The 55,569-nt window shown below is 65.0% G+C and carries 54 protein-coding genes and 1 pseudogene (1 of these 55 cut by a window edge); 36 read left to right on the plus strand and 19 right to left on the minus strand.

Features of this window, described 5'->3' with window-relative positions:
- A protein-coding gene (gene araD1, locus A3840_RS02880) for an AraD1 family protein (protein ID WP_067451572.1) crosses the window boundary here: on the plus strand, nucleotides 1–614 show its 3' portion. 385 nt of this gene lie to the left of the window's left edge; 614 of the gene's 999 nt are visible here — the last part of the coding sequence; the start codon falls outside the window, past its left edge; its stop codon occupies nucleotides 612–614.
- Between the two features lie 57 nt (nucleotides 615–671).
- Here araD1 and A3840_RS02885 read toward each other — a convergent pair whose 3' ends face one another.
- Both A3840_RS02885 and A3840_RS02890 read right to left on the minus strand, forming a co-directional pair.
- Nucleotides 672–1,418, minus strand: coding sequence for an SDR family oxidoreductase (locus tag A3840_RS02885; RefSeq protein WP_067451575.1), 747 nt, complete (start codon nucleotides 1,416–1,418; stop codon nucleotides 672–674).
- Between the two features lie 10 nt (nucleotides 1,419–1,428).
- Nucleotides 1,429–2,556, minus strand: coding sequence for an iron-containing alcohol dehydrogenase (locus A3840_RS02890; RefSeq protein WP_067451578.1), 1,128 nt, complete (start codon nucleotides 2,554–2,556; stop codon nucleotides 1,429–1,431).
- Between the two features lie 265 nt (nucleotides 2,557–2,821).
- Here A3840_RS02890 and A3840_RS02895 point away from each other — a divergent pair, with 265 nt between their 5' ends.
- Nucleotides 2,822–3,727: a 2-hydroxyacid dehydrogenase gene (locus tag A3840_RS02895; protein ID WP_067451581.1), complete on the plus strand. Its 906-nt coding sequence runs from the start codon at nucleotides 2,822–2,824 to the stop codon at nucleotides 3,725–3,727.
- A gap of 35 nt (nucleotides 3,728–3,762) precedes the next feature.
- On the opposite strand, the gene A3840_RS02900 is transcribed toward A3840_RS02895, so the two are convergent.
- Nucleotides 3,763–4,527: a FadR/GntR family transcriptional regulator gene (locus A3840_RS02900; protein ID WP_082903603.1), complete on the minus strand. Its 765-nt coding sequence runs from the start codon at nucleotides 4,525–4,527 to the stop codon at nucleotides 3,763–3,765.
- Between the two features lie 115 nt (nucleotides 4,528–4,642).
- Between A3840_RS02900 and A3840_RS02905 the strand changes: the two genes are divergently transcribed.
- The 10 genes from A3840_RS02905 (at nucleotide 4,643) to A3840_RS19830 (ending at nucleotide 13,196) form a co-directional block, all read left to right on the plus strand.
- Complete coding sequence (locus tag A3840_RS02905) at nucleotides 4,643–5,374, plus strand: response regulator transcription factor (protein WP_067451584.1); 732 nt, start codon at nucleotides 4,643–4,645, stop codon at nucleotides 5,372–5,374.
- Nucleotides 5,375–5,473: 99 nt separating this feature from the next.
- Nucleotides 5,474–5,677 (plus strand): tautomerase family protein, encoded by a 204-nt coding sequence (locus A3840_RS02910; protein WP_067451587.1) that lies wholly within the window; start codon nucleotides 5,474–5,476, stop codon nucleotides 5,675–5,677.
- Nucleotides 5,674–6,564, plus strand: a complete 891-nt coding sequence (locus tag A3840_RS02915; protein WP_067451589.1) for an SMP-30/gluconolactonase/LRE family protein — start codon at nucleotides 5,674–5,676, stop codon at nucleotides 6,562–6,564. Before A3840_RS02910 ends, A3840_RS02915 begins: the two co-directional genes overlap by 4 nt.
- A gap of 24 nt (nucleotides 6,565–6,588) precedes the next feature.
- The gene (locus tag A3840_RS02920) at nucleotides 6,589–7,785 is read left to right on the plus strand and encodes an ABC transporter substrate-binding protein (protein WP_165603108.1); all 1,197 of its coding nucleotides are present in this window, start codon (nucleotides 6,589–6,591) and stop codon (nucleotides 7,783–7,785) included.
- Between the two features lie 80 nt (nucleotides 7,786–7,865).
- Nucleotides 7,866–8,744: a branched-chain amino acid ABC transporter permease gene (locus A3840_RS02925; RefSeq protein WP_067451595.1), complete on the plus strand. Its 879-nt coding sequence runs from the start codon at nucleotides 7,866–7,868 to the stop codon at nucleotides 8,742–8,744.
- Nucleotides 8,745–8,757: 13 nt separating this feature from the next.
- On the plus strand, nucleotides 8,758–9,699 hold the full coding sequence (locus A3840_RS02930) for a branched-chain amino acid ABC transporter permease (protein ID WP_165603109.1): 942 nt from the start codon (nucleotides 8,758–8,760) through the stop codon (nucleotides 9,697–9,699).
- Nucleotides 9,692–10,429 (plus strand): ABC transporter ATP-binding protein, encoded by a 738-nt coding sequence (locus tag A3840_RS02935; RefSeq protein WP_067451601.1) that lies wholly within the window; start codon nucleotides 9,692–9,694, stop codon nucleotides 10,427–10,429. The genes A3840_RS02930 and A3840_RS02935 overlap by 8 nt, the downstream gene beginning before the upstream one ends.
- Nucleotides 10,410–11,120, plus strand: coding sequence for an ABC transporter ATP-binding protein (locus A3840_RS02940; protein ID WP_067451603.1), 711 nt, complete (start codon nucleotides 10,410–10,412; stop codon nucleotides 11,118–11,120). Before A3840_RS02935 ends, A3840_RS02940 begins: the two co-directional genes overlap by 20 nt.
- A gap of 114 nt (nucleotides 11,121–11,234) precedes the next feature.
- Nucleotides 11,235–12,704 (plus strand): glucose/sorbosone family PQQ-dependent dehydrogenase, encoded by a 1,470-nt coding sequence (locus A3840_RS02945; RefSeq protein WP_205633330.1) that lies wholly within the window; start codon nucleotides 11,235–11,237, stop codon nucleotides 12,702–12,704.
- Between the two features lie 84 nt (nucleotides 12,705–12,788).
- Nucleotides 12,789–13,196, plus strand: a complete 408-nt coding sequence (locus A3840_RS19830; RefSeq protein ID WP_205633331.1) for a c-type cytochrome — start codon at nucleotides 12,789–12,791, stop codon at nucleotides 13,194–13,196.
- Between the two features lie 69 nt (nucleotides 13,197–13,265).
- Here A3840_RS19830 and A3840_RS02950 read toward each other — a convergent pair whose 3' ends face one another.
- Nucleotides 13,266–14,207: a cupin domain-containing protein gene (locus tag A3840_RS02950; protein ID WP_109442269.1), complete on the minus strand. Its 942-nt coding sequence runs from the start codon at nucleotides 14,205–14,207 to the stop codon at nucleotides 13,266–13,268.
- Between the two features lie 213 nt (nucleotides 14,208–14,420).
- Here A3840_RS02950 and A3840_RS02955 point away from each other — a divergent pair, with 213 nt between their 5' ends.
- The 6 genes from A3840_RS02955 to panC all read left to right on the plus strand — a co-directional run bounded on the left by A3840_RS02955 (nucleotide 14,421) and on the right by panC (nucleotide 22,345).
- Nucleotides 14,421–15,671 carry a GAF domain-containing sensor histidine kinase gene (locus tag A3840_RS02955; RefSeq protein WP_067451606.1) on the plus strand — a complete coding sequence of 417 codons (1,251 nt, stop codon included), beginning with the start codon at nucleotides 14,421–14,423 and terminating at the stop codon, nucleotides 15,669–15,671.
- Nucleotides 15,672–16,394: a response regulator transcription factor gene (locus tag A3840_RS02960; protein WP_067451610.1), complete on the plus strand. Its 723-nt coding sequence runs from the start codon at nucleotides 15,672–15,674 to the stop codon at nucleotides 16,392–16,394.
- 175 nt (nucleotides 16,395–16,569) lie between these two features.
- Complete coding sequence (locus A3840_RS02965) at nucleotides 16,570–18,492, plus strand: glycoside hydrolase family 127 protein (protein ID WP_067451613.1); 1,923 nt, start codon at nucleotides 16,570–16,572, stop codon at nucleotides 18,490–18,492.
- Between the two features lie 954 nt (nucleotides 18,493–19,446).
- Nucleotides 19,447–20,265: a 3-methyl-2-oxobutanoate hydroxymethyltransferase gene (gene panB / locus A3840_RS02970; RefSeq protein ID WP_067451615.1), complete on the plus strand. Its 819-nt coding sequence runs from the start codon at nucleotides 19,447–19,449 to the stop codon at nucleotides 20,263–20,265.
- Nucleotides 20,265–21,476: a bifunctional phosphopantothenoylcysteine decarboxylase/phosphopantothenate--cysteine ligase CoaBC gene (coaBC, locus tag A3840_RS02975; protein ID WP_067451618.1), complete on the plus strand. Its 1,212-nt coding sequence runs from the start codon at nucleotides 20,265–20,267 to the stop codon at nucleotides 21,474–21,476. Before panB ends, coaBC begins: the two co-directional genes overlap by 1 nt.
- Nucleotides 21,473–22,345 (plus strand): pantoate--beta-alanine ligase, encoded by an 873-nt coding sequence (gene panC, locus A3840_RS02980; RefSeq protein WP_082903605.1) that lies wholly within the window; start codon nucleotides 21,473–21,475, stop codon nucleotides 22,343–22,345. Before coaBC ends, panC begins: the two co-directional genes overlap by 4 nt.
- Before the next feature lie 14 nt (nucleotides 22,346–22,359).
- Here the strand turns inward: panC and A3840_RS02985 are convergent, their stop codons facing one another.
- From A3840_RS02985 to A3840_RS02995, 3 genes are all read right to left on the minus strand, one after another.
- The gene (locus A3840_RS02985; RefSeq protein WP_067451621.1) at nucleotides 22,360–22,737 is read right to left on the minus strand and encodes a YciI family protein; all 378 of its coding nucleotides are present in this window, start codon (nucleotides 22,735–22,737) and stop codon (nucleotides 22,360–22,362) included.
- A gap of 77 nt (nucleotides 22,738–22,814) precedes the next feature.
- Nucleotides 22,815–23,696 (minus strand): EamA family transporter, encoded by an 882-nt coding sequence (locus A3840_RS02990; protein WP_245676537.1) that lies wholly within the window; start codon nucleotides 23,694–23,696, stop codon nucleotides 22,815–22,817.
- Between the two features lie 24 nt (nucleotides 23,697–23,720).
- On the minus strand, nucleotides 23,721–24,077 hold the full coding sequence (locus A3840_RS02995) for a GFA family protein (protein ID WP_067451728.1): 357 nt from the start codon (nucleotides 24,075–24,077) through the stop codon (nucleotides 23,721–23,723).
- Between the two features lie 164 nt (nucleotides 24,078–24,241).
- Between A3840_RS02995 and A3840_RS03000 the strand changes: the two genes are divergently transcribed.
- From A3840_RS03000 to A3840_RS03020, 5 genes and pseudogenes are all read left to right on the plus strand, one after another.
- Entirely contained in the window at nucleotides 24,242–25,303 is a 1,062-nt protein-coding gene (locus tag A3840_RS03000) for an aldo/keto reductase (RefSeq protein ID WP_067451731.1), read from the plus strand.
- Nucleotides 25,296–25,979 carry a fumarylacetoacetate hydrolase family protein gene (locus A3840_RS03005; protein WP_067451624.1) on the plus strand — a complete coding sequence of 228 codons (684 nt, stop codon included), beginning with the start codon at nucleotides 25,296–25,298 and terminating at the stop codon, nucleotides 25,977–25,979. Before A3840_RS03000 ends, A3840_RS03005 begins: the two co-directional genes overlap by 8 nt.
- Nucleotides 25,979–27,070: an ATP-dependent DNA helicase gene (locus tag A3840_RS03010; protein ID WP_067451627.1), complete on the plus strand. Its 1,092-nt coding sequence runs from the start codon at nucleotides 25,979–25,981 to the stop codon at nucleotides 27,068–27,070. Before A3840_RS03005 ends, A3840_RS03010 begins: the two co-directional genes overlap by 1 nt.
- A gap of 464 nt (nucleotides 27,071–27,534) precedes the next feature.
- Nucleotides 27,535–29,304: pseudogene (locus A3840_RS03015) on the plus strand (cation:proton antiporter domain-containing protein); the annotation flags it as partial.
- Between the two features lie 524 nt (nucleotides 29,305–29,828).
- Nucleotides 29,829–30,266, plus strand: a complete 438-nt coding sequence (locus A3840_RS03020; RefSeq protein WP_067451633.1) for an RrF2 family transcriptional regulator — start codon at nucleotides 29,829–29,831, stop codon at nucleotides 30,264–30,266.
- 148 nt (nucleotides 30,267–30,414) lie between these two features.
- Here the strand turns inward: A3840_RS03020 and purU are convergent, their stop codons facing one another.
- From purU to A3840_RS03045, 5 genes are all read right to left on the minus strand, one after another.
- Nucleotides 30,415–31,269, minus strand: coding sequence for a formyltetrahydrofolate deformylase (purU, locus tag A3840_RS03025; protein WP_067451635.1), 855 nt, complete (start codon nucleotides 31,267–31,269; stop codon nucleotides 30,415–30,417).
- Between the two features lie 578 nt (nucleotides 31,270–31,847).
- Entirely contained in the window at nucleotides 31,848–32,657 is an 810-nt protein-coding gene (locus A3840_RS03030) for an ABC transporter permease subunit (protein WP_082903612.1), read from the minus strand.
- Nucleotides 32,658–32,661: 4 nt separating this feature from the next.
- Nucleotides 32,662–33,516 carry an ABC transporter permease subunit gene (locus A3840_RS03035; protein ID WP_067451733.1) on the minus strand — a complete coding sequence of 285 codons (855 nt, stop codon included), beginning with the start codon at nucleotides 33,514–33,516 and terminating at the stop codon, nucleotides 32,662–32,664.
- A 274-nt stretch (nucleotides 33,517–33,790) separates the two neighbouring features.
- Nucleotides 33,791–34,942 (minus strand): ABC transporter ATP-binding protein, encoded by a 1,152-nt coding sequence (locus A3840_RS03040; protein ID WP_067451641.1) that lies wholly within the window; start codon nucleotides 34,940–34,942, stop codon nucleotides 33,791–33,793.
- A gap of 55 nt (nucleotides 34,943–34,997) precedes the next feature.
- Nucleotides 34,998–36,080 carry a polyamine ABC transporter substrate-binding protein gene (locus tag A3840_RS03045; protein WP_067451644.1) on the minus strand — a complete coding sequence of 361 codons (1,083 nt, stop codon included), beginning with the start codon at nucleotides 36,078–36,080 and terminating at the stop codon, nucleotides 34,998–35,000.
- Nucleotides 36,081–36,515: 435 nt separating this feature from the next.
- Here A3840_RS03045 and A3840_RS03050 point away from each other — a divergent pair, with 435 nt between their 5' ends.
- Complete coding sequence (locus A3840_RS03050; protein WP_067451647.1) at nucleotides 36,516–37,439, plus strand: pseudouridine-5'-phosphate glycosidase; 924 nt, start codon at nucleotides 36,516–36,518, stop codon at nucleotides 37,437–37,439.
- Nucleotides 37,436–38,320 carry a carbohydrate kinase family protein gene (locus A3840_RS03055; RefSeq protein WP_067451650.1) on the plus strand — a complete coding sequence of 295 codons (885 nt, stop codon included), beginning with the start codon at nucleotides 37,436–37,438 and terminating at the stop codon, nucleotides 38,318–38,320. The genes A3840_RS03050 and A3840_RS03055 overlap by 4 nt, the downstream gene beginning before the upstream one ends.
- A 239-nt stretch (nucleotides 38,321–38,559) precedes the next feature.
- Here the strand turns inward: A3840_RS03055 and A3840_RS03060 are convergent, their stop codons facing one another.
- A complete protein-coding gene (locus tag A3840_RS03060; protein ID WP_067451653.1) occupies nucleotides 38,560–39,102 on the minus strand; it encodes a DUF2726 domain-containing protein in 543 nt (180 codons plus the stop codon).
- 128 nt (nucleotides 39,103–39,230) lie between these two features.
- Entirely contained in the window at nucleotides 39,231–40,037 is an 807-nt protein-coding gene (locus tag A3840_RS03065) for a siderophore-interacting protein (protein ID WP_067451655.1), read from the minus strand.
- 151 nt (nucleotides 40,038–40,188) lie between these two features.
- On the opposite strand from A3840_RS03065, the gene A3840_RS03070 reads away from it, so the two are divergent.
- Entirely contained in the window at nucleotides 40,189–40,710 is a 522-nt protein-coding gene (locus A3840_RS03070; protein ID WP_067451659.1) for an HPP family protein, read from the plus strand.
- Nucleotides 40,711–40,716: 6 nt separating this feature from the next.
- Here the strand turns inward: A3840_RS03070 and A3840_RS03075 are convergent, their stop codons facing one another.
- Nucleotides 40,717–42,033, minus strand: coding sequence for an NAD(P)H-dependent oxidoreductase (locus A3840_RS03075; RefSeq protein ID WP_067451662.1), 1,317 nt, complete (start codon nucleotides 42,031–42,033; stop codon nucleotides 40,717–40,719).
- A gap of 271 nt (nucleotides 42,034–42,304) precedes the next feature.
- On the opposite strand from A3840_RS03075, the gene A3840_RS03080 reads away from it, so the two are divergent.
- From A3840_RS03080 to A3840_RS03095, 4 genes are all read left to right on the plus strand, one after another.
- On the plus strand, nucleotides 42,305–42,595 hold the full coding sequence (locus A3840_RS03080) for an STAS domain-containing protein (RefSeq protein WP_067451664.1): 291 nt from the start codon (nucleotides 42,305–42,307) through the stop codon (nucleotides 42,593–42,595).
- Entirely contained in the window at nucleotides 42,592–42,957 is a 366-nt protein-coding gene (locus A3840_RS03085; RefSeq protein WP_067451667.1) for a response regulator, read from the plus strand. The genes A3840_RS03080 and A3840_RS03085 overlap by 4 nt, the downstream gene beginning before the upstream one ends.
- 35 nt (nucleotides 42,958–42,992) lie before the next feature.
- A complete protein-coding gene (locus tag A3840_RS03090) occupies nucleotides 42,993–45,326 on the plus strand; it encodes a chemotaxis protein CheA (protein WP_067451670.1) in 2,334 nt (777 codons plus the stop codon).
- An 87-nt stretch (nucleotides 45,327–45,413) separates the two neighbouring features.
- Nucleotides 45,414–45,902 carry a chemotaxis protein CheW gene (locus tag A3840_RS03095; RefSeq protein ID WP_067451674.1) on the plus strand — a complete coding sequence of 163 codons (489 nt, stop codon included), beginning with the start codon at nucleotides 45,414–45,416 and terminating at the stop codon, nucleotides 45,900–45,902.
- A gap of 285 nt (nucleotides 45,903–46,187) precedes the next feature.
- On the opposite strand, the gene A3840_RS03100 is transcribed toward A3840_RS03095, so the two are convergent.
- From A3840_RS03100 to A3840_RS03115, 4 genes are all read right to left on the minus strand, one after another.
- Entirely contained in the window at nucleotides 46,188–46,613 is a 426-nt protein-coding gene (locus tag A3840_RS03100; protein WP_067451677.1) for a GFA family protein, read from the minus strand.
- 2 nt (nucleotides 46,614–46,615) lie between these two features.
- Nucleotides 46,616–47,080, minus strand: a complete 465-nt coding sequence (locus A3840_RS03105) for an SRPBCC family protein (protein WP_067451681.1) — start codon at nucleotides 47,078–47,080, stop codon at nucleotides 46,616–46,618.
- On the minus strand, nucleotides 47,067–47,417 hold the full coding sequence (locus A3840_RS03110) for an ArsR/SmtB family transcription factor (protein ID WP_067451684.1): 351 nt from the start codon (nucleotides 47,415–47,417) through the stop codon (nucleotides 47,067–47,069). Before A3840_RS03110 ends, A3840_RS03105 begins: the two co-directional genes overlap by 14 nt.
- Before the next feature lie 118 nt (nucleotides 47,418–47,535).
- On the minus strand, nucleotides 47,536–47,889 hold the full coding sequence (locus A3840_RS03115; RefSeq protein ID WP_067451687.1) for a hypothetical protein: 354 nt from the start codon (nucleotides 47,887–47,889) through the stop codon (nucleotides 47,536–47,538).
- Between the two features lie 168 nt (nucleotides 47,890–48,057).
- On the opposite strand from A3840_RS03115, the gene A3840_RS03120 reads away from it, so the two are divergent.
- From A3840_RS03120 to A3840_RS19930, 6 genes are all read left to right on the plus strand, one after another.
- Nucleotides 48,058–48,648, plus strand: coding sequence for a chemotaxis protein CheD (locus tag A3840_RS03120; protein ID WP_067451690.1), 591 nt, complete (start codon nucleotides 48,058–48,060; stop codon nucleotides 48,646–48,648).
- A gap of 90 nt (nucleotides 48,649–48,738) precedes the next feature.
- Complete coding sequence (locus tag A3840_RS03125; RefSeq protein ID WP_067451693.1) at nucleotides 48,739–50,289, plus strand: methyl-accepting chemotaxis protein; 1,551 nt, start codon at nucleotides 48,739–48,741, stop codon at nucleotides 50,287–50,289.
- 32 nt (nucleotides 50,290–50,321) lie between these two features.
- Nucleotides 50,322–51,164, plus strand: coding sequence for a CheR family methyltransferase (locus A3840_RS03130; protein ID WP_067451696.1), 843 nt, complete (start codon nucleotides 50,322–50,324; stop codon nucleotides 51,162–51,164).
- Nucleotides 51,164–52,213: a protein-glutamate methylesterase/protein-glutamine glutaminase gene (locus tag A3840_RS03135; protein ID WP_067451699.1), complete on the plus strand. Its 1,050-nt coding sequence runs from the start codon at nucleotides 51,164–51,166 to the stop codon at nucleotides 52,211–52,213. The genes A3840_RS03130 and A3840_RS03135 overlap by 1 nt, the downstream gene beginning before the upstream one ends.
- A 110-nt stretch (nucleotides 52,214–52,323) precedes the next feature.
- On the plus strand, nucleotides 52,324–52,713 hold the full coding sequence (locus A3840_RS03140; RefSeq protein WP_067451702.1) for a response regulator: 390 nt from the start codon (nucleotides 52,324–52,326) through the stop codon (nucleotides 52,711–52,713).
- A gap of 249 nt (nucleotides 52,714–52,962) precedes the next feature.
- Entirely contained in the window at nucleotides 52,963–55,464 is a 2,502-nt protein-coding gene (locus A3840_RS19930) for a methyl-accepting chemotaxis protein (RefSeq protein WP_067451705.1), read from the plus strand.
- Nucleotides 55,465–55,569 lie beyond the last annotated feature (105 nt).

The raw sequence follows: 55,569 nt of genomic DNA on the forward strand, positions 1-55,569 counted from the left end.
CTGCCGAGGGGCGCGCCGGGGTGCAGCCGGAATGGTTCTACAAGGGCGATGGATCGATGGTGGCCTCGCCGGGTGCCGATTTGCTGGCGCCGGACTTCAGCATCGATGTGGGCGAGGAGCCCGAGATCGTCGGCCTCTACATGATCGGCAAGGACAATCGCCCCTATAGGCTGGGCTACGCGATCGGGAACGAAGTGACCGACCACGTGATGGAGAAGCAGAACTATCTCTATCTGGCGCATGCCAAACTGCGCCAATGCTCATTCGGCCCCGAGCTCTTTCTCGGCGATTTGCCGGCCAGCGTGGAGGGGCGGGCGCGCATCCTCCGCGCGGGAGAAACGATCTGGGAAAAGCCCTTTCCCACCGGCGAAGAGAACATGTCCCACTCGATCGCCAATATCGAGTTCCACCATTTCAAGTACAATCATTTCCTGCGCGCCGGCGACGTGCATGTCATCTTCATGGGCACCTCGGTCGCGTCCTTCGCTGATGGCGTGAAGACCCAGCCGGGGGATGTCTTCGAGATCGACATCCCGCTTTTCGGCCGGCCGCTGACAAACACGGTGCGATTGGTGGAAACCCGGACCAGCCCGGGCGGCATCCGGCAGCTCTGATCCTGCGGCCTCCTAAAAACCGCCCGGCTGGCATTGCCCGGCCGGGCGGATGATGCGCTAGAGACCGCCTGAAACGGTGAGCAATGTGCCCGTGACAAAGCCGGAGCCGGGCGAGGCCAGCCATAGGGCCGCCCTTGCGATGTCGTCCGGCTCGGCGATCCGCCCCATGGGGGTGATCGCCGCGATCCGGGCCGGGCGATCCGGATTGCCGCCTTGGCTATGTATGCGCGTATTGGTGGTGCCCACGCGAATGGCGTTGACCCGGATGCCTTCCGGCGCGAGCTCCTTGCCTGTGCCGAAGGTTATCGATTCAACGGCGCCCTTGGTGGCGGCGTAGTGAATATATTCGTTGGGGCTGCCGAGCGCGGCGGCCAGGGACGACATGTTCACGATCGATCCGCCCGTACCACCACTCTTCGTGGACATCCTCACGGCCGCCTGCTGGATGCAATAGACCAGCCCGAAGACATTGACCTGGAATGTCTTTTCAAGCGTGGCGGGATCGAGATCGACCAGCTTGCCGGCCTTGCCGATCAGGCCGGCATTGTTGATCAGGCAGGACACGCGCCCAAGCCCGGTGTCGCATTGTTCAAACAATCCCTGCACGTCGGCGCGGTCGCCCACATCGCCCTGAACGGCGATGGCCCGGGCTCCATTGGCCTCACAGGCGGCGACGACCCCGGCGGCCGCCGCGTGATCGGACAGGTAATTGATGCATATGTCATAGCCTTGGGCCGAAAAGAGCCTGGCGGTTGCGGCGCCAATGCCGTGGCTGGCGCCGGTAACAATGCAGATGGGCCTCAATGCTCGTCCCCTAATAGACTGCTTCGATGATCTGGGCGTATTCGGCGGCCGATAGCGCCCGCGGATTGGTCGCGTGGCTGTGGTCCGCAATCGCCCGCTCGCAGATCCAGGGGATGATGTCCCGCGTCACGCCGAGCTCGGACAATCTGGCGCCGATGCCGAGCCTGGCGTTCAGGTTTTCGAGGTTGTCGGCCAGGGAGCCCCTGGGCAGGCCGACCAGATCCTCCAATTGCGCGACCTTGCGGGCGGCGGATTCTATCTCGCAGTTCCAGCGGAGCACTACCGGCATGAGAATGGCGTTCAGCATGCCGTGGTGGAGCTTCAGCTCCTTCAGGCCGCCAAGCGCGTGGCTGAGGGCGTGGACGGCACCCAATCCCTTCTGAAAGGTCATGCCGCCTTCCAGGGCGCCCATCATCAGTTCGGTTCTTGCCAGGAGGTTGGCGGGCTCCTCGAAAGCGACGGGCAATGCCGCCCAGATGCGCTGGAACCCGTCCCGGGCAATCGCCTCTGCCGGCGGATTGTAGCGCGGCGACAGCAGGCTCTCGATGCAATGCGACAGGGCATCGAGACCCGTTGCGGCGGTCAGGGCCGGCGGCAGGCCGGTCGTCAGCTCGGGGTCGCAGATCGCGCGCCTGGGAATGAGATGCGGACTGATGAAGCCAAGCTTGCGCCCATCTTCGAGGGTGAGCAGGGCCGCGCGGCCGACCTCCGAGCCCGTGCCCGCAGTGGTGGGGACGGCGACGAGAGGCGCCACGTTCTGCGTGATGCGGGCGATGCCGCCCTCTATGGCCGCATATTGCTCCAGCGGCCCGTCATGGGTGGCAAGAAGCGTAATCCCCTTGGCCAAATCCAGCGGCGAGCCGCCGCCAATGGCCACCACGCCGTCGCATCCATGCTGGCGATAGAGGCTCAAACCGGCCAATACGGCACTTTCGGTAGGGTTTGTCGGCACGTCGAGGAAGGTCGGCGCCCCGGCCAGGATTTCGAGGCCCGGCCGCTCCAGAAGGCCCGCCGCCTTGATGCCGTGATCGCTGACGAGCAGGGGGCGCGAAATGCCCAGTTGCGACAATATTTCCTTCAGAGACCCGATGGCGCCTGCCCCAAAGTAAACCGTCGACAAGTAGCTGATTATATCCATCGGCTCCCCCTTCTAATGCCAGCTCCCACAAGCCGAATGCCCAAATAGTGGACAATATGCCCAAGTTTGGTGGAGCGTGTCAGCGTAGGCCATAGCTGTCAAGAGCGGGTTGACGCTGCCGGCCGTTCAAACTACGTTATCCACTATATAGGCAATATGCCCATATGGTGGTCGATCGATCTCGATCATCGATCCACCGATGCGGCGTCGCTGTTCAATGATATAGGGGGAGGCGATTTTGAGCACCATACTCATTCCCGGATGGATGCATGAGCACGCTCGCGATGTGCTCTCCCGCCGCTTCAAGCTGATCGAAATCGACCAGGCCGATGCCGTGCCGGCGCTTGCCGAAGACCAGAGGCGCGCCATCCTGGGCATTGCATGCCGGGCCGGCATCAGCGCGGAAACGATGCAGGCTTTGCCCAATCTGCAGATCATTGCGAGTTTCGGCGTCGGCTATGACATGATCGACATCGCAGGCGCGCGGGCGCGGGGTGTTGTTGTCACCAATACGCCGGACGTGCTGAACGAGGAAGTTGCCGACACAAGCGTGGGCTTGCTGCTGAACGTCGTCCGGGACCTGTCCCGTGCGGAGGCCTATGTCCGCGCCGGCCAGTGGGAGCATGCGGACTATCCGCTGTCCCGCCTCACCCTGCGGGAGCGTGTGGTCGGCATTTACGGCATGGGCCGCATCGGCCAATGCATCGCCCGGCGGCTCGAGGCCTTTGGTGTGGGCATCTGCTATCACAACAGACAAGAGGCCCCCGACCTGCCCTATCGCTATTTGGCCTCGCTGATGGAAATGGCGGCGCATGTGGATACGCTCATTTCCATCGTGCCCGGCACGCCGTCCACCGCCTTGACCATCAACGGCGCGGTGCTCGCGGCGCTGGGCCCGGATGGGGTCTTCATCAATATGGGCCGCGGCAGCGTCGTGGACGAAGCGGCGCTGCTCGCCGCGCTCCGGTCCGGCACGATCGCGGCGGCCGGTCTCGACGTCTTCGCAAACGAACCTCATATCGACAAGGAACTGCTCGCGCTCCCGAACCTCACCGTGCTGCCGCATGTCGGTTCGGCTTCGCAGCACACGCGCCGGGCGATGGGCGACCTGGTGGCCCGCAACCTCATCACCTGGTTCGAGACGGGGCGCGCCCTGACCCCGGTGTACTGAGGATGGTGGCGTCCGCCATGGCTCCCCTCGGCGGCCTATCCATGGCCCGGCCCTTGCGCGGCGCGGCGATTGAGCTCGAGCATATTGGTCATTTCGGCTTCCGCAGCCACGGGGTCGCGCCGCTTGATCGCCTCCGCCACGCCGATATGGCCGGCGCGGCTGACCGGCCCCTGATTCTTGAACAGAACGCCGTATTCGTACGAAATCCTCAGCATGGTCAGGAATATCGGGCGCAATTGGCGCATCAACAGATTTCCGGTGGCGTCCAATATGGTGGCGTGGAAGGCGCAATCGGCTGCGAAAAGATCGTCCACCGCGCCATCTTCCGGATGCATGGCATAGGCCGCCTCCAGGATGGCCGCGACCTGTTCGCCGGTCGCCCGCTCCGCCGCCAGGGCGGCGGCTTTCGGCTCGATGATGCTGCGCAGTTCCGTGGTTTCGGCGAACATGAGCTGCAATCGGGGATGGCTCGGATCGTGCCAGGCGGCGACATCCGCATCGAGCAGGTTCCATTCCTCCACCGGCCGCACCCGGGTCCCGTAGCGGCGGGCCGTGCGCACCATGCCCTTGCCCGACAACACCTTGATGGCATCGCGAACCGTGGCCCGGCTGACCCCCAGGGAACAGGCCAGTTCCGGTTCCGTTGGCATCACCGTTTCGGGGCGATAGGTGTCATTGGCGATGCGGCGGCCGAGAACGTCCACCGCGATCCTGGTGGCGCCTGCCGGCAGGGCGGCGCCGAGATTGGCCGGAAGCGCCAGAGCCGGCGTCCTGGGCCGCGATGGGCTCGCATCGTTCATTGTCGATCTTTACATCTGATCTAAGGGGCTGCACATTGTCCCATGTCCTCACCCTTTGTCCGTGGCGTCAACGGCAAAAGAGACCTCAGAGGCGACGCCTTGGTAAGCCGGTTCCATGACGAACGTGTCTGACACCATACTTATCGCCGAGGATGATCCCGTCTATCGCTCCTTCATCAGGCAGGCGATCGCGGAGAGCGACCTCTGCGGGCTCAATGTCGAAGAGGCGACCGATGGCGGTGCGGCGGTGCGGCTGGCCAAGCAATTGCGGGCCAAGTTCGTCGTCCTGGACCTGCAGATGCCGGTTCTGTCCGGCGTGGAGGCCGCCCGGCAAATCTGGTCCTTCGAGCCGCGCACCAGCATCCTGTTCTGGTCCAATTTCGCCGACGAATCCTATGTCCGGGGCCTGGCGCGGATCGTGCCGACCGAGGCGAGCTATGGTTACCTGCTCAAGTCGTCGTTTTCCTCGCGCCTTCGCGGAGCCCTGGAAGGCGTCTTTCTCGACGGCCAATGCATAATCGACCGGGAAATCCGGGGCATCCAGGCGCGGGCGGAGAAGTGGAACGAGACATTGAGCAATGCCGAATATGACATGCTCGTGGACATTTCGCTCGGCCTGACCGACCTGGCCATCGCCGGGCGGCACGGCCTTTCCACCCGAGGCGTCCAGAGCCGGCTGCAAAAGCTCTATACCAAGCTGGGCGTCAATATCCCGGAAACGGGGGGCGGGGACGCCATCTTCAATCCCAGGTCCAGGGCCGTCTGCGTGGCCGTGCTCCGCGGCATCATCAATGCCGAACTGATCGGCCGGCTGCGTCAGCAGGAAGCGGCTGGCGCCGAGCCATGACCCATACTGTGGAAACCCGCACTTCCAGACCGCGCCACTGCGCTTCTTTGCAGCGGGGGCGCCTGCCTATCCTCCCCTGTAACTGGAGGAAAGATCGAAATGCCATACATACATATCGACTGGGTCTCGGGGCAGGGCGATGAGCGTCGCGACGAAGTGGCCAAGCGCGTGACCCACGCCGTCAATGAAATTACCGGTATCGCGCTGACGGACATCTGGGTGGTGTTCCGGGATATCGAAGCGAAGGAGTGGTATGTCGGTGACCGCTCCGTGGCCGACAGGCGCGCGGGGAAGACCGGATGAGCATTATCGTCCGCGATGCCGGCATGGAGCGGATCGTTTCCGCAGAAGCGGAGGTGGTGCAAGTGGCCACCGGCTTTCTGTTCACCGAGGGTGCCCTCTGGCACCCTCGCGAGCAGTTCCTGTTGTTCTCGGACATGCCCGGGGATGTCATCCGCCGCTGGGACGAGAAAAACGGTGTCCAGGTGTTCCGCCGGCCCAGCCAGATGTCCAACGGCCTGACCTATGATCGGCAGGGGCGCCTGCTGGCCTGCCATCACGCGACCTCAAGCGTCACGCGCACGGAAGCCGATGGCACCATCACGACGCTGGCCACCCATTACGGGGGGCGCGCGCTCAACAGCCCCAACGACATCGTCGTGAAGAGCGATGGCAGCATCTATTTTTCCGATCCCAGTTTCGGACGCATGGAATTCTATGGCGTCCCGCGCGAGCAGGAGCTGGATTTCCGCGGCGTGTTCCGCCTCGGTCCGGATGGCGAGCTGACGCTTCTGGCCGATGATTTCAGCCAGCCCAACGGCCTCTGCTTCTCGCTCGACGAGCAATTGCTCTATGTCAACGACACCGAGCGCGGGCACATTCGCGTCTTCGACGTGATGGCTGACGGCACGATGGGCAATGGCCGGCTCTTTGCCAGCACGCGCGGCGACGAGCCCGGCGCGCCAGACGGCATGAAGATCGACAGCCAGGGCAATCTCTATTCCTGCGGGCCAGGCGGCATACACGTCTTCGCCCCCGGCGGAGAATGGCTCGGCGTCATTCGCATACCGGAAGTCTGCGCGAATTTCACATGGGGAGGTCCCGCGCTGCAGACGCTTTTCGTCACTGCCAGCACTTCGCTCTATGCGGTCGAAGTGCGCGTGCCGGGGCGAGCCGTCTTCCAAGCTTAGAACAGGTCATAGGGAGGATACATCGTGACCAAATCTTATAATGCATTGCTGCTTTTGGGCGTGACGCTTCTGGCGAGCACCGTGGCCGGATCGGCCCTGGCGCAGGAGGGAGAGCCGATCAGGGTCGGCGTGGCCTTCCCGCAAACCGGCGCCGGCGCCTCCCAGGGCTCCGACACGGCGCTGGGCATCGAGATGGCCATCGACGAGATCAATGCCAATGGCGGCCTGCTCGGTCGTCCGGTGGAAATGTTCTGGCGTGATTCCAAGGGCACGCCGGCCGATGCGACCATCGCCGCGCGGGATCTGATCACGCTGGACAATGTCGACTTTTTCCTCGGCGGCTACAATTCCGGCGAGACGCTGGCCATGTCGGAAGTCGCGCTGCAGGAAGAGGTGATCTACGTCGCCCCGGTCGGCAAGACCATCCAGCTGACCGACAATTATCACCCCTACCAGTTCCGGATCGCCGCCAATACGAATACCGAAGGCGGTTCGGCGGCTCTTATCCTCGAGGAATTGGGGGCGCAGAAAATCTGCACCATCCTGTTCGACTATGCCTATGGGCACGACCTGCTCAAGGGCTTCGAGAAGGCGCTGGAAAGCGCTGGCTCCGACGCCGAGATCGTTACCCAGGTCTGGCCGGCGCTCGGCGTCTCCGACTACACGCCCTATATCGGGGAAGTGCTCAATTCCGATTGCGACGGGGTGTTCTCGGGCATCTGGAGCGGCGAGTTCCTGGCCTTCGCCAAGCAGGCCTCCTCGTTCGGCCTGTTCGACATGGGCAAGCATTGGGCGGCGGCCGGCGAGGTGGGCTCCCAGGACATCATGGAACAGCTTGGCGCCGACATGCCGAACGGCATTTGGACCAATTCCTACGAGGTCTGGTACTATCCCGATACGCCCGAGCACAATGCCTACCTCGAAAAGGTGCGCGAGCTGACCGGGAGCGAGCATCCCAATCCCTGGCCGAGCGTGGGCTATATCGGCATGCAGGCGCTGGCCGCCGGCATCGAGGCTGCCGGCAGCACCGAAACCGACGCCGTGATCGCGGCGATGGAAGGGCTGTCCTTCGCCTCCCTGGTCGGAGAGCTGACGATCGGCGGCGAGGGCGACCACCAGGCCAATCGCGGCCAGTACTGGGGCGTCACCGCCGATAGCGAGCATCCGTTCAAGGTGCTTGACGAGGTGCGCTACGTCCCTGCCGACGACATCATGCATTGATCTGACCGCATGACGTCCGTGGCGCCCCGGGCCGTGGCGCCACGGGCTATTGTCCATGCAGGCCCAGCGAGGGAGCCACATTGTTCGGCGCTATTCAATTCCTAAACGGCCTGTCCCACGGGCTGAGCCTTTTTCTCGTGGCCGCCGGGTTGAGCATCATCTTCGGCGTGCTGCGGGTGCTCAATTTCGCCCATGGCGGCTTCTACATGCTGGGGGGCTATGTCGCCTATGAGGTGGTCCGGCGCATCGGCATGGAACATGGACTGTTCTGGGTGGCGGTGATCGTCGCCGGGCTGGTCCTGGCTCTCGTGGCGGCCGGCATCGAGCGGTTCATGCTGCGGCAGCTCTATAACCGCGACCAGATCTACCAATTGCTCTTCACCTTTGCGCTCGTGCTGCTGATCGGCGACGTGGTGCGCATCTTCTGGAGCACCACGGCCCTGTCCGTATCCTTTCCGCCCGAATTGCGCGGCGCGCAGAATCTCGGCTTCACCATCTATCCGCGCTATCGCCTGTTCCTGTGCGTCGTGGGTGTCGTGGCGGCCGTGGGCCTGTGGCTGCTGTTCCAGCGGACCCGCTGGGGCCGCATCATCCGCGCCGCGACCCAGGATCGCGAAATGCTCTCCTCGCTCGGGGTCAATGTCCCCATGGTCTACCTCGCCGTCTTCGCGGGCGGCGGCGCCCTTGCCGGGATCAGCGGCGCCCTGGCGGCGCCGGCGCTGGCGCTGCGCGGAGGCATGGATGCCGAGATTATCGTGGAATGCTTCATCGTCGTGATCATCGGCGGCCTGGGCAGCCTGTGGGGCGCCTTTATCGGCGCGCTGCTCATCGGGCAGTTGCGCGCCATCGGCATCACCTTCGTACCGGAATGGGAAATCGTCCTGATCTACCTCTTGATGATCGTCGTGCTCGTTTTCAGGCCCTGGGGTCTGTTCGGCAAGAAACAGGCGGGCAGCTGACATGAAAGCCAATATGCAAATTGCTCTCCTGGCCGCGCTTTGCCTGGGGCTGGCGCTCGTCCCCCTCAGCGGCAGCACCTATCTCGTCTACCTGGCGACGCAGATCCTCATCTTCATCCTGTTCGCCACCAGCCTCAATCTGCTGGTGGGTTATGGGGGGCTGATCTCCTTCGGGCATGCGGCGTTTTTTGCCATCGGCGGATACAGCAATGCCATCCTGCTCACCACCTATGGCGTCCCGGTCCTGCTCGCCCTGCCGGGGGCCATGGTCGTCACCGCGATATTGTCGGCGATCATCGGCTTCTTCTGCGTCCGGTTGACGGCATATTACTTCTCCATGCTCACGCTTGCCTTCGGGCAATTGGTCTGGGCCGTCGCGTTCAAGTGGCGGGCGGTGACCGGCGGCGACGACGGCTTCCTGCGCGTGGCTGTGCCCGAATGGCTCGCCACCCCTTCGAGCTTCTATCTCTTCTCGCTACTGGTCGTGGCGCTGGCGGTGGCGGTGCTGTGGGTCGTGGCCCATTCGCCCCTCGGCCGAACCATGATGGCCATCCGGGAAAACGAGACCCGGGCGGGCTTCCTGGGCGTCAATACCCGGCTCGTCCAGTTGATCACCTTCACCATTGCCGGCACGTTTGCGGGCCTGGCCGGCGGATTGTTCTCGATGTTCAACCGGTCGCTCTTCCCCAATTCGGCCTGGTGGCTGCAATCGGCCGAAGTCCTCATCATGGTCGTCCTGGGCGGCATAGGCAGCTTTTTCGGCCCGATGGTCGGGGCGCTGGCGCTTATCCTGCTCAACCGGCTGACCTTGCAATTGACCGAATATTGGCCGGCGCTGCTGGCCATCATCCTGATCGTGACGCTGTTCTTCTTCCCCAATGGCATTGCCGGCCTGTTCGGCTCGCGCCCGGCACCGGGCCTGAGGGACGAGCGGGGGGAGAAGAGCGATGCTTGAAGTCGATGGGATCACCAAGAGCTTTGCCGGCTTCACCGCCGTCAACAAGGCAACGCTGACGGTCGGTGTGGGGCAGGTCCATGCGGTGATCGGGCCGAACGGCGCGGGGAAATCCACGCTGTTCAACCTGATCACGGGTCACCTGACCGCCGATGCCGGCGAGGTGCGCCTGGAAGGCAAGCGGCTGACCGGCCTGCCGCCCCATGCGGTGGTGCGCAGCGGGCTCGGCCGATCGTTCCAGCGGATCAGCGTCTTCTCCAAGATGAGCGTCCGCGAAAACATCCAGATCGGACTCGTGGCGCGCGAACGCGAGGAATTGTGCTTCTGGCGGCCGCTGCGGGATCGCCGGCGCGATACCGACGAATTGCTCGAGACGGTCGGCCTGATCGATGAGCAGAACGCGACGGCCGGCCAGATGTCGTATGGAAAGCAAAAGCAGCTCGAGCTCGCCCTGGCGCTGGCCGGGCAGCCGCGCATCCTGCTTCTCGACGAACCCACCGCCGGCATGTCGCCCCGCGAGACCGACGAGTGCATCGAGCTCGTCATGCGGGTGGTCAAGGAGCGGGGCATGACGCTGCTCTTCACCGAGCATGACATGAATATCGTTTTCGGCATCGCCGATCGCATCTCGGTCCTCCATCACGGCGAGATCATCGCTTCGGGCGCGCCCGAAGAGGTGCGTGCCAACACTTCAGTTCAGGAGGTCTATCTTGGCCGACCAGCCCGTTGATCTCAAAGTCGAATCCATCGCCACCTATTACGGCCTCAGCCAGATCCTGTTCGACGTATCCTTCTCGGTCGGCCCCGGCGAGGTGGTGGCCCTGGTGGGACGCAACGGCGTCGGCAAGACCACGACCATGCGTTCGATCGCGGGCCTGACCCCGCCCAGGGCGGGCAAGGTGATCTGGAACGGCAGGGACATGAAGGGCGTGCCGCCCCATCAGGTCTGCCGCGCCGGCATTGGCTATGTTCCCGAAGACCGGCGCATCTTTCCGGACCTGACGGTGTGGGAGAATCTCGACGTGGTATGGCGGCCCGCCGATTCCAAATGGACCGAGGAGCGCATCTTCGACATCTTCCCCGACCTGGCCAAATTGCGCGACCGCAATGGCGGTTATCTCTCCGGCGGGCAGCAGCAGATGCTGACCATCGCCCGGACCCTGATGACCGACCCCAAGCTCCTGCTCCTCGACGAGCCAACCGAGGGGCTCGCGCCCCTGGCGGTGGAGCGGATGGTGGACCGCATCGGCGTGCTCAAGGCCGAAGGGCTGGCCATGGTGCTTGCCGAGCAGAGCACGGACATGATCCTGGCCCTGAGCGACCGCATGCATGTGATGGAGAAGGGGCAGATCCGGGCCACGCTGACACCGGAAGAGGTCCGCGCCGACGAGACGCTGCTTACCCGCTACCTGATGCTGTAGTCCTAACCCCGTGCGGCACTGCGGGAACCCGCACTCTCCAATGGTGCCATCCCACTGTCGGGCCTCCGGCCAATTCTCCTATCGTTGGCACGAACCATGCCAAACGAGGAGGAAATGGTGGCACTACGAACCAATATGCGGAACGGTTACGGGCCTGTGGTCGCCGGGGCGGCGCTTGCGGCGCTGATGCTCGGCGCCAGCCCGGTTCTGGCCCAACTGGAGAAGATTCCGGGCCGGCCGATGAGCCCGGTCGCGGTGGAGCAGGGCGATCCGTCGCTGTTTTCAATGCGGGTGCTGACGACCGGCCTCGGCAATCCCTGGAGCGTTCGCTGGGGTCCCGATGACCATCTCTGGGTCACCGAGCGCACCGAAGGCCGCGTGGCGCGTGTCCATCCGGTCACCGGGGCGAAGATGGTGGTCCTGACGCTCGAGGGCGTGGTCACCGGCCCCCAGCAGGGCCTGCTCGGCCTTGTTCTGCATCCGGAACTGCTCCAAGGCACCGGCAATGACTATGTCTATGTGTCCCACACCTACGATGCCAGCGGCGGGCAGGGCGAGCTCGACAGGAAGGGCAAGATCGTCCGCTTCACCTACGACCAGGCGACCGACCAATTGGTCGATCCTGTCGAATTGCTGAGTGGCATTCCCGCCGGCACCGACCACAATGCCGGCCGCATGCAGTTTGGTCCGGACGGGATGCTCTATTATTCCGCCGGTGACCAGGGGCAGAACCAGTTCCGCAATTACCAGAACCCGATCCTGTCGCAATTGCTGCCGACGGCCGAACAGGTCGCGGCCGAGGACTGGGTCTCCTATACCGGCAAGGTCCTCCGTATCGCCCTCGACGGCTCCATCCCCGAGGACAATCCCGAGATCGAAGGGGTGCGCAGCCACATCTACACCTATGGGCACCGTAATCCGCAGGGCATTGCCTTTTCGGACAGCGGCCAGCTCTACGAGGTGGAGCATGGGCCCAGCAGCGACGACGAGCTGAACCTGCTGACGCCTGGCGCCAATTACGGCTGGCCGAACGTCTCCGGCTTCCGCGACGACCAAGGCTATCGCTACGTGAACTGGAGCGAGGCCCCGACCGATCTCGAATGGGAGATCAATCCGCTTCTGGCGCCCGACGACGTGCCCATGACCACCGAAGCGGAGTTCCCCGGCGAGATCACCGAGCCGCTGGCTTCCTATTGGGTGGTGGAGGACGGGTTCCCGTTCAACGAGCAATGCGGCATCGTCTGCGATCCGACCATCGCGCCAACCTCCGTCTATTATTACGGCGCCGAAGACGGCGGCATTCCCGAATGGGAAAACTCGGTCCTCATCGCCACGCTGAAGCATGGCGTGATCTATTCCCAGCCGCTTTCGGAGGATGGAACCAAGGCCGAAGGGCTGCCCACGCAATGGCTGCCCAGCCAGAACCGCTATCGTGATCTCGTCGTCGGACCCGACAATCGGAGTGTCTATATCGTGACCGATTCGGGCGGGGCCACCACGCCTCTCTATGGCGACCAGCTGACCACCAATATCAATCACAATCCCGGCGCGATCCTGATCTTCACCTATCAGGGCGGCGAGTAATCCCTGCCGGCCGGGGCTCTCAAGCTCCGGCCGGCCACCTGCGCGTCGCGCCGGGTGACGGCGGACCAATCCAAGGAGATTATTGTGCGGAATGCAGGAGTGTGGGCCAGTGCAATGGCGCTGGCATTGGCGGCGGCGATGTTGCCGCTGCATGCAGTCTGGCCCGGCGCGGCGGCCATGGCCGGCGAGGCGCCGTCGCAGGAGGTTTTTGACGCGGCGTACAATCTGGGGCGGAGCAGCTTCAGTTCGAACTGCGCCAGTTGCCATGGCGCCAATGGCGAAGGCGATGCCGGCCCCTCCCTGGTGGGCAATGCGCTTCTGGCCAAGGTGAATGTGGTCACCGAGACCATCATCCATGGCTATAGCTACATGCCGCCGTTCGGAGACGTGCTGACGGATGCGCAGGTGGCCGCCATCGCCACCTATATCCGCAATAGCTGGGGCAACGAATATGGCTTCGTTTCGCCCGAGGATGCGGAAGCGGCTCGCTAGACCCCGATTGCAGTGACAAGAAGCCGTCGCGCCTCGGCGCGACGGCTTCTGTTTGAGCATGGTGGCGGTCTAGCGCCGGATTTTGGCGTCGTCGGAGACCATGTATTCGCGCTTGGTTTCCATATCGCGGGCGACGCCGATGACCATCAGCTCCAGAGGCTCGTCGCCGGTGCTGACGAAGCTGCGCGTTTCGCCGAGCCCTGCGGGGATCACGTGGCCTTCCTCGATGCTGACGGTTTCGCCCGAGATGGTGGCCTCGCCCGTGCCGGACAGCACGTAGAAGACCTCGCTGAGGCCCGGCTTGGCTATCGGGCCGATGGATGAGCCATTGGGAATGACCACATGGTCAAAATAGGTCCAGGGGGTGAAGAACACCGAGGGCTGCAAGGCCCTGTGCACCCTTACCGGGCCGGTGCCGCCATCATAGTTCTCGACATCGCGCAATTTCTTGCCGGACAGGTCGGCGACGATGAATTGCGGGATGTCGTCGAGCTCCGCGTCGACGCGGGCATCGCCAAGGTCATAGGCATCGTAATAGCCGGGTATGGTGCTGACATTGATGTTCAGCCATTCGATCGGCTCGTCGGTGGGATTGACGATGGCGTGGTTGCTGCCCAGCCTGGCCGGAGCACCGACAGGCGCCTGCAGCAGCGATGTCCGGCTGTCGACGGTGAACTCGGCTTCGCCGGACAGGATGACGAACATCTCCTCCACCGCATTGTGGTAATGCGCGCCGATGCCGCCGCCGGGATAGATCACGCCGCGATGCAGGAACAGGAAATTGGTCCCGAGATCGAAGCGCACGCTGTCATCGCGCCGGGCGTCATAGAGGGACGCAAAGGCCATGGGGCCGGCGCCGCCATGCACGCTTTCCAGATCGGTGTAATTGTCGGGATTGGTAATGGCCACACGATCCGCAAGCGGTGCGGGAACCATGTTCTGGGCCTGGGCTCCCTGTGCCGACGCCGTCAGCAAGACAGCCGCCGCCAGGGCTGCGCGCGAGATCATCATCGTGTCCTCCTCTGATCTGATGATGAGCCAGCTTTCCACGCGGTCACGGGCGTCGATACGTGACAACCCACAGGTCTGAATGCGGCTTTCCACACAAGGCCGCGCCGGGTCCTTGCAGGCGCTATGCGTTGACGGGGCGCCGAACTCGTGGCCTCATAGGCCGGTGAAACAGGCGCCATCATTGCAAGACGGCCCGTTTCGGAGGAGCCCAGCATGCATTATTCCCAGCGCGCGATGGAGAGCCTCATCGGCGTCTCCCATGCGCTTGCGGGTCACACCGATCCCGGCGAGGCCTTTCGGGCCACGGCCGAGGAAATCCGCCAGCTCATTTCCTACGATCATATCGATATCGCGCTGATGCTTCCCGATAACATGCATGTGGTGCATGAGGTCGGGCCGCGCACCAGCTGGAGCAATCTGGCAAAGCATCCCCTGCCGACCGATTGCAGTCCCGCACGGCTGGTGATGCAGCGCCAGCAGCCGTTCCTGCTCGCGGTGGACGCGCTTCTGGACGAGCGGTTCCACTTCCTGGGTGCCCTTGATGAACCGATCTATGCCGCGCAATTGCGCAGCAGGATCATCGTGCCGATGCGCATACGCGGCGACATTATCGGCAGCCTCAATATCAGCCGCCAGGTGCCGGGCTGCTATACCCTGGACGATGTCGAGATCGCCCAGGTCTGCGCCGATTTCCTGACGCCCTATATTTCGGCGCTGCTGCACGCCCAGGAGGCGCGGCGCGCCATGCTGGCCGAACGCAAGGCAAGGCGCCGTGAACTGCAATTGCGGCGCGGGGCCTCCCAGTTGACGGAAACCATGGACAAGGAAAGCCGGCGCCTGGCCATGGACCTGCACGACCAGACCCTTGCCGACCTGGCGCGTATCGCCCGCTATGTGAGCAGCATGCGCTGCGAGAACCGCGCCGATCCTGCCGCCCTGGGCGAACTGGAACAATTGGTGGGCGGCTGCCTGACCGAACTCCGCCAGATCATCGACGACATGCAGCCGAACATGTTGCGATTGTTCGGCCTCGCCGATGCGCTGGACGCCCATCTTTTCCGCAGCGTTCGCTATGCGACCCCGCCGGTGTCGATCAGCGTCACCGATCGGACCGCGGGGCTGATCGACACGATCGACGATAGGCTCCGGACCGCGCTTTACCGAATTGCGCAGGAGGCCATCAACAATGCCGCGCGCCACGCCGATGCCACCAATGTCACGGTGCTCATCGACCAGAAGCAAGGCGGCTTTCGCGTCAGCGTCTCGGACAATGGCAAGGGCATAGGATTGCGCCGGAAGCAGCGGATCGGCGGGCTGAGCCATATGCAGACGCGCGCAACCCTTATCGGGGCAAGCCTCAGCTTCGAAGCCGGACTGGATGGCCGAGGCACCCAGGTGGTGGTGGAGATCGATGCCAGTCTCGAGGGCGGGGATCATCAGATCCGGGCAAGGGAGCTCAACTAAGTGGCTGTGCTGATCGCGGAAGACGATCAACTTCACCGGGTCTTCGCCCGGCGTATCCTGGGCGAAATCTGGTCCGATGACGGTGAGGTCTATGAGGCGGCCAATCGGCAGGAAGCCATCCGGCTGGCCCAGACGCACGAGGTTCGCCGCGCCATTCTCGACCTGCAATTGCCGGACGGCTCGGGCGTGGACGTCGCGCGGGCACTCTGGGCAAGACGCCAGGACACGCAGGTTCTGTTCTGGTCGAACTTCGCCGATGAAGCCTATGTCCGCAGCCTCGGCCGCATCGTCCCGGATCGCGCGAGCTATGGCTACCTGCTCAAATCCGCTTCCGAGCAGGAGATGCGGGCGGCGCTCGAAGCTGTCTTCTTCAAGGACCGGCGCGTGCTCGACCGGGAAGTGCGCATCGTGCAGGACCGGATTTCAAACCGGCTCGGCGGGCTGTCCGACACCGAATATGAAGGGCTGATCGACATCGCGCTCGGGCTGACCGACAAGATCATCGCGCAGCGCCGGCGGCTATCCTTGCGCGGCGTCCAGAATCGCCTTCGGCACCTCTACGAGAAGCTCGAGATACCCGCGGGCGAAACGAGCCACCCGCCCCGGTACAATTCCCGGACCCGCGCCGTCACCGTCGCCCTGGAACGGGGATTGATCAATCTCGACGTGCTGACCCGCGAGCAGGAATTCCTGGACACCTGGCTGCGGCGGCGCAAAGTCTAGCGGACAATACCGGATTATGGCGCCGCCGACGCCAGGGCGATCCGCATCCCGGTCGCCGCATCGAAGGCGTGAAGCGTTTCGGGGTCGGGGCGGTGGTGAGCTGCCTCGTCCTCCTGCCGCTGCACCACCACAAGCGCGGGCTCAGCCGGCGCCAGCTAATGACAATGGAAAGATCATGACCAGTTCGACCAGCCGCCAGTTTCGCCCGCTTCCCGTGCCTTCGGTCAAGGTGGGGGGCTATTGGGGGCATTGGCAGGATGCGGTCTGCGACCATACGGCCAGGATTCTGCTCGACCGGTGCGTGGAGGCGCGCATGCTCGAGCAGATCGATCCGGACGTGCCCAGCCCCGGCATCGTCATTCCCATCCTGAACTGGCTGGGGACGACGCAGATGTTCTGGGACAGCGATTTGGGCAAGTCGATCGAGACCATCGCCTATTCCCTCTATCGCAAGCCCAATGCGGCGCTGGAGGCGCGGGCCGACGCAATCATCGACATGTATGAGAAGCTGCAGGCGCCGGACGGCTATCTCAATTCCTTCTTCCAGCGCATCAAGCCGGAATGGCAATGGACCAATCTGCGCGATTTCCACGAGCTCTATTGCGCCGGGCACATGATCGAGGGTGCGGTGGCCTATTACCAGGCGACCGGAAAGCGCAAATTCCTCGATGTGATGTGCCGCATGGCCGATCATTGCGTGAAAAAATTCGGTCGCGGCCCGGGCCAGGTGCGCGGCTATTGCGGGCATGAGGAAATCGAACTGGCCCTGGTCAAGCTCGCCCGCGTTACCGGCCGGCAGGATTACATGGACCTGGCCAAATTTTTCGTCGACGAGCGGGGGCAGACGCCGAACTTCTTCGTCGAGGAAGCCCGGGCCCATGGCCGCGACCCCAAGGGCGTGCAGAAGAGCACGCTGGAATATAATCAATCCCACCTGCCGGTGCGCGAGCAGGCCAAGGTGGTCGGCCATGCGGTGCGGGCCATGTATCTCTATGCGGCCATGGCGGACCTCGCCACCGAATATAATGACGACAGCCTGACCGCGGCGCTGGAGACGCTGTGGGCGGATCTCACGCGCAAGCAGATGTATATTACCGGCGGGATCGGGCCGGCTGCGGCCAATGAGGGCTTCACCGATCACTATGACCTGCCCAATGACAGCGCCTATGCGGAAACCTGCGCTTCGGTGGGCCTGGTCTTCTGGGCCTCGCGCATGCTGGGGCGCGGACCCGACCGGCTTTATGCCGACATCCTGGAACAGGCGCTTTACAACGGGGCCATTACCGGGCTGTCGCTCGACGGCAAGACCTTCTTCTATGACAATCCGCTGGAATCGAGCGGCAAGCATCATCGCTGGACCTGGCATCCCTGTCCCTGCTGCCCGCCCAATATCGCGCGGCTGGTGGCCTCGCTCGGCTCCTATATCTATCAGGTGGCCGATGACGAGATCGCGGTGCATCTGTTCGCCGAAAGCGAAGCGCGGGTGGAACTGGCGAACGGGGCGCGGTTCACATTGCGGCAGGAAACCGACTATCCCTGGTCGGGCGACATATCCATCGCCATCGACCCCGAAGTGCCGGCGCGCTTTGCGGTATCGCTGCGGGTGCCCGCCTGGGCCCGGGAGGCCAGGCTCATGGTCAACGGCCAGCCGGTCGATCCGGGTGCCGTGGGTGCGGAGGGCTATATCCGGATCGAGCGGGAATGGACAAAAGGCGACAGCCTGGCAATGACGCTGCCGCTGGAGCCGCGGCTGCTGCGCGCGCATCCTGCGGTGCGCCAGGATGCCGGGCGGGTGGCGATCATGCGCGGCCCGCTGGTCTATTGCCTGGAAGGGGCCGACAATGGTGCGGGGCTGAATTCGGTCCTGCTGCGGCATGGTCTGGGCGCGGCGCAGACGGCGACCATCCCCGACCTGCGGGGGGCGATCGCCATTGACCTGCCGGTGCTGCGCGAAAGTGGGGAAAGCTGGGGCGAGGCGCTCTATGCCGAAAAGGCGCCGGAGACCGAGCCGGGCCAGGCGCGCCTCGTGCCCTATCATCTGTGGGACAATCGCGCGCCAGGCGAAATGCTGGTCTGGCTGCGGCAGGCGGCGGAGTAAGCAATGACCCGCAGCAAAGCCATGGCGCTGCCCGCGGGGCAAGCCCGAGGGTGACGAGCGGTGGGTGCGGCAAACGCCGCACCCCCACCTCCCCCTTGACGGGGGAGGTAGCGCAGCTTGGCCGAAGGCCTTAGCGAAGCTGGGAGGGGGTGCCGGCAGGCGATGGAATCAAACACTCTGCCACCCCGTCCCCCTCACCCGTCTCGGGCTGCGCCCGATCCAGCCCTACCGGGCCTTGCTCGCTAAAATCGCTCCACCGGAGCGATTTCCGGGCGCTTGCAAGCCTCTCCCCGAGGGGGAGAGGAATAAGAGGCGCTGTACCGAAACAAACGCCGGCCCATTCTTCTCCCCCTCGGGGAGAAGGTGGCCCGAAGGGGCGGATGAGGGGCTTCGAGCCGCCTCGCAGGGCAAATCTCTCCAGCGGAGAGATTTGAGGCGAGAAGGCCATGAGCGCTATGCGCGAATGGCACGAACCCGCAAAAAAACCAAAACTTATCCCCACCCCCCATCATCCCATATTACTCTCCCCCCATCAGCCGGGTGGAGATGGGGTTGCAACGATCAACCGTCCGGCGACAGTCGGGAGGCCTCTGCATCGTTAACGGAGGCTGGGTCCGGGGATGGGAAATTCCGGTGAGAGCCGGCCCTAGGAAACCCCCTGCCGGAAATCCCGACGCCCCGAGGCGGATTGCGTCTCGTTTTTAAATTCTGAGGCGGAATCCGCCTCGGGGCTTCCATCGACGTTTCAAACCCGGAGGTTTTTAAACCGGCCGGCACTTCGGCACGCCCCGGCGCTGCGGAAGGATCTTTGACATCGGGCCTGATGGAGGCCGATTCGGCCTCGCCCGCTGGGCGCATAGCACCAATGAAGGGCTGGCGTGGCGGGCCGGGATGCCCTATCTCCCCCAGCAAGAGCCGGGCGCTGTCGGACCCGGCCGGGTTGGAGGACTTCCCATGTCGGCCCAGACCCCCACGAAACGCCTCACCATCCGCGATATCGCCGCCTTGCGCCGCCGTGGCGAGGCCATCGCCATGCTCACCGCCTATGACGCGGTGATGGCCGCCCTGGTCGAAACGGCGGGCGTCGATATGATCCTCATTGGCGACAGCCTGGGCAATGTGGTGCTCGGTCATGAGACCACGCTGCCGGTCAGCCTCGAGGACATGATCCGTCATGCCGCGGCGGTGAAACGCGGTTCGTCGCGGGCGCTGCTGGTCTGCGACATGCCGTTCGGTTCGGTGACCGATCCGGACAGCGCGCTGGCCAATGCGGTTCGGGTGATGAAGGAGACCGGCGTCGAAGCCGTCAAGGTCGAGGGCGGGCTGGCCATGGTGCCCACCATCGAGCGCCTGGTGGGGCATGGGATTGCCGTCATGGCCCATATCGGGCTCACCCCGCAATCAGTGCACCAGATGGGCGGCTATTACATGCACGGCAAGGACGAGGTTTCGGCCGCGCGGCTGCGCGAGGAAGCCCAGGCACTGGAAGCGGCAGGGGCCTTCGCCATCGTCCTCGAATGCGTGACGCCGGCGCTGGCCGCAGAGATCACGCTGTCGCTGACCATTCCCACGATCGGCATCGGTTCGGGCAAGGATTGTGCCGGCCAGGTGCTGGTGGTCAACGACCTGATCGGGCTCAATACCAGCCCGCCCCCCAGCTTTGCCAGGCCACGGGCCGATGTGGCTTCGGTCATTCGCGCGGCGGTGGGGGAATATGTGGCCGAGACCAAGGCGGAACGCGGGCCGATCCCCATGCCGCGGCGGGCCGAATAATGGCCAATATCCTGATCGCCGTTTCCGGGTCGATTTCGGCCTACAAGATTGCCGACGTGGTATCGGAACTGGGCAAGGCCGGGCATGAGGTGCAGTGCATCCTGACCAGGAGCGCGAAGGAATTCGTGAGCCCGCTGGTGCTGGAAACGCTGAGCGGCCGGCCGGCGCGGTCCGAGGTTTTCGGGCCGGATGTGTCGGGGACCGAGCATATCGACCTGGCGCGGTGGACGGATTTGCTGGTGTTTGCGCCGGCCAGCGCCAACATGCTGGCGCGGCTGGCTTTGGGGCTGGCGGATGACCTGCCATCGACGGTGGCGCTGGCGAGCGAGGCGCCGATGCTGATCGCGCCGGCGATGAATACGGTGATGTGGGAAAAGGCCGTTGTGCAGCAGAACCTTGCGACCCTGGTGGCGCGCGGGGCGCAGGTGGTGAACCCGGCTTCGGGGCTGCTGGCCTGTGGCGAGGTGGGCATGGGCAAGCTGGCGCCGGTGGCCGAAATCGTCGCGGCGATCGAGCGGCTGGCGGCGCGGCCGAGGGTCCTGGACCTCACAGATGAACGGATATTGATCACGGCGGGGCCGACCACGACCGCCATCGACGCGGTGCGCTATATCACCAATCATTCGACCGGACGCATGGGCGCGGCCATGGCCGAGGAAGCGCTGCGGCGCGGGGCAGTGGTGGATTATGTGCTGGGCATCGACAAGGGCGTGGTGCGACCGGTGGCGCCGCGCGGGGCCGAGGGACGGCTCAATCTGATCGAGGTGCGGACGGCCGAGGAGATGGCGGCGGCGGCGCTCGAAAAACTGCCATTGGTTCAAGGCGTTGTGGCGAGCGCGGCGGTGATGGACTATTCCGTCGCCAGCCCATCGGCGAGCAAGCTCAAGCGGGCCTCGGACGCCATCGCGCTCGATCTCGTGCCTTCGGTGGATGTGCTGGGCGCGCTGCGCCAGGCGGCAAAAGATCAATGGTTCCTGGGCTTTGCGGCCGAGACCGACGATGTCGAGACGCATGGCAAGGGCAAGCTCGAGGCCAAGGGGCTCGATTTCCTGTTTGCCAATGAGGTGGCCAAGCTGGGCGTGGCGGGGCAGACGGGCTTTGCCGTGGGCACCAATGCCGGAGTGCTGCTGGGCAAGGACGGATCGCGGCATGAACTCAAGCTGGGCAGCAAGGCCGAGATCGCCCGGCAAATCTGGGACCGTATTGCATGACCTTGATTTTGAAGGATAAAGCGGCGCTGCGGGCCTGGCGCGCGACGCTGGCGCCGGGGCAGAAGCTGGGCTTCGTGCCGACCATGGGGGCGCTGCATGCGGGCCATATCAGCCTCATGGAACAGGCGCGGGCGGCGGCGGACGTGGTCATTGCCTCGATCTTCGTCAATCCGCTGCAATTCGGGCCCAACGAGGATCTGTCGCGCTATCCGCGTCCCATCGAAGCCGACCTGGCCAAGCTGGAGGCGGCGGGTGTGGATGCGCTGTTCCTGCCGTCGGTGGAGGACATGTATCCGCCGGGCGCATCGACTTTCGTTGAGGAATCCATGGTTTCGTTGCCGCTTTGCGGGGCGGAGCGGCCCGGGCATTTCCGCGGCGTGGCCACGGTGGTGCTGAAGCTGTTCAACCTGGTGCAGCCGCATCTGGCGGTTTTCGGGCAGAAGGATGCCCAGCAATGCGCGGTGATCGAGCGCATGGTGCGGGACCTGGACGTGCCGGTGGATATCCGGCGGGGGGCGATCGTGCGGGAGGCGGATGGCCTGGCGTTGAGTTCGCGCAACGTCTATCTGTCGCCAGAAGATCGGGCAGCCGCACCCCTTATTTATCAAAGCCTTAGGGCGGTCGAGGCGGCCTATTTCGATGGCGAGCACGATGCCGGAAAGCTGGCGGCGCTGGGCTTGGCGGTGCTAGCACGGTCGGAGCGGATCGTGCCGCAATATTGGGAGGTGCGGGACCCCGAAAGCCTCGGCGCCATCGCCAAGGTGGGGTCGCGCGGGGCGCTCCTGGCGGTGGCGGCGCATCTGGGCACGACGCGCCTTATCGACAATCTATTGCTGTCCCCGGGCAGTGCCGCAAAGGCAATTGGCTAGCAGACTGTGAACGCTCACGCCGAGGCCAGGGCGTTATTGCCAAAATAGCGCAGCGGGCGGATCTCGTAGGAGCCGGTACCCGGATTGGCGATGGCGAGACGTTTGGCGAAATCGAGTGCCTCGTCCATGTTGTCGCAATCGGCGACATAGAAGCCGAGAAATTGCTCCTTGGTTTCGGCGAAGGGGCCGTCGAAGACGACCGGGCCGCCGGAGCTCTTTTTCAGCGTCTTGGCTTCGTCGGTATTCCAGAGGCGGACGACCGGGCCGAGCTTGCCCTTTTCGCTCATGTCGGCCTGGACCGCGCCCAGCCGCTCCATGCAGGCGGCATCCTGCTCGGGCGTCCAGCGCGAGACTTCCTTTTCGTCGTTATAGCAGAGAATGGCATAGAGCATGGCAGCACCTTGTCACTGTGTCCTGCGGCTGTCTCGATGGCCGCTTCGGGTGGGGGAATATGGATCGGCTTTGCGCCTCAGGCAACGGGGAGCGCGGGGCGGCGGGCAATCGTGATGGTGGCGCCGATGGAAGCGACCATGATGGCGGCGATGCCGGCCACCTGTCCGAGACCGAGGGTTTCATGAAGGATGAGCAGGCCCGAAAGGGCCGCGAAGGCGGGCTGGCCGGACATGAGGATGCCGAAGAGCCGGGCCGGGATATGGGGCAGGGCCACCATGTCCAGGGCATAGGGAATGGCGCTGGAGAGCAGGGCGACGGCAAGGGCCAGCGGCAGGATGGCGGGGTCGATGAGGGCCGTGCCGGCGTCGGCGACGCCGAAGGGCAGGGCGATCACCGCGGCACTGGCGACGCCGAGCGCGGCGATGTGGGGGCCGCCGGCCCCATTCTTGCCGGACTGGCCGGCGCGCTGGCCGAAAATGATATAGCCGGCCCAGCAGGCCCCGGCGCAGAGGGCGAGGACGACGCCGAGCGGAGAAATATCGCCATTGCTCTCGCCCCAGGGCAGCAGCAGGGCGAAGCCGGCCAGGGCCAGGACGATCCAGAAGAAATCGAGCGGCTTGCGGGCGCCGAACAGCGCGACGGCCAGCGGGCCGGTAAATTCGAGGGCCACGGCGATGCCCAGGGGAATGTGTTCGAGCGCGGCATAGAAGAACAGGTTCATCGCCCCCATGGCGCCGCCATAGAGCAGGACGGCGCGCCATTGCGCCTTGTCGAGGCGGTGACGCCAGGGGCGGAAAATGGCGACGAGGACCAGGGCTGCGAGGGTCAGGCGCAGGGCGGTGGCGCCCTGGGCGCCGACCAGGGGGAACAGCATTTTGGCAAAGCTGGCCCCGGTCTGGGTGAAGACCATGCCGAGGGTGACGAGGAGGACGGGGAGCGCGATGGAGGAGGGCCGCACGGCACGGGCTTTCGGGGATAGGGATCAGTGGAACAGGCCGGTGCCCGCCGTATCCTTGTAGTGGATTTCGGCCGCGGCGAGGAGCGCCGGATCGAGCAGGCGCGCATTGATGCCCAGGGTTTCACGACCGGCCTTGCGCGGATGCCAATGGGTGAGGCAGCCGCAAGTGGCGCAGCGGTGGAAATCGACGTGCCTGCCGTTCCAGGCATAGGTGTCGGTCGGGGACGTCGCCGCGATACCGATTTCGGCAATCGGATAATAGGCCCAGAGTACGCCGTAGCGGCGGCAGAGGCTGCAATTGCACTGGGTGATCCGGGCCGGCGCGGCGGGGAGCCGGAGGGTCACGGCGCCGCAATGGCAGGTGGCGAGGATATCAGGCATGGCGGGGACCGCGTGGGGCTGGTTTTCGAGGGCTCGCATTGGCCTAGCTTGGGCAAGGGGTCGGGGCAAGGGGAGGGTGACGGAGGCGGTGGTTGGCGCGCTCGGCAATTGACCCGGCGCATTGCATCCTTTAGCGCTTGCTGACCGGAACAAAGGAGGAATCCATGGAATACCGCAATCTCGGCCGTTCGGGGCTGAAAGTCTCGGTGATGACCATGGGGACCATGACGTTCGGCGGCAGCGAGAAGGTGGGCAATACCAGTCGTGCCGATGCGGCGCGGCAGGTGGATATGTGTCTCGATGCCGGGATCAATCTCTACGACACGGCCAATGTCTACAATGCCGGGGTGTCGGAAGAAATCCTGGGCCAAATCCTGGCCGAGAACGGGCGGCGGCAGAAGGCGCTGGTCGCCACCAAGGTGCGGTTCAAGATGGGCACGGGGCCGAACGAGAGCGGCCTGTCGCGCCACCATATCGTCGAGCAGTGCAAGGCGAGCCTGAAGCGGCTCAAGACCGACGTCATCGATCTCTACCAGGTGCATGAATGGGATGGGCAGACGCCCATCGAGGAGACGATGGAGGCGCTGGACATGCTCGTGCGGCATGGGCATGTGCGCTATATCGGGTGCTCGAATTATTCGGGCTGGCATATCATGAAGGCGCTGATGGCCGCCGACAGAAGCCACAATGCCCGCTTCGTCTCTCAGCAAATCCATTATTCGCTGCATAGCCGCGACGCCGAATATGAACTGGTGCCGATCAGCCAGGACCAGGGCCTGGGCATCCTGGTCTGGTCGCCGCTGGCGGGCGGGCTGCTGTCGGGCAAATATCGGCGGAACAGCGAGCCGGAGAGCGGGCGGCATGTAGGCGGGTTCCGCGAGCCGCCGGTCTATGACTGGGACAAGCTCTACGCCGTCATCGAGGAAATCGTCGCCATTGCCGAAGAGCGGGGCGTGTCGGGCGCGCAGGTGGCGCTGAGCTGGCTGCTCGGCCGGCCGGGCGTGACCTCGGTAATCATCGGCGGGCGGAACGAGAAGCAGTTTGCCGACAATATCGCGGCGGCCGAGCTGGTGCTCAGCGCCGAGGAGAGGGCGCGGCTCGACAAGGCCAGCCTGCCGCCGCTGCTCTATCCCTATTGGCACCAGTCGTTCACCGCGCAGGACCGGCTGGGCAAGATCGACATGGACCTGATCGGGCCCTATGCGGAGGATTTCAAGCGTGGCTGACCTGGTGTTTCCCGCCGCCGAACCCGTGCTCGTCCCGGTCAGGGGCGGGGGCTTTTTTCCGGTGCGGCGCCTCTATTGCGTGGGGCGGAACTATGCCGAGCATATCCGCGAAATGGGCAATGACGAGCGCGAGCCGCCCTTCTTCTTCGACAAGCCGGCAGACGCGGTGCTGATCGGGGGCGCGGACATGGATTATCCGCCCGAGACGGCGGACCTGCACCACGAGATCGAGCTGGTCGTCGCCATCGGCAAGGCGGGCAAGAACATTGCCGAGAGCGCGGCGCTGGAGCATGTGTTCGGCTATGGCGCCGGGCTCGACATGACGCGGCGGGATCTGCAGGCCATTGCCAAGAAGGCGGGGCGGCCCTGGACCTTTGCCAAGGGGTTCGACCAATCCGCGCCCCTGGGCGCGCTGGCGCGGGCCGAGGAGATTGGGCATCCGGCGCGCGGCGCGATCACGCTGGACGTCAACGGCGTCGAGCGGCAGCGCGGCGATCTGGCGGAGCAGATCTGGACCGTGCCGGAAACCATTGCCTATCTCAGCCGCTTCGTGGCGCTGGAACCGGGCGACCTGATCATGACCGGCACGCCGGCCGGCGTGGGTGCGGTGGTGCGTGGCGACGTGCTGGACGGGGCCATCGAAGGGGTCGGCACGGTTTCGACCAGGCTCACCTGATGGCGCCGGTCTGGTCGAGCCAGCAGGATGCGGCCCTGGTGGCGGTTTCGGCCTGGCTCAAGGATCGCAACGGGCCTCAGGTGTTCCGCCTGTTCGGCTGGGCGGGGACCGGCAAATCGACGCTGGCGGTGCACCTGGCCCAGGACGTGCGCTCGGTGAAATATGCCGCCTTTACCGGCAAGGCGGCGATGGTGATGCGCAAGCGCGGCTGCAAGGGCGCGCAGACCATTCACAGTCTGATCTATACGCTGGTGAGCGAGAAGGAGGGCGAGCCGCGCTTCGTGCTCGACCCGGAAAGCCCGGCGGCCGACGCCGATCTCATCGTCATCGACGAAGTCTCGATGGTGGACGAGCAATTGGGGGCGGACCTGCTGTCCTTCGGGGTGAAGGTGCTGGTGCTGGGCGATCCGTTCCAATTGCCGCCGGTGCAGGGGGCGGGGTTCTTCATCAACGAGGAGCCCGACATCATGCTGACCGAAATCCATCGCCAGGCGGCGGACAATCCGATCATCCAGCTATCCATGGCGGTGCGCGAGGGCGGGCGGCTGGAGCATGGGCGCTATGGGGAAAGCCTGGTGGTCGGGCGCGACGCGGTGGATCGCGGCGCGGTGCTGGAAGCCGACCAGGTGCTGGTGGGGCGCAACAAGACGCGGCTGACCTATAATGATCGGTTGCGCGAATTGAAGGGCCTGCCCTTCCACGAGCCGGTCATGGGCGACCGCATGGTGTGCCTGCGCAACAATCCGCGCAAACGCCTGCTCAACGGGCAGATCTGGATCGTCACCGAAGTGACGCGGCGCAGCAACGGGAAATATTCGCTGTTGCTGGCCGATGACGAGGGCAAGGGGGAAACCCGCGTGCTGACCCACAAGGCCTTCTTCTCGGGCGAGGAGGACGCCATGAGCTGGCCGGAGCGGCGGCAATTCGACGAGTTTACCTTCGGCTATTGCCTGACCGTGCACAAGGCGCAGGGCAGCCAATGGGACAATGTCTATCTGTTCGACGAAAGCTTCGTGTTCCGCGAGGAACGGGCGCGCTGGCTCTATACGGGGATCACGCGGGCGGCGGAGAAGATCACGATCGTGAGCTGAGGGGGTGCGGGGCCCTTCCTTGGTCGCCCATGCGCAGTATCGGGGCTCTCGCACCCCCTTCCATCCTCCCCCGTTGAGAGGGAGGTGCTGCATCGCGTGTGGGCGGGATCGCGCCAAGGCCACCGGCCCGGCACCCTCCCCCTTGAGGGGAGAGCAAGCAGAGCTTGGGCCCGAAGGGCCCTAGCGGCGCTCGGGTGGGGGTGTCTGCCTGCCGTCGTAACACACCATTCCAGCGAAGCCGCAGCACCCCCTCCCAGCTTCGCTAGGCCTGCGGCCAAGCTGCGCTACCCTCCCCTCAAGGGGGAGGGTGGGATGGAGCCGCCCAATCGATGCTGACGTCCATAAGCCGTTCAGCCTCAGTTCAGTCAAACTTGATATGACCTATAGAGATTGCGCAGCGCCTGAGGCGCTTGCGCTCGGTTTTCTCTTGGCCCATCCTGAACAGACAGATCCCGGAGGCGCGCATGCACCATGATACCCCATTGATCTCCACGATCGTCGCGGGTCTGGTGCTGGCCTATATTTTCGGCATGATCGCCAATCGGTTCCGGCTGCCGCCGCTGGTGGGCTATCTGTTCGCGGGCATCCTGGTGGGGCCCTATACGCCCGGCTTCGTCGCCGACCAGGACCTGGGCGCGCAATTGGCCGAACTCGGGGTGATCCTCCTCATGTTCGGGGTGGGGCTGCATTTCTCGCTCAAGGACCTGATGAGCGTGCGGGCCCTGGCCATTCCGGGCGCCGTGGTGCAGATCGGCTTTGCGACGCTGCTCGGCGCGGGGCTGGGGCTGATGCTGGGCTGGTCGCTGGGTGGGGCGCTGCTGTTCGGGCTGGCGCTGTCGGTGGCGTCCACCGTGGTGCTGCTCAAGGCGCTGCAGGATCGGCGGCTGATCGAGAGCGAGCGCGGCCGCATCGCCGTGGGCTGGCTGATCGTGGAAGACCTGGCCATGGTGCTGGCTTTGGTGCTGGTGCCGGCCATTGCCGGGCTCTATGGCGCCGAGACCGGCCTTCACGATCCCTTCGTCTCCTTTGTCGAGCGGCTGTTGGGCACCTCGATCGGCATCTGGGGCGTGCTGGCGATCACCCTGGTCAAGGTGGCCGCCTTTGTCGGCTTCATGCTGGTGGTGGGGCGGCGGATCATTCCCTTTGCCCTGCATGCCACGGCCCATACCGGCAGCCGCGAATTGTTCCGGCTGGCAGTGCTGGCCATCGCGCTGGGCGTGGCGCTGGGCTCGGCCACCCTGTTCGGGGTGTCGCTGGCACTGGGAGCGTTCTTTGCCGGCATGATCCTCTCCGAAAGCGAGCTCAGCCATCGCGCGGCCAATGAAACGCTGCCGCTGCGCGACGCCTTTTCGGTGCTGTTCTTCGTTTCGGTGGGCATGCTGTTCGATCCGATGATCCTGGTCGAGCAGCCCTTCGCGGTTCTGGCGACGGTGTTCATCATCGTCATCGGCAAATCGCTGGCCGCCTTCGGCATCGTGCTGCTGTTCCGCCGGCCCTTGGGCACGGCTTTGACCATTTCGGCCTCGCTGGCGCAGATCGGCGAATTCTCCTTCATCCTGGCCAGCATGGGGATGGCGCTCGCCATCCTGCCGCGGGACGGGCAGGACCTGATCCTGGCCGGAGCGCTGATCTCGATCGTGCTCAACCCGCTGGTCTTCTGGGTCACCGATCGCATGCGGCCGGGGCTGGACGAGCGTTTCGGCGGGCGGCGCATGGAGCCGCTGGTCACCGAGCCGCTGGAGCCGTCCATGGCCGCGCAGGGGCCGGCGGTGACCGACATGCCGGGCACGGGCGCGGTGGATCGCGGCGCGCCGGGCGCCGACGACGACAGCGCCGAGCCCTCGGTGCAGCAGGGGCATATCGTGCTGGTCGGCTATGGGCAGGTGGGCCGGATCGTCGCTGCCGGCATCAAGGACGATGGCGGCGGCCTGGTGGTGATCGAGGATTCCGACCATGACGTGGCCGCGGCGCGGGCGGCAGGGTTCGAGGTGGTGTTCGGCAATGCGGCGCAGGCCGAGGTGCTGAAACTGGCCAATCTGCCCGCGGCGCGGGCGCTGCTGGTGGCCATTTCCAATGGCTTCGAGGCTGGTTCGGTCTGCGAGAGCGGGCGCAGGCTCAATCCCGATATTTCCATCATCGCCCGGGCCTATTCGGAGGAGGAGGAGAGCTTCCTGCGCGGGCTCGGCGCCTCGACGGTCATTCGTGGCGAGCAAGAAATCGGCCGGGGCATCCTGGCCTTCCTGCGGGCCGAGGCGGGACCGAGACTGCCCGTGGCGGAGAATATTCTGGCGCAGGTGGCAAGGAGCGAGGCGCCGGTCGTGGTGGCGCTGGAACCCATGGCCGTTGCGGAGCCGGCCGATATCGCCACGGTCGATGCGCCGCTGGTGACGGTGGAAGCGGCAGCGCCGGCCGAGGCGGACCCGGCGGCGGAGATGGCGGTGCCGCCGGCCAGTCTCGAGGTCGTGACGGAGGCTACCGAAGAGGTGTCCGGGAGTGCCGCGGATGCCGATGTCGCAGACGTGCCGGACGCGGCGGAGGCGGATTGGGATGATATTCCGGCGGTGCTGCGCGACAGGGCGGGTCCGGTCGTGCCCGAGGCCGAAGCGGAAACAATGGCCGAAGCCGAGCCGGCCGCCGCGGCCGAAGCGGCGGCGGATGCGGATGGCGATAGGGATGGCAATGCGGAAAGCGAAGCTGTAGAGGTCGTCGTGCCGTCGGTCGAGCCGGAACCAAGGGAGCGGGGCGGCAAGGGGAAGAGATGATTTCGCAGAAGGCCAAATATGCTCTGCGCGCGCTGGTTTCACTGGCGCGGGCCGGGCGCGGGGAAAGTCGCATGATCGGGGAAATTTCGCGCGAACAGGCGATCCCCAAGAAATTCCTCGAACAAATCCTGCTGGAGCTCAAGCGCGCCGGCTTCGTCACCAGCCGGCGCGGCCGCATGGGCGGCTATGAACTGGTCAAGGCGCCCGAAGAGATCATGTATGGGGAAGTGCTGCGGCTGATCGACGGACCGATCGCGCCTCTGCCCTGCCTCTCCAAGATCGCCTATCGCAAATGCGCCGATTGCCAGGACGAGAGTTCCTGCGAAATCCGCCACGTGTTCGAGCGGGTGACGCTGGCGACGCGGGCGGTGCTGGACCGGACGAGCCTGGCGGATTCGCTGAATCTGGAAGAATTGCCGGTCGAGGCGGCTTGAGGGGTGAGGCATCGCGCCTGGAGCGTCTCACGCCTGAGCTGAAACATCAGTAGACCTCACCCGGCTCTGCCAGGCGCTACGCGCCAGGCGACGCTGCCCTTTCCCCGGAAGGGCGAGGGGGCGCAGGAGCCTCAGGGCTTGATGAATTCTATCCGAAAACCACGGTTTTCTTGCCGTTGAGCATGACGCGGCTTTCCAGGTGGAGTTTGACGGCGCGGGCGAGGACGCGGCTTTCGATGTCGCGGCCGGCGGCGACGAGGTCATCGGGGCTCATGGCGTGGGTGACGCGGGCGGTTTCCTGCTCGATGATCGGGCCTTCGTCGAGATCGGGCGTGACGTAATGGGCGGTGGCGCCGATGATCTTGACGCCGCGCTCATGGGCCTGGTGATAGGGCTTTGCGCCCTTGAAGCTGGGCAGGAACGAGTGGTGGATATTGATCACCTGGCCGAAAAGCCGGGTGGAGAGATTGTCCGAGAGCACCTGCATGTAGCGGGCGAGGACGACGAGATCGGCGCCGCTGGATTTGACCAGGTCGAGCACCTGGGCCTCCTGGGCGGCCTTGGTGTCCTTGCTGACCGGCAGGTAATGATAGGGGATGCCGGCATCCTCGGCGATCCTGCGCGCATCTTCATGGTTGGAGATGATGGCGGCGACCTCGGCATCGAGCCAGCCGACGCGGATCTGGTAGAGCAGGTGCAGCAAGGTGTGGTCGAATTTGCTGACCATGATGACGATACGCCGGCGGCGGGCGGAATCGGCGAGCGCAGTCTTCATCTCGAAGCGCTCGATGGGCGATTTCAGCGCCTTTTCGATGGTTTCCCGGCTGACGCCCTCGGGGGCGGTGAAGGCCAGGCGCATGAAGAAGCGGCCGGTTTCCCTGTCCCAGAACTGATTGCTTTCGGCGATATTGGCGCCGAGGGCCGCCAGTTCGGTGGTGATGGCGGCGACGATGCCGGGGCGGTCGGCACAGGACAGGGTCAGGACGAAGTTGGCCGCGGGCATTGCTGCCTCCATTGAACAGGTCGGCAGGGATATCAACGGGCGCGGGGGTTCCGTCAAGTCTGGAGCGGCACGAGGACGCCAAAACGTCTCGCATTTGACGGGAGCGTCAGGCTTTCGGCGTTCCCGACCTCGTGGTTCGACAAACTCACCATGAGGTCTCCGATCTTTCGGGACAAAAGAAACAGAAAAGGGCCACTCCTGCGAGCGGCCCTTCCCTGAGTTTATCGGCCTTGAGGGCCAGGAGGTGTGTGCTTGTTAGCCGAGATCACTCCCAGTCAACACACGAAAACCCAGACCTTCCTCAAGAGCCAAAATCTCATAAGACACTGGATCACCTCCTTTGCATTGGTTGAACATGGGGGAAGTGTGCGCCCGATTTCCGGACCTGTCTAGTCACGAAAGATTTGGAGGGCATTGCCCGGTACGTGATCGTACCCTTCCCTTGCGGAGAGGGTTGGGGGAATCTTACGCTCGAACGTGGGGGCTCCCGCCCCCTCCCAGCGTCGCTAAGGCCCTTCGGGCCAAGCTGTGCTGCCCTCCCCGCAAGGGGAGGGTGGCAAGGAGCGGTGATATTGCGACTAGGCGCGCGCCTTCTTGGGGCGCGCGCGCAATTGGATGATGGTGGCGATCAGCACGCCGATGGCCACGATGCCGATAATGATGGTGGCGAGCGCATTGACGTCGGGGGAGACGCCGAGGCGGACCTTGGAAAAGATCACCATGGGCAGGGTGGACGACCCGGGGCCGGAGACGAAGCTGGCAATGACCAGGTCGTCGAGCGACAGGGTGAAGCCGAGCAGCCAGCCCGAGACCAGGGCCGGGGCGATGATGGGCAGGGTGATATCGAAGAAGGTGCGCACGGGCGAGGCGCCGAGATCCATGGCGGCCTCTTCCAGGCTCCGGTCGAAATCGGAGAGGCGCGACTGCACCACCACGCAGACATAGGCGGTGCAGAAGGTGGCGTGGGCAATGACGATGGTGAGGATGCCGCGACCCTGCGGCCAGCCCAGCATGCTCTCCATGGCCACGAAGAGCAGTAGCAGGGAGAGGCCGGTGATGACATCGGGCATGACCAGGGGGGCCGAGACCATGCCGGAGAACAGGGTGCGGCCGCGGAAGCGGCGGAAGCGCACCAGCGCCACGGCGGCCAGGGTCCCCAGCACCAGGGCGATGGTGGCGGCGATGGCGGCGATCTGCAGGCTCAAAATGGCAGCATTGATCATCTGCGGATCGCGGAACAATTCGCCGTACCATTTGAGCGAGAAGCCGGTCCAGACGGTGACCAAGCGGTTCTCGTTAAACGAGAACAGGACCAGGCTGACGATGGGCGCATAGAGAAAGGCGAAGCCGAGAACGGCGGCAATGGGCAGAAACCAGCCACGACGCAGCATATTACTTCTCCACCACGGCGCCCTGGGCGCGTTGCAAGAGCATGATGGGCACGACGACCACGACCAGCATGGCCACGGCCACGGCGGCGGCGCGGGGCCAATTGGTAGCCGAGAAGAATTCATCCCAGAGCACGCGGCCGATCATCAGGGTCTCGGGCCCGCCGAGCAGGGAGGGAATGACGAATTCGCCGATGGCCGGGATGAAGACCAGCATGGAGCCGGCGACGATGCCCGGCAGGGACAGCGGCAGGGTGATCGAGAGGAAGGTGCGCACGGGCCGCGCGCCCAGATCCGCCGAGGCTTCGAGCAGGGAGGCGTCGAGCTTCACCAGATTGGTATAGAGCGGCAGGATCATGAAGGGCAGGTAGGTATAGACCAGGCCGACATAGACGGCGAAATCGGTCTGCATCATCACCAGGGGCTCGATGCCGAACAGGCCGAGAAACTGGTTGATGACGCCGTTGCCGCGCATGAAGCCGGTCAGCGCATAGACGCGCAGCAGCAGCGAGGTGAAGAAGGGCAGGATGACCAGCATCAGGAGGATATTGCGCCAGGGCCCGGGGGCGCGGGCAATGGCATAGGCCATGGGATAGCCGATCAGCAGGGTGATGATGGTGGCGATGAAGGCAATGCGGATCGAGGACAGATAGGCCGCGACATAGAGATTGTCGGTAAAGAGGCGAATGTAATTGTTGAGGTGCAGCGTGAGCTGCACCGTGCCTTCCTCGCTGGTCAGCAGTGGGGAAAAGGGTGGGCGGCCGAATTGCTTGGTGGCCAGGGAAATGCCGAAGACCACGAAAAGCGGAATGAGGAAGAAGACCAGCAGCCAGAGCAGCGGCGCGGCAAGCACCAGCATGCGCCCGGTAATGCCGACCCTGGCCAGGCGCTTTTCCACCGCGTTCCACGGACGCAGGCGGCGCGGCGGGGGATAGGTGGGCTCGTGGGTGTTGGTCATGATTGTGCTCCGCTGCCGGTGGCGAACGCGATGCGCGCCCTCTCCCTGGGGGGAGAGGGTTGGGGTGAGGGGGCCTTTCGGCAAGTGAGCGAGCGGAAGGCCCCCTCACCCGGCGCTGCGCGCCGACCTCTCCCCCAGAGGGAGAGGTGGCCTGCGGCCATTTCGTGCCTTGCCGTCATACCGTCAGCACCGAGCCGGCATTGTCGTCCCAGGTGACGAAGACCTGTTCGTCCCAGGTGATGGCGTCGGGATTGCCGCGCACATTGTTGGTCTGGCTGACGCGGATGCGTTTGCCGCTTTCGAGGGCGACCTGATAGACCGAGATATCGCCGAGATAGGCGATTTCCTCGACAATGCCGGTGGTGACATTGGCGTTGAAGGGGTTTTCCGGCTTTTCGCGGGACAGCGCCATCTTTTCGGGGCGGATGGCCCACCACAGGATCTGGTCGGGGGCGCAATCGACGCCGTGGCCGACATAGATGTCGCAGCCCAGCTCGGCCGAGCGGATGCGCACGTGATCGGGCTCGTCCTCGGTGACGGTGCCTTCCACCATGTTGACCGAGCCGATGAAGCCGGCGACGAAGCGGGAATTGGGGAATTCGTAGATGTCGGTGGGCTCGCCGATCATGGCGATCTCGCCCTGGTTCATCACCCCGATGCGGGTGGCCAGGGTCATGGCCTCTTCCTGGTCGTGGGTGACGACGATGAAGGTGACGCCGAGCTGTTCCTGGATCTTGACCAGTTCGAACTGGGTCTCCTCGCGCAGCTTCTTGTCGAGCGCGCCGAGGGGTTCGTCGAGCAGCAGGAGCTTGGGCCGCTTGGCGAGGGCGCGGGCCAGGGCGACGCGCTGGCGCTGGCCGCCGGACAATTGGTGGGGCTTGCGCTTGCCGTAATCCTGGAGCTTGACCAGGGCCAGAAGCTCGGCGACGCGGGCGTCGATCTCCGCCTTGGGCAGGTGGTCGCGCTTGAGGCCATAGGCGATGTTCTGTTCCACCGACATATGCGGGAAGAGCGCATAGGACTGGAACATCATGTTGACCGGCCGGTTATAGGGCGGCACGTCGGTCATGTCCTGGCCGTCGATCTCGATGATGCCCGAGGTGGGGGTCTCGAAGCCGGCCAGCATGCGCAGCAGCGTCGACTTGCCCGAGCCGGACCCGCCCAGGAGACAGAAGAGCTCGGAGCGGTAGATATCGAGCGAGACGTCATGCACCGCCGAGACGTCGCCGAATTTCTTGGTGACGTTGCGAATACGCACGAAGGGCTTGTTGTTGGCACTATCGCGCCAGGGGCGGGTGTCGATAGCCAATTGCGGTTTCTTTGCCATGAGCGCTCTGCCCGAAAGAGTGAAGGGGCGGCTCGGTGCCGCCCCTTGTTGAGACTTACTGGCCCGTTTTGATGCGGGTCCAGGTGCGGGTCAAGGTCTCTTCGTAATCGGGCGTGTGCGCCTGCATCACGAAGGCCTTCTCGATGGTCTCGGCGGGCGGATAGATGCCCGGATTGGACTTGACTTCCTCGTCCACGAATTCCAGCGCCGGCAGGTTGGGATTGGCGTAGTAGACGTAATTGGTGATGGCCGCGACCACCTCGGGCTCGAGGATGTAGTTGATGAACTTGTGGGCATTGTCCGGATGGGGAGCATCGGCGGGAATGGCCAGGAAGTCGAAGAGGGTCGCCGCGCCTTCCTTGGGGATCAGATACTCGATCTCGACGCCCTCGGCGGCATTGTCGGAGGCGATGAAGACGTCGCCCGAATAGCCCAGCGCCAGGCAAATCTCGCCATTGCCCAGGTCATCGATATATTGGGACGAATGGAAATAGCGGATCGAGGGCTTGATGGAGTTCATCAATTCCTCGGCCTTGGTCAGGTCCTCGCTCGATTCCGAATTGGGATCGAGGCCGAGATAGTGGAGCGCTATACCCATGACCTCGGAGGGGCTGTCGAGCACGGCGACGCCGCAGGACGCGAGCTGGCCGACGATTTCGGGATCGAACAGCAGGTCCCAGCTGTCGATGGGGGCGTCGGCGCCGAGTGCGGCCTCCACCTTGGCGGCGTTATAGCCCAGGCCGATCGTGTTGATCATGTAGGGCACGGCATGGGCATTGTCGGGATCCTGCGCGGTGGCGGTGGCCATGACGGCGGGATCGAGATTGGAAAGATTGGTCAGCTTGGACTTGTCGAGCGGCAGGATCAGGCCGGCCTTGATCTGGCGTTCGAGGAAATTGCCCGAGGGCACGACGATGTCGTAGCCGGAATTGCCGGCGAGCAGCTTGGCGTCGACGATCTCGTTGGTGTCGTAGACATCGTAATTGACCTTGATGCCGGTCTCCGCCTCGAAATTGGCGATGGTGTCCTCGGCGATGTAATCGGACCAATTATAGACGTTGAGGACGGGCTCCTCCTGGGCGATGGCGGGGCTGGCGGCCAGCAGAGCGCCCAGGGCAATGGCGAGCGACTTTTTCATGTTGGTAGTCTCCTGTGGGGACCGGATGGAGGCAAGTGGCGTCCTTATGGACGGCCGGTTCGACGCGCGAGGCGCCCTTCCGCGGAAAGAGCCGCGGCTCAGCCCCGGGGGCTCATCTTTGAGAACCCGGAATGGTGGAAAACGGAAACTGAATCAGGGCGCCGGCGTCGCGCCCGGAGGCGGCCGGCAAATTCGCTGCAATCTGCCCGGAGCCGGGCGCACATCGAGGCGCGCGGGGCGCACCATCAACAATGGACGTGGTCAGCGAAGTGCCCTTTCCCTCATCAATGGCGGGCAAATTATCGCCAAAACCGGGGGGCTACAAGGGATTGTTACACATTCCCCGCAGCACTTGACCCCGGTGTTGCGCGGGCGCACAAGCGGGGCAAATCGCCTGCCGCGACGGCGGCCGGGCCCCCTCTTTCGGAGTTTTCCATGTCTGTGCAATCCTATCTCTCCCTTTCGCCCGAGGTCGCGGGTGCCCTTTCGGCCGGCAAGCCCGTGGTGGCGCTGGAATCGACCATCATCACCCATGGCATGCCCTATCCGCAGAATCTGAGCATGGCGCGGGAAGTGGAGGACGTGGTGCGCGCCAATGGCGCGGTGCCGGCGACCATCGCCATCATGGACGGCAAGCTCAAGGTGGGCGTTTCCGGCGAGGACCTGGAAGTGCTGGCCCGGGAAGGCCACAAGGCGGCCAAGGCCAGCCGGCGCGACATGGCGAGCCTGCTCGCCAACGGCGTCATGGCCGGCACGACCGTGGCCACCACCATGCAGATCTCGGCCCTGGCCGGCATCAAAATCTTCGCCACGGGCGGCATTGGCGGGGTGCATCGGGGGGCCGAGGCGAGCTTCGACATTTCCGCCGATCTCGAGGAACTGGGCCGCACGCCGGTGGCGGTGATCTGCGCCGGCGCCAAGTCGATCCTCGACATCGCCAAGACGCTGGAAGTGCTGGAGACCAATGGCGTGCCGGTGCTCGGTTTCGGCACCGACGACTTCCCTGCCTTCTGGGCGCGGGAAAGCGGGCACAAGGTGGACCAGCGCTTCGATGACGCGGCAGGGATTGCGCGGATGCTGACCATTCAATCCGATCTCGGCATGGGGGGCGTGCTGATCGCCAATCCCATTCCCGAGGAAGATGCCTGGGAGGCTTCGGCCATCGAGGGCTTCATCACACAGGCGCTGGCCGATGCGGATGCGCAGGGGATCAAGGGCAAGGCCGCGACGCCGTTCCTGTTGCAGCGCATGTTCGAATTGACCGGCGGCAAGTCGTTGGAATCCAACATCGCGCTGGTCAAGAACAACGCGAAAGTGGCGGCCGATATCGCCGTGGCCCTGGCCGGAAAGCGCGCATGAGCGCTCGGGTCCTGGTCGTCGGCGATGTGATGACCGATATCATCGTGCGCCCCGAGGGTCCCCTGGTCATCGGCTCGGACCGGCGCGCGGAAATCCGTCACAGGCCGGGTGGCTCGGGGGCGAACCAGGCCGTGTGGCTGGCCGCTGCCGGGGTGGAGGTGCTGTTCGCGGCCCGGGTGGGCACGAGCGACCGCGCCATGTACGAGAACTATTTCCGGGGCCGCGGCGTCGTCCCGGTCCTGGCGGGCGATGACGAGATGCCCTCGGGCGTGCTGGTGACGCTGGTGGATCCGGGCGGCGAGCGCAGTTTCCTGACCGACAGGGGCGCCAATCTGCACCTGTCGGGCGCCGATTTGGCGGAAGAGCTGCTGGACGGGGTCGGGCTGGTCCTCGTGTCCGGCTACAGCTTCTTTGCCGCCGGGCCGCGCAAGGCGGTGCAAAGGCTGCTGGCGGCGGCGCGGGCGCGCGGCACAGCGATTGCCATCGACCCGGCCTCGACCGGCTTTCTCGACGAAGTGGGGCCGGGCCGGTTCCGCGACTGGGTGGGGCCGGCCGACTGGCTCTTCGCCAATGAGAGCGAAGCGGAAATGCTGGGCGGCCATGCCGATCTCGATGCGCAATTGGCCGATCTCGGTGGCCAGTTCGGCCATGTGGTGATCAAGCGCGGTCGGTTCGGCGCGGCGCTGGGGGATCGGGCGGGCGTGACGCTCAGCCTGCCGGCACCGCTGGTCAAGGCGGTGGACAGCACCGGGGCGGGCGACGCCTTCGCAGCCGGTTTCATCGCCGCCCTGATGGATGGCGAAAGCCATGAGACCTGCCTGAAAAAGGGCATCGAGGGGGGCGTGGCCGCGGTGCAGTTCGTGGGCGGGCAGCCGCAATAGCGGGTGGGTTTGGGGGCGCCGTTCATCGTGCCTGCCGGCACCCTCCCAGCTTCGCTCTCTCCCTCTTGAGGGTGAGAGAGGCAAAAGAGCATCAAAGCCAATGCGGATCGTCACCCTCTGGCCTGACCCGAGGTTTCTCTGTTTTTGGGTGCATCGCAAACGCCCTCGGGTCAGGCCGAGGGTGACGATCCGGGGGTGGGAGTGGTTCAGCTATGGCCCCCTCCCTAGGACCCTCCTCTTCAGCGGGCGATTGCCGCCGGCGCCGAGGGTGGTTTGCCGCGCTGGATGGCGGCGGTGACCAATTGGCGGATTTCGGCTGGCTGGTGGTGGCCGAAAATCTCCAGATATTCCACGCCGGCCCGGCGCAGGGCCTCGCGCTTGACGGCGTCGCGGGCCGGGGCGTCGCCCTGGAAATGGCCATTGCCCTGGTGCTCGATGGCCAGGATGGGGAAGCCGAACGTGTCGATGATCAGCATGTCGAGCCGTTTGGAATTGATGCAGCGAAACGCTTCGGTGTCGGGGGAGGAGAGGATTTCGCCCATGCTGGTCTGCGCCATGAGGCGATAGCCGGGGCCGCATTTCGGCAGATGGGCTTCGATGGTGCGGAAGAGGTCGAATTCGGCGCGGGAGAGCAGACGCTGCCTGTCGAAGCGGGAGCGCATGACGATGCGCAATTGGTCTGAGGCATCGATGGGCGTCGAACGCCGCTGCCGGGTCAGCAGGCGCAGAAGGCCGAGCAGCAGGGCCAATCCCAGGATTGACAGGGGCAGCAGATCGTCCATCCCGGCGCCTCAAAGCGAGAACTTTTCGGGAACAGAATTGCCGCCGCCGCGCCGGATTGTCAATCGGGGCCGGGGGTGGCCATGCAGGTGGATTGCCCGGACGCGCCGGGCAATGACGGTTGGGCGGATCAGTGATCCTCATGGGCGTCGGCGACGCCGAGGCGCCAATAGCCGGCGGCTTTGACATATTCGGGATTGAAGCCGCGGCTTTCGGTGAGATGGGCGCGGACCGACTTGGCCATGCCGACTTCGCCGGCAATATAGGCATAGGCGACGCCCTCGGGGAACCTTGCGGCGCGGGCGGCGTCGAGCACGAGGCTGGTGGTGCCGGCGGGAGCGCCGTTGCGATGCAGATAGGTGAGGGTGAGATCGGCCTCGGTGTCGAAACGCTGCTCCTCGGCGGCATTGTCGACCTCGATCAGGGCGAGGACCCTGGCGCCGGCCGGCAATTCCTCGATGCGGCGGCCGATGGCGGGCAGGGCGGTTTCGTCGCCGGCCAGCAGATACCAGTCGAAGGCCATGGGAATGACCAGCGAGCCGCGCGGGCCGCCGATCACCAGGGTTTTTCCCGGCGCCGCGGCGGCGGCCCAGCTGGCGGCGGGACCATCGCCATGCAGCACGAAGTCGAGCTCGATCCAGCCCTGGGCGATGTTCCAGAAGCGCGGGGTGTAATCGCGCATCTCCGGCCTGGTGCCGGGCGGGAATTCAGCGCCGTTCGGGCCGATGGGCGGCAGCAGGGGCGTCACGCCCTCGGGGAAGAAGAAGGCCTTGATGTGGTCGGCATGACCGGGCGAGGCAAAGCCTTCCAGATCGCCCTCGAGGCGGATGCGGCGCATCAGCGGGGTGATGTCGGTGATTGCGGTGACCGTCAGCAGGCGCAGGCGGGTGTCGTGGCGGACGCGCCGGGCCGCGCGCGGATCGATGGTCTCGGTCATGTCTTATCCTGATAAATCTAGTCAGCAAATACGCCATGCCCATGGCGAAGGCAAGCCGCCAGCACCGGAGCGAGATAAATGGCCGCCGGGGCTCGCCTCGGGGTGGGGCGGCCTATATAGGCAGGCGGTCCCGCCCCGCGCCGTTTCCATCATGCATCCGCTGCTTTCCCGATATATTGCCCGCCACGAGCCACGCCATGACTGGCGCATTCATGCCAAATCCGTCGCCGGAACCACGGCCAGCGTCACCCTGATCGGCTGGTTTTCGGCGGTGACCGGGCTGCCGCTGCTGCTGGCGCCGCTGGCGCCCACGGCGCTGCTGATGTTCAGCCAGCCCGAATCGCCGGGGGCGCAGCCGATCAATATCTTCGCCGGCTATCTGGTGGGCACGATCATGGCGGTGCTGGCCATGCAGGTCGTGCCCGAGCCCTGGTGGCTGGCGACGCTCTGCGTGGGGCTGACCATGCTGATCATGCTGGTGCTGCGAGTGACCCATCCGCCCGCCGCGGCGGTGCCGCTATTGGCCTATTCCGGGCCGGTCGAGCCGCTGACGCTATTCGCCGTCCTCTTCCTCGCCTGCACGCTGCTGGTGCTGGTGGGGGTGATCGTGCATCGCCTGCCGCCGCGCAGCCGCTATCCGCTGCCGCTGGTCGAGGAAATCGACGGGGAATAGGCGCGGCTAGTAGCCGAGCATCCGGTCTTGCTCCTGGCGCAGGGCATAGAGCCGGGTGCTGGTATCGGGCCGGGTATTGGCGCTGGTGAGCAATTCGCCCTTGGAAATCGGCGCCGTCACCTTGCCGCCTTCGAGCAGGCCGACCGGCAGGGCACCAAGGGCCTGGGCATCGGTGACTTTCATGGCATAGGACCGGTAGCAGGTCTCCCCGATGGCATCGAGAGCGTCGCCCGGCTTGAGGTCGCGCTTGGCGACGGCGCAGACTTCGGCCACCGGACGGGGCAGGGGCACCATGTCGGGCTTGCCGGTCAGCATGATGCGGGCGCAGGTCAGGGGGACTTCGAGGCTCGTCAGGTGATAGGGGCGGAAGAAGGCGTAATAGGGCCCATGGCCGATATGGAGATCGTCCATGCGCTCGATGATGCGGGGATGTTCGGCCTTGACGATGACGAAGACGCCGGGCGCCACGCCCTTGCCGATGGTGAAATCGACGACGCCGGAGGAATTGAGGATGCCGCCATCGGCCTTGGGGATCAGGACCTTGGCCATGTCCTCGCGATTGGTGGCGGGGCCGTGCATGCCGGGCACGTCGGGGAGGAGGCCGGTGGCATTGGCGATGGCGGTCATTTCGACGGCGGTTTTGGAGCCATCGACGAATTCGACCAGCATGCGCGGGTTCATGTTCCGGCGCGTGGCTTCCTCATGGTAATCGTCGGGCACGGCGTCGTGCTTCAAGGGATTGTTCTTGCCCTTGCCGGCGGCGACGATGTCGAGGCCCAGGGCGGAGACGAATTCGATCAGCTCCATGCAGGAGCTCGGCTCGTCGCCCGCGCCGACCGAATAGACGACGCCCAGCCTGTCGGCCTGGGCCTTCAGATAGGGGCCTATGGTGACGTCGGCTTCCACGTTCATCATCACCAGATGCTTGCCATGTTCCATGGCAAGCAGATCGTAGTCGGCGGCGACGCCCGGCTTGCCGGTGGCGTCGATGACGACGTCGATATTAGGCGTGGTGACCAGGGTTTCGGCGGAGGTGACGGCGATCTTGCCTGCCTCGATGGCGGCACTGGCCTGGGCGGGGCTGTCGGCGATACGACCCATGGAAGCGTCGCCGTCATAGGCGATCTTCATGGCGTCGAGCGCGGTATGGGGCCGGCGGGTGGCGATGGCGGCCATGTCGATGCCCGGCATCAGGCTCATCTGGGTGACGAGATCGGTGCCCATCTCGCCCGAGCCGATGACGCCGACGCGAATGGTCTTGCCCTCGGCGGCGCGGGCAGCGAGGTCACGGGCAAGGCCGGTCAGGGCGATTTTGGGAGGCATGGCGGTTCCGATCCAAGTGTCGGGGATGCGATAGCGCCGCGGCGGGGCGGGGGCAAGGCTTTCAAGCGGCCAAGGCCTTGTTGGTGGATGAGGGCTGGGGCGGTCGCCGGCATTTGGGGGCCAGCCCTGCGAGCGTGGCGCTCCGGGCCTATGCCTCTCCAGTCGCGCCACTGGCGCGCCTGGCCCCTTCGGGGACGGGGCATAGTTAGCACTTCTTAAACCGTTGGCGCTGAATATGCCGGGCGGAGAGGGACTCCGGGGGCGAGCCGTCATGGCCAAGCAAAGCACAAGAGCAGTGGCGCTGCCAGCGATCATCGATCTCGACGCCATCGACGCGATCCGCGACCAGCTCGCCGAGGCGCTGGACGAAGGCGCGGTGCTGGTGGATGCGGGCGGGGTGGAGCGCGTGTCGACCAATGCGCTGCTGCTGCTGGTCAGCGCCGCCGAAACGGCCCGGAGAAACCATTTTGACTTCGGCATTGCGACGCCGAGCGCGGCCATGCTCGCCGCGATCGAGCGGCTGGGCCTCGGCGCCCAGTTTTCAGGGATGATGAGACAATGACCTTGCGCGTACTGACGGTGGACGATTCGCGAACCATCCTGGCCATGCTGCATCACACGCTGTCCAATGCGGGTTTCGAAGTGCTGCAGGCCGAGGACGGCAAGCAGGGGCTCGACCTGCTCAAGGCCGAGAGCGTCGACGTGGTGATCACCGATATCAACATGCCGGTCATGGACGGAATCGAGTTCATCAAGAACGTACGCGCCACCGGCCAGCACAATTCGCTGCCCATCCTGATCCTCACCACCGAAACCAGCCAGGACAAGCGCGACCAGGGCAAGGCCGCGGGCGGCACCGGCTGGATCGTCAAGCCGTTCGACCCGGAAAAGCTGATCTCGGTGATCCAGCGCGTCGTGCATTGACCAGAACCGGACCCAGAAGGGTTGGATAGGCGTAGATGAGTGATCTCGACGACTTTAAGGCCACCTATTTCGACGAATGCTCGGAGCTGCTCACCGAGCTCGAAGAGCAATTCGCCGCCATCGAGGCCGGCGAGCGCGATGCCGACAGGCTGAACGCGGTTTTCCGCGCCATCCATTCGATCAAGGGCGGCGCCGGCGCTTTCGGCTTTTCGGCCATGGTGGGCTTTGCCCATGCCTATGAAACCCTGCTCGATTATGTCCGCGACGGGCGGGTGGAGCTTACCGACGAGGTGGTGAGCCTGTGCATCCGGGCCAATGACATCGTCGCCGATCACGTCAATGCCGCCCAGTCCGGGGACGATCTGCCGGCCGATTACGGCGCCGATGAGAAGGCGCGCTTCGATGCCCTGGCGCGCGGCGACAGCGCCGAGGACGAGGAAGGCGAGCCGATCGAGGATTTCGATATCGAGTTCACCCCCGTCATGGTCAATCTGGACGCCCCGGCATCGGGCGAGGCCCCGGTGGCAGACGCTTTCGAGGCGCCGCCGATGCAGGCCGAGACGGGAAGCTGGGAAATCCGCTTCACCCCGCATCGGGCGCTCTATGCCCGTGCCAACGATCCGCTGCTGCTGTTCCGCGAACTGGCGGCCTTGGGGCGAATGCAGGTGGTGGCGCGGCTGGGCGAGGTGCCCCCGCTGTCCGACTTCGAGCCCTTTGCGGTCTATTGCTCCTGGGAGATCACGCTGTCGGCGCCGGAATTGAGCGAAGCGGCGATCCGGGAAGTGTTCGAATTCGTCGACGGCGATTGCGACATCGTCATCGCCCAGGCCGGGTCCGCTCCTTTTGCCGGGGCCTCATTCGAGGATAGCCCGGCTGTCGAAGCCGCCGCAGCGGCGCAGGACGAGCCGGACCTATCGAGCCTGCTGGCCCTCACCGAGGACGAGATGAACGGGGGACCGCTGGTGGCGGATCTGCCCGAGCCCGTGGCGCCGCCCGAAGACTTTGCGCCCGAACCCGAGGCGGCGCCGGCCGGCGCCCAGGACGCGTTCGAGGAAGCGCCGGCGCTGTCCTTCACGGCCCTGGCCGAAGCCATCCAGCCCGCCCCAGCCCCGCAGGCGGCCAAGCCCGCCATGCCGGCGGCCAAGGCGCTGCCGGCCGCGGGCGAGGGCGATGAGGGCCATCGCAGCGTCGGCGTGCAATCGATCCGCGTCGATCTCGACAAGGTGGATCGCGTGGTCAACATGGTGGGCGAACTGGTCATCACCCAATCCATGCTGACCCAGCAGATGGATGAGACGCTGCGCGCCCGCTATACCGAATTGGTGCGGGGGCTCGAAGTGCTGGCCCAGACCACGCGGGGCCTGCAGGATTCGGTGATGGCGATCCGCGCCCAGCCGGTCAAATCGGTGTTCTCGCGCATGCCGCGGCTGGTGCGGGAACTGGCGAGCAAGACCGGCAAGAAGATCAAGCTTGAAACGATCGGCGAGAATACCGAGATCGACAAGACGGTCATCGAGCAGCTTTCCGATCCGCTGACCCATATGATCCGCAATTCGGCCGATCACGGCATCGAGGATCCGGCAAGGCGGCTGGCCGCCGGAAAGGGCGAGACCGGCACGATAAGGCTGTCGGCGGAGCAGGCGGGCGGCAATATCCTCATCATCGTCGAGGACGACGGCGCCGGCATCAATCGCGAGCGCGTGCTGAAGCTGGCGCGCGACAAGGGGATCGTGGCGCCCGAAATCACCCCGACCGACGAGCAGATCGACCAATTGATCTTCGCCCCGGGCTTTTCGACCGCCGAGGCGGTCAGCGACATTTCCGGGCGCGGCGTCGGCATGGACGTGGTGCTCTCCAATATCAAGAAAATCGGCGGCTCGGTGCATGTCCGGAGCTGGACCGGCAAGGGCACGCGCATGACGCTGCGCCTGCCGCTGACACTGGCCGTGCTCGACGTCATGTTGGTCAAGGTCGGCGGCGGTCCCTATGTGGTGCCGCTCTCCTCGATCGTGGAAACCATGCAATGCTCCAGGGCCAATTTCGAGCGCGTGCCCTCGGGTGGACGGGTGCTGCAGGTGCGGGGCGAATATGTACAGGTCATCGATCTGGGCCAGCGGTTCGGCCTGCCCAATGCGGTGGCGGCCGAGGAGCAGTTCGTGGTGCTGTGCGAGACCGAGGGCAGCCAGAAGGTGGCTTTGGTTGTGGACGATATCATCGGCCAGCAGCAGGTGGTCATCAAGAGTCTCGAAGAGAATTTCGAGCGCGTGGACGGCATTGCCGGCGGCACCATCCTGGGCGACGGCAATGTGGCGCTGATCGTGGACGTGCAGGGCCTGCGCAGCACCCATATCCATCAGAATGCGGCCTGATTTGCGGGCCTGGTGTTAAGACATTGGCGTCATCTGGCGCGATAGAGTGAATGAGCTGCCCAGGACGGGCATTGGAAAGGCAGAGAAATGGAAGCCCTTAGCCTTCGCGACGACATGAGCGACAAGAGTGCCGCTGCCGGGCAGAACAGCCTGCAGCTGATCGCCTTTTCCATCGGCGAGCAGACCTATGGGGTCGAAATCACGACGGTGCGCGAAATCCGCGCCTGGAACGGCGCGACGCCCCTGCCCAATACAAGAGAATTCGTGCGCGGCGTCATCAATCTGCGCGGCACGATCGTGCCGATCTTCGACCTGCGCGCCCGCTTCGGCGACGGCCAGACCGCGCCCACCAAGAACCATGTCGTGGTGGTGATGAGCGTCGGCGACAAATGGGTCGGGATCCTGGTCGATGCGGTGAGCGACATCCTCACCGTCAATCGCGACGACATCCACAACGTGCCCGAGGGCAATGCCATCGACACCGAATTGCTCAACGGCATCGTCACCCATGACAATCGCATGGTCGGGCTCATCGACCTGCATGCCGTGGTGACCGGCGCGAAGATGGATGGCTAGGGCCGGTTCACCGCAATGGAATTTTGAAGGGCGCCCCGGGCGCCCTTTTTATTTTGGGCCGTTTCTATCGTGCTCATCGCCACCCTCGGGCCGGAGCCGCCGCCTTGGGGTGTGGTGGCAGGCCCTCGGGTCGGGCCCGAGGGTGACGAGTTGTGGTTGGGGCTGGATCGTTCGACAACGCGATGCGGCACCCTCCCCCTTGCGGGGAGGGCAAACAGAGCTTGGGTCCGCGAGGGCCTAGCGGCGCTCGGGAGGGGGACGGGCGGCAGGGTGTAGTGTTGGACACTAGAGATAGGTGGAATGGACCGGGGGCTGGTCCTGCCGGTCGGCGATGCCGTTTTCGTAGATGATGGGCACGGCGGCGAGATCGGCTTCGTCCACATTATCGAGGCTGGCGAGGTTGAGGGCGTAGAACCAGCCGTTGAAAGGCGCCATGTCGAGATAGCCTTTGGAAAAGAGCTGCACCCCGCAATGGCGGCAGAAGCGGTGGTGAATATGGTCCTCGGGCCATTGCGAATCGGGGGCGCGGTAATCGGCCAGGTCCGCTTCGCCCGAGAGCAGGCGGATATCGTCGGTGCCGACAAAGCTCTTCCAGTAGCGGGTCTTGCGGCAATAGGTGCAATTGCAGCGCTGGCTGGGGGAGGCGAGGTCGACATCGGCCTCGAAATGCACCGCGCCGCAATGGCAGGAGCCCTTATAGGTCTTCTTCATGCTTATTTCTCCTCCCGGGTGGCGAGATAGGCCGCTTCCTTGTCGATGCATTCGCTCCAGCCGTCGCGATGGCTGTCGCGCTCGGCACTGTCGGCGAAGGGGCCCTGGCGGAAGTGCTGGAGGGTGACGCCATCGACCTCGCGCCAGGTGAGCGTAATTTCATTGGCGTCGGTGAGGCCCGAATCCCGTTCCCAGGCAAAGCTCATGACCAGTTTTTCGTGTGGCACGATTTCGCGGAATGCGCCGCCGAACCAGCTATCCCCATATTGCTCGGCCCGGATCAGGCCGCGATAGCGCCCGCCCGGGCGCAGATCGAGACTGTAGGAGGGACAGGTGAAATCCTTGGGACCGAACCAGCGCTTGAGCCAATCGGCGTCGGTCCAGAGCCGCCAGAGCAGGCCGGCCGGTGCGGTGAAACGGCGCTCGATATCGAGCCAATGGCCCAATTGGGGATCAGTTCGAGACATCGCTGTCTCCCTTGGTCAGGTGTTCGATGAGGGCATCAAGCTTATCGAAGCCTTCGTCCCAGAAGCGGCGATATTCCTCGATCCAGGCGGCGACATCGCGCAAGGGCGCGGCCTGGAGCTGCACCGGCCGCCATTGGGCATTGCGGCTGCGCGAGACCAGGCCTGCCTCCTCCAGCACCTTGAGATGCCGGGAAATGGCGGGCAGCGAAATATCGAAGGGCGCGGCAAGCTCGCCGACACTGGCTTCGCCACCGGCCAGCCGGGCCAGGATGGCGCGACGGGTCGGATCGGCCAGCGCCGAGAGCGTCACGCTCATCGGGTCGGAGGCCTTTTGCATTTAACGACCTCATTAATTAATATAATGGTTAAATAAGGGGTGTGCGTATCCTTGTCAAGCACCGACACGCAAAAGGCGCCTTGCGGCGCCTTTTCGAATGCATGCAGCGGAAGGGGCGTTAGAACAATTCGGCTTCGCCGTGCACCTGGTGGGCGGCGATGCCGGACAGGGCGGGGACGCGGAGTTCGTCCAGGGTCAGGCTGGCCCAGATTTCGTCATAGACGCTGTCGGGGGCGGTGGGGGGCAGGAGGGCGAACTGGCGTACGGCCAGCGCCATGTTGTGGCAGCGCTGCTCGATGCGGTCCTGGCCCTGGAGGGCGGTGACGATCAATTGCATGGCATGCTGGACGCTGGGATCGGCGGCGATCTGCCGATCGGCCAGGATATCCAGGGCTTCGGTGATGCCTTCCAGCATGGACGCGGTCTGCCGCGCCGTCTCGTCCAGTTCCCTTGCCAGTTTCTGCAATGACATCGAATATTTACCCTAGCCCTGATGCGCTCACCCTATCCCCCCATTTCTAAACCTCTCCTTGCCGTGCCTGATCGTGCCAGCCCGCTCCGCCTTTGTGGTTAGCAATTGGCTAACGAGTTCTCCTCTACGATCCGGGTCGATTTGCCCGCACAGGTTTCCCAGCGACCGATGGCCCTTACTTCTTCCCTGCCACCCGAATTCGATCGTGGGGTGGTAACCAATGTCCATCAGGGCGATTGCCATGTGTCCAACCTGCCCGATGTCACCTTCTCCACCGTTCTGGGGTCGTGCGTCGCGGCCTGCATCCGGGATCGCGTCGCCAATGTCGGCGGCATGAACCATTTCCTGCTCGCCGAGCAATCCGGCGCCGCCCGCGACCGCTACGGGGCCTCGGCCCGCTATGGCGCCTTCGCCATGGAGCAATTGATCAACAAGGTGCTGAGCCAGGGCACGGGGCGGAAGGCCAACCTGGAGATCAAGATCTTCGGCGGCGGCAAGATCAATTCGGCCCTGGACGATGTGGGCGCCAAGAATATCGAATTCGTTCGGCAATTCCTGGTCGATGAAGGCTATGTGGCCACGAGCCAGGACCTGGGCGGCACCTATGCGCGGCGGGTATTGTTCAAGCCGCATTCGGGGCGCGCCTTCGTCAAGCGGCTCGACAGCGATATCGGCGCCAATGTGGCCCGGGAAGAACTGGCCATCGCCCGCCGCCGCGTGGTGGTGCCGGCTGCGGTCAGCGATATCGAGCTGTTCTAGACCGATCCGTCGGCGGAGACCTTGCAAAGGTCTTACCGGGCCGGGCGGCGCTATAGACTTGATTAACCATTCTCCGGCTAGGACTTTTTCATGCCGGACCGCTCCGCCACATCGACCGATTCGAGCCTGCATGGGCGCGGCTTCCAGCTCATGCTGGGCGCCTGCGGCCTCTGGCTGCTGGCGGGGATGATCGCGGTGGGCCTGCTGCTGGCGCTGGGGCCGGGCCCGGCCTGGTTCTCAATTTGCGGAAGCCTGGTGGGGCTGGCGGCGGCCGGAAGCCTTGCCGGCGGATACCTGTTCGATCGGCGCGACGAGGCCGAGCTGCGAGCAATGACCCTGGCAGCGGGCCTCGAGGCGCCGCCCGGGGTCAAGCTGAAAATGGCCGATATCGTGCATCTGCTGGGGGCAAGGCTCGACCGGGCGCATCATTTCCGCGCCGCCATCGGCGCGCTCGACATCGTCGCCCTGGTGGTCGATGCCGATGGCACGATCCTGGCGATGAGCCGAGGCGCCGAATTGCTGGCGCCGGGTGTGCATGAGGGGCAGAGCCTGGGTGCCCTCTTCGGCGCCGGCTACCTGGCGGGCGGCGGCGCGCCCGAAGAGGGGCTAACCCTTCTTGGCGGGCGGCGGCTGATCATTGCCCGGCACGCCCTGCCATCGGGCCGCTATCTTTTGGAAATGCGGCCGGCGGGCCATTATCTCGATGACGACGAGTTGGATGCGCTGGCCGGGGCGCTGGGCAGTGGCCAGAGCAGCTTCCGCTTCGAAACGAAAGCGGCCCAGGCCAATCCGGCCCTGGCGCTGCTCAATGCCAATCTGGAACGGCTGGATGCGGGCATGGCGCAGTTCCGCGCCATCCTTGCCGGGCAGGCGGATGGAGCCGCCGATCCCGGCCTGCCGCTGGCGGCCGAAGGCCAGCGCGTGCTCGACATGGTGGAGGCCTTGCTCGACCGGCAGCGCGAGGCGGACGATGTGCGCCAGGGCCTCGAGGCCCGGCTGGCTGCGGTCAAGACGCTGCTGGGTCAGTTCGAAACCCGCGCCGCGGCGCTGGAAGCAGCGGCGGAAAACGGGCAGGCGGACCTTTCGGGACAGGTGGAAAGACTGGCCGCGCTGGAAGCGCAATTGGCCGAAAGCCGGCAGGCGGGGCGGGAGGCGGAAAACCTTGCCGATGCCGCGGAAGTGGCGGCGGGACGCATCGCGGCGCTGGTGGGCGATATCGACATCATGGCGCGCGATATCGACAGGATGAGCGCGGGCATCGAGGACGTGTCCTTCCGCACCAATCTGCTGGCGCTGAACGCGGCAGTGGAGGCGGCCCGGGCGGGCGAGAAGGGAGCGGGCTTTGCGGTGGTGGCGGACGAGGTCCGGCAATTGGCGCAGGCGACCAATCGCTCGGCCAAGGATATCCGCGCCATCGCCGACAAGGGCCGGGTGCAGGCGCGCGAGGGTCTCGGCGAGGCTGGCGAGATGCAAAAAATCACCGAAGCGCTGCGGGAGCATTTACGCAATCTAAGCAATGCGCGGACCAGTATCGCGGCAAACGCGCAGGACGAAGCGGCGTCGGAACGACCCGCAATGCGGACCGGCAGGGCGGGCGACAGGATCGGTCAGGAGACCGTTTTCGTCCGCCGCGCGAGCTAGCCGGAAGAAGCCGGCGAACGAGGAAGAACGGCATGGAACAGGGAGAATTCTCCCTCAGCGAGCGGGAATTCGGGCGGATCAAGGCCCGGGTCTATTCGGTCGCCGGAATTGCACTGTCCGACGCCAAGCGGACGCTGGTGGTATCGCGGCTTTCCAAGATCCTGCGGGCGCTGGGCCTGCCCAGTTTCGATGCCTATCTCGATTATCTCGATCGGGGCGGCTCGGCCAAGGACGGGCAGGATTTCGTCAACGCATTGACCACGAATCTGACGCGCTTCTATCGCGAGGACCATCATTTCGAGCATTTGCGGGCCCATGTCGGCGCGCTGATGACCGAAAGGCCGCGCGGCAGCCGGTTGCGCATCTGGTCGGCGGGCTGCTCGACCGGCCAGGAGCCCTATACCATCGCGCTCGACCTCCTGGCGGCCTTTCCCGATCTCAGGCGCTGGGACTTCAAAATCCTGGCTACCGATATCGATACGGCGGTAATCGCCAAGGCGGGGCAGGGCCTCTATCCGGAGAGCGAATTGACGGGCCTTGCGCCGGAGCGGGCAAGGCTGTTCGAGAAGAATGGCGACGGTACGATCCGCATTCCGGCCGCGGCGCGGGAGCTGGTCTCGTTCAAGCCGCTCAATCTCATCGGGCCCTGGCCGATGAAGGGGCCGTTCGACGCCATCTTCTGCCGCAACGTCGCCATCTATTTCGACAAGCCCACCCAGGGAGAGATGTTCGGCCGCTTTTCCAAAATGCTGGCGCCGGAAGGTTTTCTCTATATCGGGCATTCGGAAAATCTGGGTTCGGGTGGCGAGGGCTTCCGGCTGGTGGGCAAGACCATCTACCAGAGCCGTGAAAAACTGAGCAGGCGGGCCGCGTGATGGGCATCAGGGTTCTGGTCGTCGACGATTCAGCGCTGATCCGCGAGGTGCTCGGCCGCATGCTGACGCGGGACGGCGATATCGATGTGGTGGGCACGGCGGTCGATCCCATCGAGGCGCGCGAGAAGATCAAGGCGCTCGATCCGGACGTAGTGACGCTCGATATCGAAATGCCCAATATGAACGGGCTGGCTTTCCTCGAAAAGCTGATGCGGCTGCGGCCGACGCCGGTGGTCATGGTCTCGACCCTGACCAAGAAAGGCGCCAGCGAAACGCTGCTGGCGCTGGAACTGGGCGCGGTGGATTTCGTGGCCAAGCCCAGCGCGGAATTCGCCGGCGGGCTCGATGCGTTCGGAGCCTCCCTGCGCGACAAGATCCGTGCCGCGGCCAAATCGGATGTGCGCGGCCGCTCGGCCAGCCGCGGCGAGGCCGTCAAGCCGGTTCTGCGCAGCGCGGCGGCGCCGGAGGGCGCGATGATCGCGCTGGGGGCGTCGACCGGGGGGGTGGAAGCGATCCGCGCGGTGCTGTCGCAATTGCCGGCCGATTGTCCGCCCGTGGTCATCGCCCAGCACATGCCCGCCGGCTTTACCGGGCGCTTTGCCGCGCGGCTGGACGAACTCTGCGCGCTCAAGGTGGTGGAGGCGGCCGACCGGATGCCGCTTCTGGCCGGCCATGCCTATGTGGCGCGGGGCGACCATCATCTGCGGGTGGAACGCTCCGCGGGCCAGCTCAAGTGCCGGCTGGGGCAGGAAGCGCTGGAAAGCGGGCACCGGCCCAGCGTCGACGTGCTGTTCTCTTCGGTGGCCAAGATTGTGGGGCCGCTGGCGGTGGGCGCGATCCTGACCGGGATGGGGCGCGACGGGGCGCGGGGGCTCAAGCTGATGCGCGAGGCCGGCGCCTATACGCTGGGACAGAACCAGGCCTCGGCCCTGGTCTATGGTATGCCGCGCGTCGCCTTCGAGGAGGGCGCGGTGGTCGAGCAGGTGCCGCTGGAGCAGATCGCGGCCAAGCTCGCCAATGCGCTGGTCAAGCTCCGCCCCGCCGCCTGAGCCGGCCGGAACAATGCGCCCGGTGCGGTTGATAGAATTGTAACGCTTGGCCCCTAGAGTCGGTGCAAGTGCGGCCCGAAGGCCGTAGGCGCGTAGAGGTAAGAAAAACCATGCCAAAAGCAAGCGCTGTCAGCGTCCTGATCGTTGACGACCAGCAGTCGATGCGCGGTATCGCCAAGTATATTCTCACCCAATTGGGGTTCAAGGACATCATCGAGGCCAAATCCGGGCGCGATGCGCTGGGCAAGCTCGAAAAGTCCAATGTCGACCTGATCATTTCTGACTGGAACATGGACGATATCGACGGGCTGACCCTGCTCAAGGTCATCCGCAAGCATCCCCGCACCCAGGCCATGCCTTTCATCATGGCCACCGGGCGCTCCGACAAGGAGCAGGTCAAGGAAGCCATTTCTTTCGGCGTCAACAATTACATCATCAAGCCTTTCGACGCGATGACGATGAAGAAGCGCATCGAGGCGGTGATCGGCGCGCTGACCTGAGCGCCTCCCCGATCCCTATGTCCAGCGCCCCTGCCGCAAGGCGGGGGCGTTTTGCTTGGGGGTCGGGGATAATCGACTGTGAAGCATCTCGCATGGCCATGCCCGTGCGGCGGCGATGCCAATGGGATTTATCCGTAAGGAGTGATTAATCCCAAGCCTGTATCGTTTTCGCCCAGTCGATCGGAGGAATCGCGTCGCGCGCCAAAAAGGCCGGATCGCGAGATCGTCGCTGGGGGGGGAGAAGTATCCATGAAGGTATTGCCGCGTCTCAAGCTCGCGCAGAAATTGCCGCTGGCGCTGGTGGGGTCGGCGCTGCTGGTCAGCGCCGGGGTCGGCATTGCCAGCTACATGATCGGGCTGGGCACGGTTCAGGACCAGCGCGACCAGTCGATGCAGGCCTCGCTCAACACGGCGACGGCCCTGGTCAGCGATTATTACGGCAGCGCCGAGGTCGACCTCCGGCTCTTCGTGCAGCGCTCGGACACGGTGACGGCGATGAAGAACCTCGCCCGGGCGCTGGACGAATTGCGCATGGGCCTGGCCGAGCGCGCCGCCCAGCAATTGCAGCTCGCCTATGTCATCGAGAGCCCCAATCCCGAGGACCGGGCGGCGGTGGACAGCAATATCAAGGGCGCCACCTATGATGCGCCGCACAAGCGGTTTCATCCCGGCTTCCGCACGCTGATGCAGGAGCGGCATTATGCCGACGTGCTGCTGATCAGCGCGACGGGCGACGTGGTCTATTCGGTGGCCAAGAATATCGACTTTGCCAGCAATGTCGCCGCCGACGATTCCGGGCTGGGCCGGGCCTTCGCTGCGGCCAAGGACCTGCCGGACGGGCAGGCCGCCTTTGTCGATTTCTCCTTCTACGAGCCGGCCGGCGGGGCGCAGAGCTTCATGGCCATGCCGGTCTATGACAAGGATGAGAATACCGGCGTCATGGTGCTGTCGATCTCGCCCGAGGCGGTGAGCGCGCGTGTTTCGGGGCTTTCCGGGCTCGGTCTCAGCGGCGAAGTGGTGGTGGTGGGCGCCGATGGGCTGCTGCGCACCGAATCCCCGCGCACCGAGGAGAGCGACGTGCTGGCGACGCGGCTGAGCAGCGACGCGATCGACAATGCGCTTGAAGGGGCGAGCGGCGAGGGCATCAGCCAGGATTATCGCGGCGCGCCCATGGTGGTGCGGGCCGCGCCGGTCAGCGTGGGCGGCGTCACCTGGGCGGTGGCGGCGGTGCAGCCGGAAGATGAGGCCTATGCCGCGGTCGTCGAGATGCGCAACATGACCATGCTGGTGGGCGGGGGGCTTCTGGCCATCGCCGCTCTCTTGGGCATGCTGTTCGCCCGCACGATCACCCGGCCGATTACCCGGCTGACGACCAGCATGGAGGCGCTGGCCAATGGCGAGCTCTCGGTGGCGGTCGAGGGCGGCGGGCGGCACGATGAAATCGGCGCCATGGCCCGCAATGTGGAAGTGTTCCGCGAGAACGCGCTCAAGGTCAACGAAATGACCGAGGCCGAGGCGGCGCGCATCGTCGCCGGCCAGGCCGAGCGTGCGGCCATGATGCAGGATTTGCAGCGGGCCTTCGGACAGGTAGTGGACGCCGCCATTGCCGGGGATTTCTCGCGGCGCGTCGATACCGAATTTCCCGATGACGAGCTCAATGCGCTGGCGCGCTCGGTCAATGGACTGGTGGAAACGGTGGATCGGGGCCTGGCCGAAACCGGCTCGGTGCTGTCGGCCCTGGCCGATACCGACCTGACCCGCCGCATGGAGGGCGATTACCAGGGCGCCTTTGCGCGACTCAAGGCCGACACCAATGCAGTGGCGGACAAGCTGACCGATATCGTGGGCCAATTGCGCGACACGTCCCGCGCCCTCAAGACCGCTACGGGCGAAATCCTTTCGGGCGCCAACGACCTGTCCGAGCGCACCACCAAGCAGGCGGCCACCATCGAGGAAACCTCGGCAGCCATGGAGCAATTGGCCGCCACGGTCATGGCTAATGCCGAGCGGGCCCGGGAGGCCAGCGGTGTGGCCAGCGGCGTGACCCATACGGCCGAAGCCGGTGGACAGGTCATGGCCAATGCCAATGAGGCCATGGAGCGGATCACGGCCTCCTCGGCCAAGATCTCCAATATTATCGGGCTGATCGACGACATCGCCTTCCAGACCAATCTTCTGGCGCTCAACGCTTCGGTGGAAGCGGCGCGAGCCGGGGAGGCCGGCAAGGGCTTTGCCGTGGTGGCCGTGGAAGTGCGGCGGCTGGCGCAGAGCGCGGCGCAGGCGTCGAGCGACGTCAAGGCGCTGATCGAGCAGAGCGCCGGCGAGGTCAAGGGCGGATCGCGGCTGGTCTCGGAGGCGGCGGCGCGGCTGGAGGAAATCCTCACCTCGGCCCGCGCCTCCAGCGAATTGATGAACGGCATCGCCCGGGAAAGCCGCGAGCAGGCCGCCTCGATCGAGGAGGTCAATACCGCCGTGCGCACCATGGACGAGATGACCCAGCACAATGCCGCCCTGGTCGAGGAAATGAATGCCTCGATCGAGCAGACCGAGGCCCAGGCGAGCCAGCTCGACCGGATCGTCGATATTTTCGCGCTGGAACAAAGTGCCGCCCGGCCGGAGCCGGCGCCGGGCAAGGTGACGAAATCCCTTGCCGAGGGCGCCCGCGGATTGCAGGGCAAGCTGCACAAGGCGGCCAAATCCTATCTCAGCAAGGGCAATGCCGCTCTGGACGCGGACTGGAGCGAGTTCTGAGGCAAAAAAGGGCGCCAGCGGCGCCCTTTTTCTTTTCATCGATTGTCGGGTATTTCCCCGATATTGCTGAAAGCATAGGTAATCGGGCTCGCTCTGAGCATGAGG

This window comes from Devosia elaeis, from assembly GCF_001650025.1.
In the GTDB taxonomy this organism is placed as follows: domain Bacteria; phylum Pseudomonadota; class Alphaproteobacteria; order Rhizobiales; family Devosiaceae; genus Devosia; species Devosia elaeis.

Coding starts and splice junctions, on each gene's coding strand:
- A3840_RS02890 (WP_067451578.1), bottom strand. CDS start 2,556: ATGGATATAATCAGCTACTTGTCGACGGTTTACTTTGGGGCAGGCGCC.
- A3840_RS02895 (WP_067451581.1), top strand. CDS start 2,822: ATGCATGAGCACGCTCGCGATGTGCTCTCCCGCCGCTTCAAGCTGATC.
- A3840_RS02900 (WP_082903603.1), bottom strand. CDS start 4,527: ATGAACGATGCGAGCCCATCGCGGCCCAGGACGCCGGCTCTGGCGCTT.
- A3840_RS02905 (WP_067451584.1), top strand. CDS start 4,643: ATGACGAACGTGTCTGACACCATACTTATCGCCGAGGATGATCCCGTC.
- A3840_RS02910 (WP_067451587.1), top strand. CDS start 5,474: ATGCCATACATACATATCGACTGGGTCTCGGGGCAGGGCGATGAGCGT.
- A3840_RS02915 (WP_067451589.1), top strand. CDS start 5,674: ATGAGCATTATCGTCCGCGATGCCGGCATGGAGCGGATCGTTTCCGCA.
- A3840_RS02930 (WP_165603109.1), top strand. CDS start 8,758: ATGCAAATTGCTCTCCTGGCCGCGCTTTGCCTGGGGCTGGCGCTCGTC.
- A3840_RS02935 (WP_067451601.1), top strand. CDS start 9,692: ATGCTTGAAGTCGATGGGATCACCAAGAGCTTTGCCGGCTTCACCGCC.
- A3840_RS02945 (WP_205633330.1), top strand. CDS start 11,235: ATGGTGGCACTACGAACCAATATGCGGAACGGTTACGGGCCTGTGGTC.
- A3840_RS02950 (WP_109442269.1), bottom strand. CDS start 14,207: ATGATGATCTCGCGCGCAGCCCTGGCGGCGGCTGTCTTGCTGACGGCG.
- A3840_RS02955 (WP_067451606.1), top strand. CDS start 14,421: ATGCATTATTCCCAGCGCGCGATGGAGAGCCTCATCGGCGTCTCCCAT.
- A3840_RS02965 (WP_067451613.1), top strand. CDS start 16,570: ATGACCAGTTCGACCAGCCGCCAGTTTCGCCCGCTTCCCGTGCCTTCG.
- panB (WP_067451615.1), top strand. CDS start 19,447: ATGTCGGCCCAGACCCCCACGAAACGCCTCACCATCCGCGATATCGCC.
- coaBC (WP_067451618.1), top strand. CDS start 20,265: ATGGCCAATATCCTGATCGCCGTTTCCGGGTCGATTTCGGCCTACAAG.
- panC (WP_082903605.1), top strand. CDS start 21,473: ATGACCTTGATTTTGAAGGATAAAGCGGCGCTGCGGGCCTGGCGCGCG.
- A3840_RS02985 (WP_067451621.1), bottom strand. CDS start 22,737: ATGCTCTATGCCATTCTCTGCTATAACGACGAAAAGGAAGTCTCGCGC.
- A3840_RS02995 (WP_067451728.1), bottom strand. CDS start 24,077: ATGCCTGATATCCTCGCCACCTGCCATTGCGGCGCCGTGACCCTCCGG.
- A3840_RS03000 (WP_067451731.1), top strand. CDS start 24,242: ATGGAATACCGCAATCTCGGCCGTTCGGGGCTGAAAGTCTCGGTGATG.
- A3840_RS03010 (WP_067451627.1), top strand. CDS start 25,979: ATGGCGCCGGTCTGGTCGAGCCAGCAGGATGCGGCCCTGGTGGCGGTT.
- A3840_RS03020 (WP_067451633.1), top strand. CDS start 29,829: ATGATTTCGCAGAAGGCCAAATATGCTCTGCGCGCGCTGGTTTCACTG.
- purU (WP_067451635.1), bottom strand. CDS start 31,269: ATGCCCGCGGCCAACTTCGTCCTGACCCTGTCCTGTGCCGACCGCCCC.
- A3840_RS03035 (WP_067451733.1), bottom strand. CDS start 33,516: ATGCTGGTGCTTGCCGCGCCGCTGCTCTGGCTGCTGGTCTTCTTCCTC.
- A3840_RS03040 (WP_067451641.1), bottom strand. CDS start 34,942: ATGGCAAAGAAACCGCAATTGGCTATCGACACCCGCCCCTGGCGCGAT.
- A3840_RS03045 (WP_067451644.1), bottom strand. CDS start 36,080: ATGAAAAAGTCGCTCGCCATTGCCCTGGGCGCTCTGCTGGCCGCCAGC.
- A3840_RS03050 (WP_067451647.1), top strand. CDS start 36,516: ATGTCTGTGCAATCCTATCTCTCCCTTTCGCCCGAGGTCGCGGGTGCC.
- A3840_RS03055 (WP_067451650.1), top strand. CDS start 37,436: ATGAGCGCTCGGGTCCTGGTCGTCGGCGATGTGATGACCGATATCATC.
- A3840_RS03060 (WP_067451653.1), bottom strand. CDS start 39,102: ATGGACGATCTGCTGCCCCTGTCAATCCTGGGATTGGCCCTGCTGCTC.
- A3840_RS03065 (WP_067451655.1), bottom strand. CDS start 40,037: ATGACCGAGACCATCGATCCGCGCGCGGCCCGGCGCGTCCGCCACGAC.
- A3840_RS03070 (WP_067451659.1), top strand. CDS start 40,189: ATGCATCCGCTGCTTTCCCGATATATTGCCCGCCACGAGCCACGCCAT.
- A3840_RS03075 (WP_067451662.1), bottom strand. CDS start 42,033: ATGCCTCCCAAAATCGCCCTGACCGGCCTTGCCCGTGACCTCGCTGCC.
- A3840_RS03080 (WP_067451664.1), top strand. CDS start 42,305: ATGGCCAAGCAAAGCACAAGAGCAGTGGCGCTGCCAGCGATCATCGAT.
- A3840_RS03085 (WP_067451667.1), top strand. CDS start 42,592: ATGACCTTGCGCGTACTGACGGTGGACGATTCGCGAACCATCCTGGCC.
- A3840_RS03090 (WP_067451670.1), top strand. CDS start 42,993: ATGAGTGATCTCGACGACTTTAAGGCCACCTATTTCGACGAATGCTCG.
- A3840_RS03095 (WP_067451674.1), top strand. CDS start 45,414: ATGGAAGCCCTTAGCCTTCGCGACGACATGAGCGACAAGAGTGCCGCT.
- A3840_RS03100 (WP_067451677.1), bottom strand. CDS start 46,613: ATGAAGAAGACCTATAAGGGCTCCTGCCATTGCGGCGCGGTGCATTTC.
- A3840_RS03105 (WP_067451681.1), bottom strand. CDS start 47,080: ATGTCTCGAACTGATCCCCAATTGGGCCATTGGCTCGATATCGAGCGC.
- A3840_RS03110 (WP_067451684.1), bottom strand. CDS start 47,417: ATGCAAAAGGCCTCCGACCCGATGAGCGTGACGCTCTCGGCGCTGGCC.
- A3840_RS03115 (WP_067451687.1), bottom strand. CDS start 47,889: ATGTCATTGCAGAAACTGGCAAGGGAACTGGACGAGACGGCGCGGCAG.
- A3840_RS03120 (WP_067451690.1), top strand. CDS start 48,058: ATGGCCCTTACTTCTTCCCTGCCACCCGAATTCGATCGTGGGGTGGTA.
- A3840_RS03125 (WP_067451693.1), top strand. CDS start 48,739: ATGCCGGACCGCTCCGCCACATCGACCGATTCGAGCCTGCATGGGCGC.
- A3840_RS03130 (WP_067451696.1), top strand. CDS start 50,322: ATGGAACAGGGAGAATTCTCCCTCAGCGAGCGGGAATTCGGGCGGATC.
- A3840_RS03135 (WP_067451699.1), top strand. CDS start 51,164: ATGGGCATCAGGGTTCTGGTCGTCGACGATTCAGCGCTGATCCGCGAG.
- A3840_RS03140 (WP_067451702.1), top strand. CDS start 52,324: ATGCCAAAAGCAAGCGCTGTCAGCGTCCTGATCGTTGACGACCAGCAG.
- A3840_RS19930 (WP_067451705.1), top strand. CDS start 52,963: ATGAAGGTATTGCCGCGTCTCAAGCTCGCGCAGAAATTGCCGCTGGCG.